We start from the raw sequence: 47839 nt of genomic DNA, 5'->3' as shown, positions 1-47839 counted from the left end.
AGCGTCCTATGTATGTGTCTCATTTACAAGTGGGGGCAGATGAGAATTATTTTCTTCCGGTACAAGTAATTACTGAATTTGGTTGGCATAATTTGTTTGCTCGTGATCTTTTTATTCGACCTGATGGCGATTATGCCAAAGGGAAGCCTGAGTGGATTATTTTAAGTGTGCCCGGGTTAAAAACGGATCCTGAACGGGATAAAGTAAATAGTGATGCTGCTGTCATAATTAATCTCTCGCAACGTCGCGTTCTTTTGGTAGGCATGGCTTATGCGGGGGAGATAAAAAAGGCAATGTTTACGGTATTGAATTATCTCTTACCTCCTCATGACGTCTTACCTATGCATTGTGCTGCAAATGCTGGTAAATCGGGCGATGTTGCCTTATTTTTGGGTTATCGGGGACGGGCAAAACAACATTGTCTGCAGACCCTAATCGATTTTTGATTGGTGACGATGAACACGGGTGGAGCCGTACAGGAGTTTTTAATTTTGAAGGGGGTTGCTACGCCAAGTGTATAGATTTATCTTCAGAACGCGAGCCCATGATCTGGGAAGCATTCGTCATGGCGCTATTATGGAAAATGTAGTTTTACAAGCGGATGGTCAACCCGATTATAGGGACGCGAGCTTAACCCAGAATACCCGTGCTGCTTATCCCAGAGAACATATTTCCTTGCGTGTCAAAGACAATCGTGGAAGACCCCCAGATTCAGTCATTTTTTTGACGTGTGATCTGTATGGTGTATTACCTCCCGTTGCTTTGCTCACGAAAGAACAAGCTGCGTATTATTTTTTGAGTGGTTATACCGCCTTAGTAGGCAGCACGGAAGTGGGAAGTGTCAAAGGTGTGAGGCCCACCTTTAGCACTTGTTTTGGAGCGCCATTTTTCCCTCGTCCTCCCACGGTATATGCAGAATTGCTCATGAAGCGAATTGAAGAAACACAATGTCAAGTATATCTTGTCAATACGGGTTGGGCAGGTGGTGCTTATGGCGAAGGAGGCGTGCGGTTTCCCATTCCTACAACCCGCGCCATCATTGATGCCATACTTACTCGAAAATTGAGAAATCAACCTACAGAAAATTTGAAAGGATTTAATTTGGCAATCCCTAAATCGGCTCCCGGTGTAGAGGATAAAATCTTAAATCCTCGCCAAGCCTGGACAGATGTTAGAGCGTACGATATTAAAGCCCTCACGTTGATAGAAAAATTTCGAGAAAATTTTGTAAAGTTTCAAGTAACAGATGCTATTCAAAAAGCAGGCCCGGTAATTGAATAATTTCTTTTTAAATTTGATATAGAAAAATGTCCATAGCAACAAATATTAGAAATATTGAGCAGAAAATTCGTGAAGCAGAAAAAAAATATGGGCGGGAACATCATTCCATTATTCTATTAGCTGTTAGCAAATCACAAAATATCGATAAATTGAAGGCAGCAATTGCTGGGGGACAAACTCTGTTTGGGGAGAATTATGTGAAGGAAGCCCTTACTAAAATGGCCGCTTTACAGAATCTTCATTTGGAATGGCATTTTATTGGAGCTATTCAAGTTAACAAAACGCGTCTTATCGCGACTCATTTTGAATGGGTACACAGCATTTCGCGATTAAAAATTGCGGAGCAGTTGAACCAATATCGAACCTCGGAACAATCTCCTTTAAACATTTGTATTCAGATCAATATCAGTGAGGAGAAAAATAAAAGTGGAATTAGTCTTGTTGATTTGCCAAAATTCGTTGCTGAAATAAATCAATTTAAGCGGTTGCGATTGCGCGGATTAATGACAATTCCAGCTTTTAAAAAGGATTTTAAGGCGCAAAAACACGATTTTGAAAAAATAAAGAATGCTCAACAACAATTAATAGAAGAAGGTTTTTTATTGGATACGTTATCGATGGGGATGACCCATGATTTTCAGGCAGCTATCGCGGCAGGAAGCACGATGGTACGAATAGGTACCGGTATTTTTGGTCCGCGAGATTAAAACATAACTTAGTTTTTAAAAAGAAATCATGTGGAAGATTGACGCATGAGCATAGCTAATATTACTTTTATTGGTGGTGGCAATATGGCATGCAATATTGTGGTCGGTCTGCTTGCTAATGGATATGATTCTAATTGTATTTGTGTTACGAACCCTACTTCTGATAAGCTCACTTTTTTTCGAGAAAAATGTAAAGTTCGCACGACTCAGAATAACCGCGAGGGCGCAACGAACGCCGATGCTATAATTCTGGCTGTGAAACCTAATCAGGTTAAAGGAGTATGTGAAGAATTGAAAGACATCGTTAATACGCTTCATCCTCTTATTATCTCTGTAGCTGTTGGTGTCCGGGTTAAATTGCTTCAGCAATGGCTACAAAGCGAGCCAGCCATTGTAAGAGCCATGCCGAACACTCCGGCTTCCGTGGGAGCTGGTGCAACGGCTTTATTTGCTAATGAGAAGGCGACTAAGGAACAAAGAAATTTGGTAGAATCCATTCTTCGCGCCGTTGGGCTTGTGGTTTGGTTATCTTTGGAAGATCAAATTGATGAGGTAGCCGCTCTTTCTGGTTCTGGTCCCGCTTATATTTTTTTCGTGATGGAAGCTTTACAGGAAGCAGGAGAAGGTTTAGGACTACCAAAAGAAACGGTGCAATTACTGACGGCTCAAACGGTATGGGGTGCTGCGCGGATGTCGTTGGAGGCAGAAAAAGATCTGGTCGAATTGCGTCGATTTGTTACATCTCCGGGTGGCACAACGGAACAAGCGATTAAAGTATTAAAATCGGGCAACTTGCCCGAATTATTTACTAACGTATTAAAGGCAGCTGTTCAGCGTGCTAAAGAATTATCCGTTGAATTAGAGAAGTCGATTTAAAAAAACGCAGTGGATTGTTTTTCATTTTAACCAACAAGCCAAATCTCCATGTTACGAATGTCATAGATAGTTAACTCAGCGAAAGCGCTCGATAAGTTACGCAATTGCCCTATCCTATTTAATATTTTATTACTCTCATTTGATATTCTAGGAACAAAAAAATAGGGGCAAACAGTTTGGCAAGTCTATTTAAATTGTGAGGTGAAAGGTCATGCTTAAATTTTTCATGAGAATAGATTATGGAGCAGGTGATGAATTGGCTAATCTATCGCCAGGAAGGCAGTATTGATCGTATCCGGACTACCTTGATTAGAATTATTGAAGGATCTTCAGAAATTTTTCAAGGGTCTATTATTAACTTCTTATTTGAGGAATTTAAGAGAAATTGGACAAGCTATGATATTCAATCATTAATTTTTAGTAAGCTGGAGTTTAGAAAGTGAGGAGACACCAAAAATCTAGCGATTTTTCGGGAAGAGCTGAGATCATTTATTAAAGCAGAAGACTTGGCTCCTTCCATCAATGTAGAAGAAGCTTATAATTGGATAATGACTGTATTGAAGACCCTATTGCTGCAATCGGAAGATAAATTTAAGCTGATCCAAATTCAGCTTTTTTTGATAGAATATATTTTAAAAAATGTGAGAAGTTTTCTCTAGACGAAAATAAACTCCTCTGTCTTAGGGAGAGATTTATTAATTCTGATGAATTCCAATCCTACCCAAGTAGAGGCTATTTGTTAAAATTATTCATCCTTTATCGCATAGAGCTAGCCCCCCCCCGAAATATCTAAAAATGGGCAGGGATGGTTTGAAGTGGATGGTAAACCCATTCGGCATTATCTTCCTGATGTTGAATTGTGATTAGAGGAAGTCGTCGCAGTGCGATTATAGGATAAAAGATTTTTGCGAAGCAAAAACGCGTTGAGCCGAGCAAGGGCAATCCTATTGAACTTCTGCTCCGCAGAGATCTCATAATCAGTAAATTTGTTCACAGGCAGACAAGGACTTTTTAGTTTAACTTGTGCAGTCTCGACAGGCAGGCCAGCCTTTAGCAGCTTACCCTTCTGAGTCAAGAGCTGAATATTTTAGATGCTCTATTTAGTTGAAATGGTTCAACTTCTCATTTATTAGGGAAACCTAATAGTAGACTAGACGTCTATTTTTGTTTCCCAAAAAAACCGAAAATAACTTTTTGTGATGGGTCTCAAGAAGAAAAGAAGATTGAAATGGTCAAAATAGGAATACTAATAGTGATGAAAATTTGGATATCTAGAAAAATATTCACACCATTAGCAGAGATATGATTGTATTTACAAATGCTGGTATATTTTTAATGGGTCTTATTTTTGATCTTTACGTTATTATCCTCATGCTTCGTTTTCTGATGCAAAAAACGGGCGCTAACTATAACCCTGTTTCGCAATTGGTAATTCGCTTAACTAATATTTTTGTTCGCCCTTTGCAGCGTATTATTCTTGGTTTTAGGGGATTTGATCTCGCTATCGTTCTACTGCTGATGGTTTTTGAGCTTATTCAGGTCTTGCTTATATTTGGGTTTCGGTTTCAGGTAATGCCTCATTGGCTAGGATTATTTTTGATAGCAATTGGCTCGTTGGGCAACAAATTTATGAATTTATATTTTTACGCCATAATCATCCGAGTAATCATGAGTTGGTCACCTTCTTTACAGCGCAGTTCGGTTGCAGAAATAATATTTTTGATTACGGAGCCTTTAATGCGTTCGGTACGTCGATTTATTCCAATAGTGGCTGGATTTGATTTTTCAGATCTTTTCTTGTTGGTTTTGTTGCAATTAATTTCAATAATTGTTTTTAATCCTATAATAGAAATAGGAACGCGGTGGGCGTTATAGGAAATAGTTGCTCCAGCACCTGGATTCTATTAGGATGTTGTCAAGGGAGATAATTTATGAGCGAATATGTACATTCCACGTTGGATGATAATTTTGACAAAGACGTCCTTAAAGCAAACAAGCCCGTATTGGTGGATTTCTGGGCTGAATGGTGTCAACCCTGCAAAATGATTAGTCCGATCGTAGAGGAAATAGCGAAAGAATATTCTGGTCGTGTTAAAGTGTTCAAGATGAATGTGGATGATAATATAGAGATACCGGCTAAATATGGAATAAGAGGAATACCCAGTCTTTTGATCTTTCGTGAAGGGGATGTGATTGCTACTAAGGTAGGTGCATTGAGCAAATCGCAGTTAGCCGCTTTTTTAGACGAGAACTTGCATTCTTCATGATAAGCCACTAGAATCACCAATATCACGGTGGCCTACCGGTTATAATCCCATCGCTTTTAGGTTTATTCCTAACTATGAATACCAATCGGGATACACCTTTGCAAGAGGATGCTTGTTCGAAATAACGGGCAAGTCCTAAATCGATTTATTTAAACAACGAAGAGGTTTTATCAATAAGTTATGAACTTAACTGAGCTTAAACAGAAATCAGTTCCAGAGTTAATGGAAATTGCCCAAGAAATGAATTTGGAGTATGTTTCACGCTCCCGAAAGCAAGATATTATTTTTGCGGTTTTAAAATCTCATGCTAAAAAGGGGGAAGACATCTTTGGCGATGGAGTTTTGGAAATTCTCCAAGACGGTTTTGGATTTTTACGTTCCGCTGACAGTTCTTACTTGGCCGGTCCTGATGATATTTACGTTTCTCCCAGCCAGATCCGAAGGTTTAATTTACGTACTGGGGATACGATTTCAGGCAAAATTCGTCCTCCCAAAGAGGGCGAACGCTACTTTGCCTTATTACAAGTTAATGAAATTAATTTAGAGAAACCCGAAGCTTCTAAGGGCAAAATTCTTTTTGAAAACCTAACAGCACTTTTTCCGGATAAACAAATCCAAATGGAAATGGGAAATGGCAGTACGGAAGATATTACTGCTCGAATTATTGACTTGGTAGCACCTATTGGAAAAGGCCAACGAGGTTTAATCGTATCACCGCCTAAGGCGGGTAAAACGATAATGCTACAAAATATTGCCCATTCGATTACCAGTAATCACCCTGAGTGTGTACTAATTGTGCTGTTAATTGATGAGCGGCCGGAAGAAGTCACGGAAATGGATCGCTCTGTAAAAGGAGAAGTGGTGGCCAGCACCTTTGACGAGCCTGCCCTCCGTCACGTCCAAGTAGCAGAAATGGTTATTGAAAAAGCAAAGCGACTCGTTGAGCACAAAAAAGACGTAGTAATTTTGCTTGATTCTATCACTCGATTAGCACGAGCTTACAACACTGTAATTCCAGCCTCAGGGAAAGTTTTAACCGGGGGTGTGGATGCGAATGCGCTTCAACGTCCAAAACGCTTCTTTGGAGCTGCACGCAACATCGAAGAGGGTGGTAGTTTGACGATTATTGCAACTGCTTTAATCGAGACTGGGTCCAAAATGGATGATGTGATTTATGAGGAATTTAAAGGCACGGGTAATATGGAAATTCATTTGGATCGTCGAATTGCTGAAAAACGAATATTCCCCGCTATTAATATTAATCGATCGGGTACGCGGCGTGAAGAATTGATGATGAAGCAGGATGTTTTACAAAAAGTTTGGATTCTTCGTAAGATTTTACAGCCTATGGACGAAGTAGCAGCAAGCGAATTTTTAATTGATCGCTTAAAGCTAACAAAAACAAATAATGATTTCTTTGACTCAATGAAAGGCTAAAATACCTATTTTAGCAACTCTCCTCCTCTAGGTTTGTGGTTGATTGCAAAGTAGTTCAAAAGCAAGAGAGTAGGCAAAAATTTTATAATTTGCACTCTGGAAGTCTATTTAGGGTGTTTTTGCCACTTATTTGCCTTCGTTCTCCTTTGGCTGTGGTTGATGATTCAACAAGAAAATTTTTGCTTTCCAGTTTGTAAAACTATGCTGACGATAGGGGTATCTGCTAATGAGAAAGAACACAATAATACAAAGATAATCATTTAATTGGGTGGAAAAATAAAATTCTGTATCGTCGTTGGGGAACCTCCACTTGTTGTCCGGTATCGACACTACGCTCCCAACTTCTACCGCGTTTTACACTTTGTAATACAAAGGAAGCATCGTACAAAAAAATTGTTTATCGCTCGGATTTCTCTATTTAAGAATTGGATTAGAAAATGGGACAGTAATCAAAACAGAAAGAGAGCCCCCCAAGACTAAACGACACGTTTTTTTATAATCATCAATCACAACATCCTCTTCAAAAATAAGAAGTATCATCAAAAGAGTCTTAGAAAGAAATACCGTAATTTATGAAGCAATCTGTGCTATATTCAAAACTATGAAGAAAAAGATATGGCTTTTTTGCTTACTGATCACTGGAGGAATTTTAGCCCAACCTGAAAGATTGCTTTTAATTTGTCCTCAGCTTAAAGAAAGAGTTTGCCGTTCCAGCCAAACTGTATAAAGATGCAGATGGTAAATTATGGACATTAGTTATCCAGAATGGGACCTCTGCAAAATTTGGTATTTTTAGAGCGGTAGCTAATTAAAAAAACAACCTAATTCTTACACTTTAAACCTGTGAAAGTACTGTTTCGGGGAAAACGATACAAGCTAATTTTATCTCTAAAATATCTGTCTACTAGGTCATTCCCGACGTGAAATATAAATTATTTGGTTGTTTTTTAAGCGAGAATAAGTTTACCTGGCTTACTAGAATAAGATCGGCCACTCGTCGAAGGGTTGGTAAGTTTAGTGAAAAATCATTGATTCAAGCAAATAATTGAGAAGAAGTCAGTCCCTCGATCTAAATTGAGGGCATTGTAGCAATCCAATTTTTTAACAAGATGGGCCAATTGGGTGGGTGTTAATAATAAATTAAGATCAGTAATAGCGATAATTACTTTTCCCGATTTTGTAATGCAGAGTGAAGATCGTTGAGCCAATCGCTCCTGAAGTTTTAAGATCTGACCATTAATAATTAGTCGAGCAGCTTGAATACAAAATTAATTTGTGGAGAAGGAGAATAATTTTGCGGACTGACAATCTGGGCCTGATTATTTTTAATTAAAAAATTCCCTACCATTTTATGGGTCGTAAGGGACTCAATGTTTCTCCATTACTAATTCTTAGTCCAAGAGGGTGTAAAGTGGGTATAAAGAATTCACAATTTATAGCAATAAAAACTTTATGAGGTTGTGTCCATTGATTGGCAAAAAGAGAAGTTTGTTTTAAATCCTTTGCTCTTATTATTTGAAAATTATAGCGAGTTAAATCAATTTTAAAAGCATATATTTTTTCTATAGACTGAGAATAGAAAGGATTAACAGCCGTGTATTCAATACCTGCAGTTTAAACATAATAAATTTTGGAATTTGCACAGGAAACCCAGCCGACACACAAAAAGATAACCATACTGAAAAAGCGAAATAAATTCATAATTAATTTCTAGATATTTCCAAAGGCTAATGCTTTTCGATAACAATCTAGAGCAGTATTTTTTTGGCCTTGTGCCTCGTAAATTCTCCCTAATTCTTGGTAAGCGGCTGGTGTAGGTGCTAATTTAATACTGCTTTGAAGATAATCATGAGCTTTGTCTAAGAATTTTTCTCGGAGGCTTAATCTTCCCAAGCAAAGGAATAATTCTGGCTCCTTTGGGTATTTTTTAAGCCATAATTCAGCCGTTGCTAATTGTTTAAATTCTTTAATAGGGCAGGCTAAACCATAAGTCGTAACCAGAGCTGGATTCCATTGTTTTTTGAGTATGTGTTCAATTAAGGGAATAGCTCTGTCTGCTTCACCCAGAGTTATTAAATAGCGTGTATAGGGTTTAATTAAATCAACGTCTTGTTGAAAATGACGAGGCAACGACTCCCATGCTTTAATTAAAGGCTGCTTACCTTTTTGGTAAGCTTCAGAGAGCAAATTAATATAAGTTTCTTTTTCTAAAGCAGCTAAAGTCTCGGGAGGTTCCACTTTAAATTTTCGTAAACCGGGAAATAAAGGGCGCAAATTTTGCCAATCTTGAAGTTTTAAATAGACTTGTTTTAATAATTTTAATGTATATTCATGATGAGAGTCTTCTTGATCTAAATGCTGCAAGGTAGCGAGTGCCTGTTCCCACTGGTGGTTACAAATTTGTAATTGTGCTTGAGTAAGACCTACAGCAATAGCAGACCCCTTAGTAGTCGTATGAGCCAAGCGTAGATAATTATCTCGACGTTCATAAGCCTGTTTGGCATTGGCGGCCTGAGCCGCGGCCAAATAATTAATAAGAGGACTTCGAATCATCTTGGCCGATTTTGTTAAAGTCTGTTCGGCGCGCTGCCAGCGTCCTTCGGCAAGCTCACACAAGCCAGTATTAGTGAGATGATGTCCGCGTCGATAAAGCCGCATTTTCCGCCATCGTTGCATATTCTTTGAAAGATGGGTGGCGCGGCTGATTAGACGAAATATAAAATAAAGAAGAAGAAAGAGAACAATCAAAGAAATGAGAGCTACCCACAAGGTTGTCTCAATACTCCAATGACGGTAAATGATTAATATGTAGCCGGTATCTTGAGCCATTTCCAGCCCTAGCCAAAGCGACAATAAAAGAAGAAGAAATAATAAAATTAAAAATTTCATGTTTTTTTGTTGGGAACCGAAGTATTAGCGAGTGCCTGTAAGGACTTCAAAGAGGGAAGCGTAGGTTCAATATCAACCGCAGCTAAAGTTTGTATTCTTTTAATAAGCGCAGCTGTTTCGGTTTGATTAGAATCATACTCAGCCAACCATTGAATGGCGGCACTTAAACTTTTTTGATAGAGCGAAGAATTTTGATTAATTAGGGTCCATTGGGCTTGAGTTAATTTTAATTGGATGTTTTCTTTTAAAAACAAGATTTGCTGAGGTTCCAATAAAGGTGAAGTAGGATGATCAATGCGCCGAATGACAAAGAGTTTCTTTAAGCCACCCAGATTATATTTGAGTTTCTCCCACCAATTTTTTTCTTCTGGAGTAGGCTCAGTTTTCGCCGGTGTTGTTTCAGAGAATTCCTTAGAGGGAAGCAGTGATAAATTACCTACGTCGATTTTTAATTGATCTAATTGGTCAGACAGCTTCGTTACTTCAACGGGTGCACTGGAAGAAAGAGTGGTAATATCTTGATCGATCGCCTCCTTTAATGTAACGAGGCTCTCTTGGGAGGAGGATTCTAATTGTTGTCGTGCCATTTTCAGTAATTGAAGAGCGACGGCAGAATCCTTTTCAACCACCAAGTGGATATTGGCTAAACGAATTAAGTAAGCTGCTTCAGCAATGTTCTTTTGAGAAGTAGCCTCAGTGATTTTTGAGAAAGTTGAGCAATGTCTGCCTGGTTAGTGTTAAGGATTGCTTGCATTGGTGCTTGCGATTGTTGCAAATCGATTATCAGTTCAGCTAGTTGACGTTCAAATTGATCGGTGTTGAGGTGGCGCCAGATAGCGATACTTGAGCCAATACCTCCCAAAGCCAAAATAAGCGCAATTACACTGAGCAATAAACCAGTGTTCCGTGGAGGTCGCGGTTTCAGATTTTTAGGCAAGTCGTTTGAAGTAAACGTCTCAGGCACGGCTTTTCCTTATTGAAAAAAATTGAATTACCTTAAATTAAGGTATCTGTTTTTGCAATATTTCGATAATGGCTTTTTTCGTAGGATTCTCCGCCATAATTATGTAATTAAACCTATAAAAATGTCAGTATCACGCATCTGCTCGCTGATGACCAGTAAGGAAATGCTTTGTAGCTATTGCTAGTGTGAAGAAAATAAAACCTTTACCTTCTGAAGACTTTCCACACTCGTAGATACTATAGCATGAATGGATTTCTTAGTTAAAGTTTCGATTATTTTGGGACCTATCCTAAAGGCTTCCACCTGGTAACAAAAAATTAGAAACGTCTTTCCTCCACGCTCTCTTAATTTATGCTTTAAATAAGGTCGGGTGTTTTCTCCACAAAAGAAAGTTATAATTTTTCCGTGAATATCTTTGTAGAATAGATAATTCCAGAAGGCTTTTGCTACTATATTTCTTCGAAAGCGCATTTACAGAAATTTCTCGTTTATGCAATGCGTTAGCTGTTCCTGGTTCAATAGCTATTATTTTTTGATTGGCTTGAAAGCTTAGATTGGGAGCATATCTTATAGAATAAGATAAAGTGGCTGAAAAAAAGATTTGCTGGATTGTTTTGGTCTACCTTTTAGCGGTTTTATAATCAGCGTAGGAAATAAAATCACTTTCCTACCCATTTTTTAATGTCATTTTTTAGTTTTTTCGCTTGATCTTTAGGACGAGTAATGACTATAGTCTTATCTTTTAATCGATTGTTTCACATAAAGCTCTATTTTCCATGCTGCATAAGCAGGTATTTCGTAAGGATGAAGGCGCAGTAATTCTTCGATTACAGCATGTAAATGCTGATCTTCACAAACCATCTCTACCAAATATTCTTCAACAGTTTCAATCTGGTCCTGGCTGCCTACATAGGGGTGACTCCCTTTCAGAGGACGATATTGTCCCACTCCCAAGGTTTGCCACGCACAGCAATCGTAATCGCCAATTCGCCCGGCCCCTTTTGCAAATAAAGCATTTTTGACCTCGTCTAAGTGTTTTTCAGGAACATAGAAAGTGAGCTTGTACATGGTAAATTCCTCGTGAATAAAGTGTTTTGTATTATATAATCAGATTAATGGGAGCGGAATGGTATTAGTGATCTAAAATTTCTTGGAACCTATAATAGAAATTTTCCATTGCTTCGTAAGCAATTTGTCCTGGTGCTGATTTTGCCTCTTCCAGAGAGGTGAAGGTTAAATACCCCCCTAATAGCGGTGCCAATAATCGGGTCGTTTTTCCCTGTTTGCCCATGCCAAGAACAATCATATTTTCGTTTTCTTTTTTATTGAGTAGTAATTGAAATAAAGTTTTAACATCAGTTTGGCTATTCGTCATAACTGCAAATTTTAGAATATCGGGCTTAAAATCCCACATATGCGCTGCAATAGTTTTAAGCTCTTTGAAATCCGGGGTTTTTTTAAAATTATGATAAGAGAGAATAAATTTAGCTTTTTTGTTTTGAATAGTAATTTTATTTGCAAGGTAGAGATCAATGTCCAAATAATTAAATCCGAGATTATTTCCCACTTGTAAAATTTTATTTTGCTCTTCCAAAGTGCCTTGGAATTTTCCTCCATCCTTTTTAGCGCGGCAGCATAGGATAGATTTTTTATTGGTGTGTGTAGCAATAACATCTAACATTTCTGGGTTTATATCTTGAATGAAGTCCACACGAAGCTCTATAAAATCAGTCAGATTTTGAGCTTTCTCGAGTTGCAATAAAAACGATTTGAGAGTTAGCCCAATTACCGAGACACAGATCTTTAAGTCGCTCAACATTTTTGTTTTAATTCTGCCAATATCGAATCAGCACCTTGCTTTAAGAGTTCTTGAGCAGCCTGCAAACTAAGAGTTTACGCCTCTTCGGATTTGCCCTTAACTGTGTAGTATAGAGAACCAAAGAACCCTCCGGCTTTTCTATCATAGCAGAGAAAGAAAAATCTTCGTTATTAAAGATTCCATGCGCTGCCATAGGAGTGAAGTAATCGCCCCCAAGTTTGTAGTTAACAACTTGTTCTGCAATTATACACACTGCCGTGTTTTTTTATCGTCCAAGGGTTTCAATAAGTCATGAATTTGGCATCTTCCTTACGATATTCCACACCAATAGCTACTTGTCCAATAGCCGGTATAAATTTCCGAACATCGAGATACTCACTAATACGATTTTCTAGCTGCAATCGTTTTTTAACCCTGCTGCTAAAATGATGGCGTCGTAATATCCCTCGTTTAGTTTTGTTAAACGTGTTTCGATATTTCCCCGAATATTTCCAATTTTCCATTTAGATTGGATTCTCTTTAATTGACAGTGTCGTCATGGGCTCGATGTGCCGATAATAGCTTGAGGTAGCAAATCAATCAGTTAAAGAATTAAATTCATTGGTAACTAAAACATCTCGGGGATCCTCGTGGAGTAGAAAAGCCGCGATGATTAACCCAGCTTTATTTTGTACTGATAGATCTTTAAAAGAATGGATAGCAATATCAGCCTCTTCGCCAAGAAAAGCCTGTTGTAAGTCCTTAACTAAGAGATCCCCCCCCGCTTGCTAATGACCTTGTTAGGCAGTCGCCTTCCGTAGTCCGCCCGATGATAGTGAAATGAATGCTAGAATTATTTTTTGAAGTTATTGTTTTACAATTTCTCCTTGCCGCAGTTCCAATGGACTTTTTCAGTTGATAATGGTGATTTTTCTTCTACTGATCATTAATCGTTTGCACGACTTAGTTCATCTAACAATAAATCTTTGTGTTCCCAGAGCAAATTTAGCCATTTCTGGAAATAACGACGAAAATCGCGATCTTCATAATAATCACCAATAAGATCAGCAGCTAAGGGTAACAATTCATAATGAATGGTGATAGTAGAATGGTCACCGCGAAAATATTTCCATAAGGTGAGTGGTTGGGAATAATGGATGGTCACATTTAAAATTCCACTCAATTCCTTTTGCAATTCTTTAATAACGATCGCAATCCCACCCGATTTCGGCTTTAACAAATGCATATAAGGAGAAGATTGGCGTTGCTGCTTAGCAATGGTAAAACGAGTACCTTCTACAAAATTCATTACCGTGGTTGAGAATTCTTTAAATTTTTCACATGCTTTTTTTGTGGTTTCGATATCTTGTCTTTTCAATTCTGGTTGTTTGCGAATTGCCTGGGGAGAATACCGGCGAACGAAAGGATAACCCAAAGACCAGCAACTCAGACCGAGTATAGGCAAGCTCCATAGCAGCTCTCGTTTCATAAAAAATTTAATGACGGAAATTTTATGACCGAATGCGCGTCCGAGCACTAATATATCAAGCCAGGTTTGATGATTGCTAATTAAGAGATACCATTTATTAGGATAAAGATCACCTTCGCCTTCAATTTTCCAGCGATGACGGCGCACATTTAGGAATTTACCAGAAGTAATGGCCCAGAGAGTAGGAAAGAATAAAGCAATTTTCATTACCGCCCGATACCAGGACTTAACCGGCATGAGTCGAGCTAGAAGACCAAAAATAAGTGCAAGTACTCCTAAGATAAAAGAAGGAATGATATAGAGAAAAATAAGAAAAACTCCTAACGGAGAATTAAAGAAACGCCACATTCGCTAAATCCTTCTTCTTAAAACCCCATTTCTTCTTGAATAGCGCTGTTCTTTAATTGCCTAGCTTTGTTGATAAACATCGCCGACTTTTGGTTGAGCTTAGGGTTTAAAAATACATTGGTATTGATTAGATGCCTTACAATTGGTGTAACCACCTAAATTTTTACTCCACTTCCCGCCAGTAGGTTGATACACAAGCAGCTTGTATTCCAAGGCGATGGGGAATGTCATTTTTTCGTTAGAAGCATAAAGGCAAGTGATATTTCCTAGGTTTACCCCCTGCCATTGGGCCCCTAAAAATTTATCTGTATGAGTGGCAAAGGAAGCCGCATAACTTAGCCAACCGTTTTTCGTAAACCAAACCATTTTCCGAGAATCTTTTTGAAGATCGCTTATTTTGGGGCAACTGAGATAACCGGAGGACAATCCATTAGCAGGTGTTCGGGATGCTGGGTCTGCGGGACTGCTATTGTGGGGAGGGAAAGCCAACACCATTTGGGAAAAGACAGCAAAACCAACGATACAAAGGATAGCAGGTAGTAATTTCACGACAAAATTCTCAGTTTAATTTTTGTTCATGTATTATAAATCTATCTTCTCCAGGATTGAAGTGGAAACTTCTAAAGAATGAGGAAACATTCAAGTTCCTTGGGGTTTTATTTATGTTGTCTTAATGAGATTAGTTTTTGCTTTCTCCCTTTCCCTCTATTCGCCTGTGGGGTAGCTAATTTCTTTAGTGTAACAGATATTCATTTTGATTCATTTGATACATGTGAAAGCAAAAAGAGTATTTGTCCCCTCATTGTTATTAAATTAAAAACAGCCCCTGCAGATCAATGGACTGTTTTTTGAACAATATGAGCCAAAAACGTTATCTATCTATTTTTATGGTCAAGATACAGATTACGCTCTTTGTAAAGTGGACACTCAATGAATTGGAAATGCTAGGAGCACAAAATCAGCCTTCTTTTGTGTTCCTGATAGGTGATTATCTGGCGCATGGTTACAAAGAGAAATATACACTTTATTCAGAGGATTCCCCCTTTAAATGATATCAATCTTTTGTGCAGAAAACGATGCAGTTTTTAACAAATGAGTTCCACACTACCTTTCCCAAAACGCCTATTTATCTCTGCTATAGGTAATAATGATTCTTATGGAGGAGACTATTATTCCTAACCGAAAGGGGATTTTTATAGTTATATGGCTAACCTCTGGTCGATTTTTTTGATGAGTGCGGCGAATTGGGTGAGTTTTCTTCAAACCTTTCCCTATGCGGGTTATTATGAAATTATGCCTCCCGGGTCCTCCTAATAAATAATAGAATTTTAATAGAATTTTAGTATTAAAATAGAATTTTAGTATTAAATTCCGTGCTTTTTTCGGAAAAAACTCCAGGGCCCCATGTTGTGTCTGCCGTTCAGAAGAAGTTAAAATGGCTGAAAGAAATACTTCCCCAAGCGGTTCTCCAACGTCAGTGGGTTTGGTTGGTATTTCATATTCCCTTTGGAATTGATGTTTATAAAACGTTGACTTCGGGAAAGACAACGTTTTTATGGTGGTAACCTGATTATCTACGACAATTTCTCTCTTTTATATCTGAATATAGTTCCGTGATTGAGGGAATCTTGAGCTCTCATCCTCATATGGACAGGTTTTCTCTAGTTGAGAAATGATTTAAATGAAGACATTTTTGATAGCTACATTCCTCCAATAAAGTCCGCGATTTGGCAATAATTCCGGATTTAAAGTAATTTCAATACGATGTCAGTAGTTTTGATATAGTTAATTTTCATACTTATTATTTGCTTATATTATTTGCTTAATTAATAAAAATATTTTTTCTGTTGAATATTTCTTTTGCCGATCAACATTGGCAAGTTTTATATAGTTTTAACAAAAAATATCAACCTCAGTGTATGCACTGTTATTAATTAACAGAATGGAAAAATTGCAGCGAACCAATCCATAGTTCAATTCTATCAAGAATATTATGCAACGGGTACGGACGGACAACCTATCGAAAGGGATCCAAACGCATGCTCTTAATTATTGGTGTGCCATCTACAAGTTCAACATTCCGGATTATGACACTTGTATAGCTAATAATTCTCTTAAAGCAGGTCAATGGCGAAATTACATTTCTACTATTCCGTAATGAATGCGTGTAAAAGCACCACACTCTTACAATCGAGCTACAATTACAATAAACGGGGTATGGACACGCTCTTATTTCTTCCTGCGATTTAGTGATTGTGATGGAGAAAGTAAAATGAGTACGCGAGTTGGTTTAGAGGCCGAAGCTTGCACATTTCAGACAAAGAGTAATTTATTTGAAATTATTTCTGCTAAATTAAAAAAATCCGAACATTCGTTTTGTTTTAGTCGATGAATCTCAATTTTTAAAAAAAATTACAGGTGAAAGAATTATCTTTAGTGACCGATGAATTGAATGTTGTCATTCTAGCTTATGGGATTCGCATGGATTTTCAAGGCGAACCGTTTGAGGGCAGCCTCTATCTTCTGGCATGGGCAGATCTTTAAATTGAAATAAAAACTATTTGCCACTGTGGTCGCAAGGTTACAATGAATTTACGTATTGATGATGAAGGGAATCCTGTTTGTTAGGGAGAGCAAGTTGAAATTGGCGGTAATGAACGCTATCGCTATATAGCCACTTGTCAGAAGCATTTTTAGTTAGGACAAGTCTCTAATTGCCTCAGCTGAAAATTTTCTGGTCTAATATAACTTGGAGTATAAATATATAATTGGAGTATAAATAACCACATAAAGGACTTTTTATCATGGCTAGAAAATATGCAAATTTACACAAAAAGAAGTTAAAAAATGCACCGTTACAAACGGGGAAAGGTTCATAGTAGTCCTAAACACAAAAAAGTAAAAAGTCGAAAACAAGTGATCACTATAGGCTTGTCGAAAGTGCGTAAAAATGGAGCTAAAGTTCCCAAGAAAGCGCAATCGCGACAAGTTTGTCTACATTCCTTTATTTTATCATCCCCGATAGCTTCGCAGAATTGGGCACAAGCTTCACAAACTTCGGTGCAAGTTTGGAAGATGGATTTTTAAAGTTTAGAATTGCGCGTCATGAAATCGGCGCTTGTTTGACAGATTTGAATACAGTCCATTATCATATGTAGGTGGCTTAGTTCAGTGTGCTTACCATCTTTCCTGAATACAATGGTTGTATAATATTTTTGGCATATATGGCGACAATTCCAACAAACTTTTAATATAAGCTTCTCTTTTTTCCTGATTCATAAGGACCTCCAAATTGTCTCTCATATAGTTATCCGTTATAGTTATCCGTTAAGAATAACTCCGCCATTGTGGATGTAACACTTAGCTAGACATATAGCAGAATCAGCTGAAACCAAAAAAGACGTAACAGTAACCTTCTTGGGTTCCCCTCCCCGCCCGACCCATGGGAACGCTGCTGCCAAATTTTTGGACGTGCTTAGGAGAAAAACTGCTTGGAATCAAAGGAGTCTAGATAGCTCCCTGGAGCAACGGCGTTTACTCGGATTCCCTTTTTGATTTTGATAAGGTTTTCAGATAAAGAGCGAGTAAATGAGACAATGGCTCCTTTGGTGGCGAAATAATCAATGAGTTGTTCACTCCTATAGGTGGTAATGGACGTAGTGTTAATTATAACGCTGCCTTTTTTAAGGTAAGGCAAATAAGGTAAGGCAAATAAGGTAAGGCAAAGCGGCTGTAGTCAAATAAAAATAGGAAAAGACATTGATTTCAAAAATTTTTCTTAGCTACTCGCCGGTAATGTCTTCGAGATTATCCTGAGGATATTGTTTGGCTAAATTATTCATTAAAATATCAATTTTTTTAAACTTTCGAGTGGTATCTTTTTACTACTAATTGGCAAAAAGCAGAGTCAGCTATATTTCTGGACAAGAGGAAGGATTTTCGTTCTTTTGATTCAACTGCTTTCTGAGTGGTAGTGGCATCCTTATGTTCATTGAGATAGGTAACACCTTCAATACCAAAAGCGACGGCAACAACACGACCGAGCCACTATCACCTACAGTGATAATAGCCTACTTTGTTGAGAAGTTTATCACTGCCTTGGTAATCAGGATCTTGGTATTTAGGACAAAAAATCATTTTGGACTCAATTCTGGGTTGAGTCTTTTGCTTCTAGGCGGGATGTTGCTGCTTCGATTTTCGCTTAGGGGGGCATAGCATTCCTCCTGAATATCTAGAGATCAACCGTACCTCAACAGAGGAGCGGGATCAAGTAACACGAAATAGTTGCCACATATTTTTACAGTCCTTCACAGCTATTCTTCTAAACACTTTTTCTATATAATGCTGACTTAATTTAGTCGGGGAACACTTTATGGGGGAACCGGCATTGGCCGTGTCGATGATGAATTTAAAAAGCATTACTTACGATTATTCTTTGCAGCTTTGGGTTGTTTATTTTACTGGCTCAGTGTTTTTTTTCTTCGAGTTCGTGCAGCTTAATATGTTTAATGCGTTAGGCCCTAATTTAATGCGTGCTTTTCATATTGGGGCTAGCTGTTTAGGCCATCTATCAGCAAATTATTCTTATGCCAATATCATTTTTTTGTTTCCTGGGATGCTGCTCAATCGAGTATCGACGCAAAAAGTAATCATTTTAGCTATAACAGCTAGCGTAGTTTGCACGTTTGGCTTCGCAGCTTCCACATCAATTTGGCAGGCAAATCCATGTCGTTTTATTACCGGAATTGTGGGATCTTGCTGCTTATTAAGCAATGTTTGCTTAGCTTCCCGATGGTTTGAGCCTCGTCAGATGGCTTTAGTTATCCGCTTGATCGTGACCCTGGCCATGATCGGAGGAATGGTTGCACAAACCCCATTTACCTTGCTGACGGATGCCCTGGGGTGGCGAATGTACATTACTCGTCGACGCTTCTTTAGGTCTCATAATGCTCTTGTTGATTGTCTTATTAGTGAAAGATTTCCCTCGGGGTCAGGTCAGTCTTTTCCGAGAGCATCAAATGTATTTGCACGACCTAGGTTTTTGGCGAGTATTGTGGCGAACTGTAAAAAAAACAGTCAGAATTTGGTTATTAGGTGGGGTCTGTATAGCTCGTTAATGAATTTGCCGATTGTTTTGCTGGGCGCTATGTAGGGAAGCCCTTATTTAATTCAAATTCGAGGGTTGACGCGAGCTGATCCTTCTTTTGTAACCCCTATGTTGTTTATAGGCACTATTATTGGTGCTCCAGTAGTGGGATGGTTGTCAGATAGAATCAAACGTCGGCGAATACCTATGATGGTGGGCGCTGTTATTGCGTTATTTCTAATTTTATTATTGATGTATTTACCGCATTTATCATTGCTAGCCTTGCTAGCCTTATTAATTATTTTTTTGGGACTCGGATTTATTACCAGTACACAGATTATTAGTTATCTTATGATCGCTGAAAGTAATCCTTTGGCTCTAACTGGCACTGCGGAGGGTATGACTTCCGTCTTGATTATGGCGGTGGGGAGGAGAGGGGGTACGCAACCTCTATTTACCCGACTAATGGAATGGCAATGGTCACATCAGGTTGTTAACCATGTGCCTTTATTTTTATCCAATGATTACCAATTCGCGTTGGCGATTATGCTGCTGGCTTTTATATTTAGGATTAGTCATGGCGTATTTATCCAGGGAAACCTATTTCATCTCTTAATATAAAGAAAGACAAATACAAAATGAAAGAATCTCTAATTAGTTTTGATAATTCTCTTGAGCTATCAAAGTCAGTTTCACATACCAATCTTTGGCGAGCTTGGGTGGTATGTTTGTCGGCATCTCTTTTTTTCTTTTATGAATTTATTCAGATGAATATGTTTGATGCAATTAGCCTTCCACTAATGCAGGCTTTCCATATCCAAGCAACTCAATTAGGGCAATTATCTTCTTTTTATTTTATCTCGAATGTTATTTTCCTTTTTCCAGCAGGGATGTTACTCGACCGATATTCTACGCGGAAAATAATTTTGTTCTCACTTAGCGTTTGTATTTTAGGCATTACTGCTTTTGCGCTAACTACTTCATTATTTTCAGCTTGCATTTTTCGCTTTTTGATGGGTATTGGGAGTGCGTTTTGCTTTTTAAGTGTCATACGCTTAGCCACACGTTGGTTTTCCTCTACACGATTGGCCCTGGTTACAGGCGTCATTGTGACTATGGCAATGCTAGGAGGAATGGCAGCGCAAACACCTCTTACCTTATTAGCAGAAGTATTAAATTGGCGAAAGGTTTTATTAATAGATGCGGCTTTTGGCTGCTTAATTTTTTTGATTATTGCGAGTGTTGTGAAAGATTTCCCTCATTATTATCTCGAACACCATCGTGTAGAACGTCAGCAAATTAATGACATGGGTTATTGGAAGAGTATGGGCTTAGCTTTTTTAAAATTACAAAATTGGCTAGGTGGAGTATATACTTGTTTAATGAATTTGCCTTTATGCTTGTTGGGAGGAATTTGGGGCATATTATATTTGAGTGATGCGCATCACGTTCCCAAAATTGAGGCTACCTATATTACGAGTATGTTATTTATGGGAACTGTCATGGGTGGACCTCTGGTAGGCTTTTTATCTGATAAAATTGGTTTACGAAGATTACCGATGTTAGTAGGTGCTATTTTATCGTTAGCCTTAATCTTAGCAATTATAGAAATACCCCATTTGTCATTCTTTTCTTTGCTTATACTATTTTGGGCAATGGGTTTAACCACTAGTAGTCAAATTATTGGATATCCTACAGTCGCTGAAAACAGTATACCCGTAATAACAGCTATGTCAGTCAGTGTTGTTAATATTACTACTATGGGTGGACAGGCTATCTTCCAACCATTATTTGGCCGTCTCATGGATTTGCATACGATTTATTTTCATCATTCAATGGGTGTTTACGTGGCTTCAGATTTTCACTGGGCTATGTTGATTTTACCTATCGGATTTTTAATCGCTCTGGGTGCTGCTCTTTTTTTACGAGAAACTTATTGTCGTTCTCGCAATTAATAAAGGAAAATTAGAGTGTCGACGGAATAGAAGACTTTTATTTCGCATTAATCTTATTAATAGTAAGGAGCCCATAGGCGGTTTTTTATTTGGTTTATTTTGTGTTGGCAACAGTATTGTTCTGTTCTAGTTCCTGTATTATTAACGATTTCACTCTTTTCCCATGTAGCCCATGGAGCTGTTATGCATACTACGGTCGGAACTTCTTTCGCTTTGCTCCTTTCCAATGCTTTTCTCGCTGCATAGCATCAGTACAAAATAGGTAACTTTGATTTTCCATTATTGAAACAATGGGTCCCTTTTGTGATTGTGGGAGCTATTATGGGAGTTTCCATAATTAAATTTATTCTTAATACGTATTTAAAAATTCTTTTTCTATTAAAAAATCCATCGCGTTTGGATCAACTACTAGTATTTTTATTGGTTGTATAGGGACCGTCGGAGTTATATATATCAGTGGAATAGGAACTACTGGTTGGCACCTCTTATTCGCTGGGATTTGTGAATATTCTAGCTTTTGTCTGCGTTCTTACTTACTATCGTAATTTTTTGCCTATGGGAGTTTTAAAACAGCCAATCGCTTATCAATAAACCGTTTAAAAACAGCTTATGCGATTTTTCTATTGATAATGGCGTTTTATATGACTTCTCATGTTTTTATTAAGATTAATAGTTTGAGAAGCAATAAATTTATTACTTTTCAATATTGATTATAAAGAAGGGCTCATGTCGATGAATAAAACTATCTTTTTTCTGTTAATGGTTATCTTTCCTGTATGGGGATTTTCGGCCACTAAAGAAATACCTCTATGCCAAGACAATAAAGATTGTTTTTATGTTTCACCTCAGAGCTTAAGTATTCGTTATAACAACACTATAATTTTCGAAGGTCAGCCTGCTGATTTGACACTTGTACAGCACCTAAAAACTGATAAGAAAATAAGCTTCCAGAGAGGTGATCTATAGATATTTGTTTGTTTTTTTATAGTCTAATCGGAGTTTTCTGGTAGATTTTACTGCGAAAAAATACGGTTACCATTATCTTTTCTATTGTAGGGAGAGAAGCAAAAACTCTGGTTTTATTCATCATCAGAGAGGGGAGGTTTTATTCATCATCAGAGAGGGGAAAGCGATACCCGTGACTAATCTGACCTGGATAAATTATTTAACAAACAACATGAGCGTTCAAAATAAAACTGAGGCCACTTCGGGATTATCGATGCAATTTCTAGGCGCGCTGTATTCGGATTTTTTAGATACCTTTATTGTTGACAATATTTATGACAACCAATATTGGTTTAATAAGTTGGGGAATAATTTATTAGTCTTTTTTTAAAACAAATCCTATTTTTATTGCAAAGCCGACTATTGTTGCTATTTCAAAAACTTATCTCGCCAATAAAAGATATAATCAGTTTGTTATCCTAGCTCAGAAAGAAAGAAGTAGCTCCAAACATCCATAAGCTATATGGAGCTCATTTGATTTATTTATGGGGAGATGAGCTCATTGGGGTTTCGAACGTGAATTGGAAAAAATTACATACTCCGTCTAAAAATATCGTCAAATATCTTTCATATTTAGGAAAAACCAAATATCAGGATACTGTTTTGCAGCTATTAGCAGATCAATCTTAGATTTCTAATTAGGATAAATATGAATTTGAATAATTGATGATGAATTTAGTAAAAGATAAGTCACTTTACAATAGGTCTAGATTCATTGCTGTATGGCTAAATTCTGAAGCTGCTTCCCTGTTAAAGAAAGGGGAAAATCGATTAACGACAAGCGAGCAAATTGAATTTAATAAAAATCTAATTCAATCCATTTTTAGTAGTGCAATTAATCCAGTTTCTGAATGGAGAAATGGAGTTTCTTTTTGGATGTTCTCACAATTCCAATCTATCGACTTTTACCACGCGTGGCTTGGGCTTGATGATCGTTCGCTAGGGATTCTACATCGAAATGTTATCAAAGAAGCTGTAAAAGATGGCTATCTAAATAGCTCCTTACGATTCGTAATAATCAAGTTCTTTGTCAAAAAAGATACGATCATTGATCAGAAGGGTGTTCCACTTCACGGATTCCTTAATATTGGAAGGACGTTAAATTCGGACTTTGCTATGCCAGAAGTAAAATACCGCCCTTGAGAAATATTAAAAATTTACCAAATACTTTTTAATTCTTAGTTTTTTGATACGGATGATACGGATGATACGGATGATACGGATTGTGCAGGAGAACTTTATAACGATTTTTCAAAAGCACATCATAAAATGACTAAAGTACAAGACATAAAAAATTGCTTGGAGCGAATTTGTTATGCAATTGAGCAAGGGCATCTTAATAATTGGAACGGAAGACGGTTATGATTATAGTGTGAATGTTATCGCATTTGGTCACGGCAATGTCACCGCCGATATTTGGGATAAGGATATATAAAGAAATGAGGCGTCTCAATATTATATCGGAAAATACTTTTCTCCATTGGGGATTCCTCCAAAATATGCTAAAAATTAACCCTGTTAAAACCCCTCATTTTTGAAATTTATTTTTCACCTAAATACAGTATTTCCTTGTATCAATTGCTCTATCATAACAGCGTGATCGTTAGAGATCATTAGGAATATGCTACATTTAAATTCTCGAAAGAAATAATTAATAATGTTCTTAAAACATTTCTCTACGATTATCCTCCTCTGATTCACTTAGACCGGTTTTATTGGCAGAAGCACAAACAATTTTTGAAATTTTATTTTCCGACGTGGCAAATTTTGCCTTGATGGTTGTGGACACTGAAATGATCGATTTTCATTATCTCAGTCAAAATCGATTAATACAAAACACCGCAATACAAAACACCGCATTTAGTAATCATATCTGAGTAGTTACCATTTTTTCAGAGAGTCCCTACAGCTTAAGCATGGCAAGCGGGTACTACAATTCTTTACTAGCGAAAAAAATATTAATGGGTAAATAATACGATTAAAAGTCCCACGAAAAAAGTAATTGTTGCAAGGCATGTTTCTCTGGAACTTTATAAGCTTCTATTAATAATTCTTCGGCTACCAGGTAAAGTAAGGCAGCAACCCCTGAAGCAATAATTGCTATTTGAATACTGTAAGATAAAGTAGAAACGACACCAAACCCCCAAGAGCCCCCCAATAAAATACAAAGCGAAATGAGAAAAATAACAGTAATGCCACTCAGTTGTTTATCATTTCTTTTGGCCATGTTTAAAGTAGTTACCATACCGAGAAAAAGAGTTTCTAGAGCTAATGCTAAGGCAGTAATAATTTCGCTACTTTGACTTGTCAAAAGGAAACCCCTACTAAGATGCCATCAATAAAAACATCGATTACTACAACAATGATGAGCGATAACAGTAGTTTTTTAACGCTCGGGTAGACACAGAAAGTTTATCGGCAAGCCATTCTGTGAAAAGCATCACAGCAACGTTGGGCAGCAAAGCCAAGGACGATAATCTAACGGATTTCGTGATGAATTAGAATTAATACAGGGATTAATTCTACAGCAACTTCAGCGAAAACGACTCCTGCTGCAAAGTTTTGGACTACGCTCGTTAAGGCTGAAGTAGGTTTTTAAAGAAGCTTAAAATCCCTCCCATTAGCATTAATGCTACAGGGATGCTGCTGTATCCTATAGTACTAATGTCCAGGAAGTATTCATGACAATGCTTCCAATTTTGCGTAACTGGACACCAGCCATTTTTCCCCATGGCTGTCAAATTTGACTTGTAGACGAGTGTTTTCACCTTGGCCTTCGTAATTAATAATGATACCACTACCAAATTTGCTATGATTAATGCGCTGTCCTACATAAAATTCGCTCTCACCCACTTGAGGTCGTTGAGAGGTAATAGAAACTGGTCGAGATATTTTAGGTGTGGGTCGGACTACGTCGATTAATTCTGGTGGAATTTCATTCAAAAATCGTGAAGGCTGATTAAATTTTTCTAGGCCGTGTAAATGTCGACATTCGGCGTAAGTTAAAATTAATTTTTCCTTAGCACGAGTCATTCCCACATAACATAATCGCCGTTCTTCTTCCAATCCATTTTCACTATCTGTAGACATATGATGAGGAAATAAGTTTTCTTCTAATCCACCTATAATAACTAAGGGAAATTCTAGTCCTTTAGCAGAGTGCAAAGTCATCAAATTTACACAATCACTATGCGAACTTGCTTGCTCTTCACCGGTTTCTAAAGCGACGTGAGAAAGAAAACCATCTAAGGGTGATAATAAAATAGTCTCGTCCGTCATCGGTTCTGGGGTAAATTGCGAGGTGGCGCTGATCAATTCTTCTAAATTTTCGACTCGGGAAAGTCCTTTTTCACTTTTATCTTTTTTGTAGAGAGCGAGCAAACCACTCTGATTTAGGATTTTTTCCGTTTGTTCAGCTAAAGAAAGGTTTTTTGTTTGCGCACTGAGTGTTTCGATTAAATTTAAAAATTGTTGTAAGGAATTAAGCGCGCGAGCGCTCAAACCCTGATTATTAATTAAGTCCATTGCAGCTTGCCATAAAGAGATGCTTTGGTCACGAGCGGCAGCGCGCAATGTTATCAGTGTGGTATTACCGATACCACGGGTGGGGGTATTGACAACACGCTCAAAAGCAGCGTCATCATGGCGATTGCTGAATAAGCGCAAATAGGCAAGTGCATTTTTAATTTCTGCCCGTTCGAAGAACTTTAGGCCCCCATAAATGCGATAGGGGATTTGTCGATCGATAAGACGTTCTTCTAATAAACGGGATTGAGCGTTAGAACGATAAAGAATTGCGATATCGCTGTATTTTCGTTCTTGTTGTATCCACGATTCAATGCATGAGATGATGTAAAAAGCTTCATCACGCTCATTGAAAGCCGTGTATAGGCTAATTCGCTCACCTGTATTGCTCGTGGTCCATAATTTTTTTCCAAGACGATTCGTATTATTTTCAATAACGGCATTGGCAGCGTCGAGTATGGTTTGTGTTGATCGGTAATTTTGTTCTAAACGAATTGTTTGAACATCAGTAAAATCTCGAGAGAAACGATGAATATTTTCTATCTTCGCGCCACGCCAACTATAAATAGATTGATCGTCGTCTCCCACCGCCATCATTCCTGTATTATCCCCCATCAAAGCGCACAGCCAGGCGTATTGGATAGTGTTGGTATCTTGAAACTCGTCCACTAAAATGTGATGAAAGCGTTGTTGATAGTGATGGCGAATCGATGGCACATCGCGGAGCAATTCAAGCGAGCGCAATAATAATTCCGAGAAATCAACGAGCCCACTCCGGCGACAAACTTCTTCGTAGGCTTATATACTTTGACTAGAACTTTTGTAAAATAGCTGTCATCGCTATTAGCCACTTGATGAGGTCGCCGACCTTTTTCCTTTTGCTTATTGATAAACCATTGGGTTTGTTTAGGGGGCCATTGGGTTTCTTCTAAATTGAGGCTCCGTTGAACACGACGAATTAAACGGTATTGATCGTCGGAATCGATAATCTGAAACGATTGGGGTAGATCAACTTCTTTCCAATGTGCTCGTAGTAAACGATGAGCCAAACCATGAAATGTCCCCACCCACATTGCCGTAATGGGAATACCCAGCATTGCTTCAATTCGTCCTCGCATTTCGTACGCGGCTTTGTTGGTAAAAGTCACTGCTAGGATGCTATAAGGAGGTACACCCTGTTGTTGGATAAGCCAAGCAATGCGATGAGTTAATATACGCGTTTTGCCACTACCTGCGCCGGCTAAAACACGTACGTAGGGAGATAAGGAGGTAACTGCCTCTTTTTGTTGAGGATTTAATGATTGTAAAAGAGCCAAATTTTCCATGTCGTCCATTGTACCCGAACTGTGCCGAGGTTGACAGAAGCCTATGAACTAGCGATGATGCTCCATGCCTAAATTTGAACAGAAACCGCGATTGATCAGTGGCGATACGCCAACAGGACGTCTCCACCTGGGAAATTGGGTAGGTTCAGTTGAAGATCGGGTTTCCCTCCAGGATAAATATGAATGTTATTTTTTGCTCGCCAATACTCACGCGTTTACTACCCAGGCCGAAAAACCTGAGGCGATTCGCCAAAGCACATTAGACATCGCTCTCGATTATTTAGCGGCGGGCATTAATCCCGACAAAAGCACGATCTTTATTGAATCGGACGTCCCAGCCATTTTGGAGTTAACGGCTTTTTTTAGTATGCTCATTCCGTTTCCCCGTTTAATGCGAAATCCCACTATTAAAAATGAAATTCGAGATAAAGAATTGGGGGACAATTATTCGATAGGTTTTTTATTATACCCGGTTATGCAAGTAGCTGATATTTTGTCGGTTCGTGCCGAAATCGTTCCTGTAGGTGAAGATCAAGTTCCCCACCTGGAATTAACTCGTGAGGTGGCGAAGCGTTTTAATCAATTATATTGCGGAGTAGACCCGCATAGTGAAGATAAAGATTATTTAAAGGCCGGTGGTTTATTTCCAATACCGGAAGCTAAGGTTGGGCGTGTCCGGCGATTAGTTGGGACTGGAGGGCCTAGTAAAAATGGCCAATTATTAAAAATGAGTAAATCGCTAAATAACGCCATTTTTTTAAGTGATCCGCCGGATGTTGTGCGAAAAAAATTATGAATATGTATACGGATCCGAATCGTTTACGCGTGACGGATCCGGGAACGGTTGAAAATAATCCCCTATGGGTTTTCACGACACCTTTAACCCCGACAAAAAATGGGTAAAAAAAGCGAAGCAGCGTTATCGTGAAGGTAAAATTGGTGATGTAGAATGTAAAAAGCGCTTAGTAGACGTATTATTAGAATTTTTGGCGCCTCTGCAGAAACGTCGTGCTGAATACGAAACGAATCATACGTACGTGTATAAAATTTTGCAGAACGGTGCTGATCAGGTTAATGATATTGTGGACGAAACATTACGCCTTGTAAAGGAAGTAACCCAGCAGAATTATTTTTAACCTGCCTACAAGGCGCTACTACTACAAGGCGCTAGCTAAATGGATAAAATTTCTGTGTATAGAAAATTTGTATTGAAAAGATGAAATAAGTTAGATTTAAGAGGAAAATTCTTGACGTTTTCCAAAAAAGTCAGTTAGAATAGCCGAAATGCCGATTTAATCATAAGCTTTCGGGCAGCAAACAGCTAAAGCGGTTGAATCATTAATTGAGTTTCTGCCCAATTTCCTGTGCAATCATTACGGTAATCTTTCTATCAATGATAGAAGGAGATACTACACATGGTTTACGCACGTAATTTAAGTTTTCCTCGCATTGGAATTAAACGTGAAATGAAAAAAATCGCTTATTGGCGAGAAGAAATTTCACAAAAGCAACTGCATCAACAAGCCCTTCAATTACAGCTTTCTCATTCGAAGATTCAAGCAAGTGCCGGCCTTGATTTTATCTCTGTAGGTGATTTTTTGGTATCACCATCACGTTTTCAGGAATTAAATTCAAATCCAATTAACACAATGTTTTGTATGGCTCGGGGCCAAGCCCCTAATGGGATTGAAACATCGGCTTGCAAAATGACTAAGTGGTTTGATACGAATTATTACTATATTGTTCATGAATTTACCGTGGATCAAACCTTCGAATTGCAGACGAAACAATTATTCGAATATACAAAATTGGCTCTGGAAAACGGTTGCCGAGCAAAGACTGTTATTTTAGGTCCTCTATCATTTTTGTGGTTAGGGAAAGTAAAAGGGAAACCTTTTGATAAATTATCCTTACTAGAAAAATTGATTCCCGTTTACAATGAAATTTTTAACAATTAGCTTATCTAGGAGTGAAATAAGTTTAAATTGACGAACCAATTCTAGTTTTAGATTTACCAAAAGAATGACAGTAGAGCTTTTTGAAAACTTATCAAAATATTGATTTTTTAAATCTTAAAAATTTATTGGCTACTTATTTTGGTTTCCTCGAAGATAATTTATCCATCGTCTGCCAGTTTACTAATAGATGGTTTGCATATCGATTGCTGTTGAGCACCAGAGCAGTTTAATTCTCTGTTGCCTCCTCAATTTCAAAAAGAAAAAGTATTGTCGCTAGGCATTGTGTGTGGGCGTAATATTTGGCGTAATGATTTACATCGTTCATTAACTTTTTTAGAGAAAACTCAAATTTCTTTAGATAACAGATTATGAGTGGCACCTTCTTGTTCGTTATTGCATGTCCTCATTGATTTGAATCAAGAAAATAAATTGGATATCGAATTGATATCATGGTTAGCATTTGCCAAACAAAAGCTTGAAGAAGTAACGTTATTAGCGTGTAGTTTATGGGAAGGTCGAGAAAGTATTGCTGTTGCACTATCAGAAAATAATTAGGTCATTTTATCTCAGAAAACTTTTGGGGGAATCTACAATCCAAATGTACAAAAACATTTAACCACTATTACTAAACGATGGATGCGGTGTTAACACGAGCACGCTATACGTAAAGAAGCACAAAAAAAGTGTCTAAATTTACCTTTATTTCCTACTATTACCATTGGTTCGTTTCCTCAAACCCCAGCGATTCTCTGTTTACGACGTAATATAAAGCAAGGGACTTTAGATGAAGTGACGCTACGAAGAAAATATTCCTCAATATATTGTTGAAGTAATCGGTGTCCAGGTTGACTTAGGATTAGATGTGTTAGTACATGGATGAAGCAGAATGGAATGACATGGTAGAATATTTTAGAGAATTTTTGGAAGGAATAGGCATTACTTCCAATAGTTGGGTGCAGAGTTACGGTTTTCGTTATGTTAAACCCCCGATTATATAGTGATGTTAATCGTGACCGTCTCATGACTGTGCATTGGATTGAATATGCCCAGTTACTCACCACTAAACTCATTAAAAGGCATGCTGGTAGGCTTTCTTAGAATTACTTTCTTGGTCATTCGTTTGTGATGATCAACCACGTTCACATACAGCGAAACAAGTTGCTTTAGCTTTGCGTTATGAAGTACACGTAGAGGCCGTAGGTGTCAATATCATTCAAATTGATAGAGCCTGCTTTTCGGGAATGCTTGCCGTTACGAAAAGCAGATTGGCAGGACTATTTTAATTGGGTAGTAAAATGTTTTCGGCTAGCTTTATGTGGTGTATAAAAAACTAAACACAGATTTATACTCACATGTGTTATGCCGAATTCAACGATATTATTGAAGCGATATCAGCCTTGGATGCAGATGTTATTACTATTGAAAGTTTCCGCTCCCCAATGGAGATTTAAAATCCTTTGAAAAATTTGATTATCCTAACAATATTGGGCTAGGTATTTATGATATTCACTTTCCACATATTCTACACGTTGCTAAAATTAAAGATTTAATAACTCGTGCGCTTTAATACATTCCTATAGAACGCTTATGGATTAATCCAGATTATAGATTGAAAACACGGGTTGGGAGGAAGTTAAGAAAGAACTTCATCATATGTTCCAAGTAGCCATTTACTTATGAGAGGCTTTTACTACGGAAAAAATTCTTTATCCGCGGGAGTTGCATCCAACCAGTACATAAGGGGAAGTAACCAGATATAAGAGCATTAAAGTTCAACATTTCTCTCTAGCTTTGAGCTATTTCCACATATATACGGCACAGAGGTTCGATAAACTTCGGCAAACATAGCGAAGACTTGATCCGATTTTTGCGCTGGATTATTTTTCGGTGACATTTAGTGCGGTTAGCGGAAGCCAGGATAAAATGAAGCATGTCATGAAAGCTTTGTCTGAAGAAGTTATTGATGTTGCCCCTCATTTGACTTGTATTGGACTCTCTAAAACTGTTGTTAGAGAACTACTGCATCATTATAAACAATTAGGCGTTAAACGGTTGGTAGTGTTACGAAGTGATTTTCCTTAAGGAACGACATTAATCCATGAAGATTTTGAGCACGTCAATGAAATTGTAGCATACATTCGCAAGCTAATGGATGACTATTTCTATATTGAGGTAGTTACTTGTCCAGAATTTTATCCTGAATCAGAAAATGTAATGGATGTAATTAAAAATTTTTAGAAAAAATGCAGCTGGAGCTAATTGGACAGATTATTCAATATTTCTATACTCATGACGCCTGTTTTTATTTTTTAGAAAGTTGCCAGAAACTATATGTAAATGTTCCCATTATTCCAGGAATTATGCCAATTAGTGATTTCGAAAGATTAATGAGATTTTTAAAATTTGTAGAGTAGAAATATCCCGATGGCTTTATAAGCAGTTAGAAACTTATAAGAATGAAAAGAAGTGCTTCAAAGATACAGGGTTGAAGTAGTTACCAGACTTTATGAAGATTTATAATCAATTATGGGAGTTCCAAGACTCCATTTTTATACTTTGAACTAAAGTAAATCTACATAAACAATTATTTCCCATTTAGGATTGTGTAGTAGATTGTAAATCAAAAAAAATCTGTTTTTCCTTATTTTTTTAGTATAAAAGATAGGTTTAGGCTATCTATTTAGTGGATAAAAATACGAGTCAGGCCCTCTAGAATTATATTGCTACAAAGAAGTTAATAAGATTAATTAATAAAAATTAATTTTTTAAATTCTTAACTAATAATTTATAAATATCGAATCAGATTTGAGTGATTTAGAAAAATAACTACCTTAAATAAAATGATAAACATTCTCTTCAAAAAAAATAACTTATTCTTTCTTTTTAATTGATTTTAATACCATTGAAAAATGCAGAGAGTTAGGAAAATCGATGATAAATTTTATGATAACAGCATCGAGATTATTATTTCGTATTTTATTTATAAATAATTTTTAAATTTTAATGCTACTATTAATACTACTAATAAGTAAATTTTTTAGGTAAACTAATTATGAATAGCTAGTACCAAAATCATCAAGCAATATAGAAAATCAAAGATTTTTCAATTCTGTTAGCACCATTTAAAATTTTTCTAAATAAGTTATTAATGAATTTTCTGTAATCTTAAATTCAAGGACAGTAGGTAATATATTTATGTCGTTAACAACATCGATTACAGCAGTCGCAAGCTTTTTTGTTAATTGAGGAGATAAAAATCAATAGATAATTTGAGGCTTTTCATTGAAATTAATGCTTATCATTCTTGATATTGACGACAGCCTTCATGAATGACTCACTCTCCAATAGGAATTATTAGATCAGACCGTTCGGTGATTGATATAAATTCTTCTAGAAGTAGTTCACCGAGTTCAGGATGGTGCCATCTTAAAAGAACTTCCATTCTATAATTTTTTTGATTAATCAATCGTATTGAGGTTGATAAATAAGATTAAATTATTTTTTTCTAAGCTTGAATAAGGTAGGTTTCCAGAATTTCTTTTACCATCAATTTATTCTTGTTATTTTTCATAAAATGATCTAGGAGTAAAATTCCAACTGGTTTGAAAATATAGATTAACAAAGAATTTTCTCCCACTGATAATATTAGCGTTAACAAATTATTCTGGTAATAATTTTATTTGATACTAATCCTACGTGATTAGGATTCAAAGAAACCTAGCCTAAATAGGGAATGTGGTTTTCGTTAAGAAAAACTGTAGTAGATAAATGACTTAGAGTTACTTGAATTCCTCCAAATTGGTAAAATAATAGGCGATTACTTTAACAAGAATAAGACGTCAATACGAATAAACTCTATATCCAAAGTGAAAATATGAATTTTAGATCGTAAAAGAACATTGACAGGCACAATATTCATCATAAAACTATAAAAAGCTAGTACTTAACCTTCGGTAATTTTAATATTTAAGACTGTTCTAGTAATTTATAATCAGATAAAATTATTATTTAAGTAGTATTTTTACTTTTTGTATCTTAAATTTAGTCGTAAATAACTCTTGTTAAAATTTTCGTAAACGATTAGCTGAGTAAAGTTTTCTATTCTGAGTTAATTAAATCAGACAATTTTCTGCTTCTTGTAAGGTTTTTGAAGTTACTAAAATTTCTTTAGTAAAATGAAAATCAGTCCCGGCTGTAGAATTCAAAGCTCTTTCGGTATGAATGAGATCTAATTTAGATATATAACCAAATTCTATCAAATGCCTAAACATGTTAACTTATTGTTGATAAAGGGCAAGTTTTTTCTTAGTCGTTTCTAGCTCTGCACTAAATTTTAAAAATTCTTTTTCTCGTCGAAAAATTGTTGTATGATAATGGCCTCTTTCAGATTTAATTGCTTGAGATTTCATTTGCTAAAGCTGATATTGTCTTTTTAATATTTTATCAACCAAAATATCAATTTCATTGTTATGCACTGAAGATGTTAGTAATATTAGCTAGTATTTCTTTCCTTTAATAAAATATTTTTTTACAATCTATATCAGCTAGTAAATTGAACCGTTTCACTTCTAATTGTTTTAATTCTCCTTTTTCTAGCGTTTCGTCTATTTTTACAAGAGGTTACCCTTGATTTACGCAAGTGCCTTTGTCGACTAATAGTTTATAAACAACACCACCTTAAAGGTATTCGACAACAATAATCCACTCCACAGAGGTAATTTCTCTTACTATCAAAGATAATCTTAAAGTTATACAAATTAGGCCCAAATAAGAAGAACTAAAAGAAGTTCACAGATGATAGTAACAAGTGAAAAAATTAATCTTTGTACTTGAATGAATTCAATGTAAATTTTTTTAGGTAAATACGATAGTTACCGTTCCTTCATTTAACTTCAATCATTATTTTCAGAATAATTTCCGAAGGTTTTTTTCTTGAGAAAATTTAATCTGTTCAAGAACAATAATGTAATTTATCAGCTGCATATGGAAGGGGTGAACTATTACTAGGACAACTGTCTTCTTCTGATAGTATTTTTTCATGAGCATCATAAGTATTTAATCATTTCGCTTATTAAGTGCGGCACTGAGTTAGTCTAAAAGAAGAATAGCTGAATTTGACAATAATGCTCATTCTAGGGAAAGTTGATTTTGCACACTGGAGCTAATAATATTTTAGTATTTATCACGGATTATAGTTTTCAATCTGTTAGGTATAGCATTTATTTCTTCAGTAAGATTTACTATCTCTAGTACACTGAGAATTTCACTATCTGTAGCTAAGGAGGTTGTTAAACGCAGATTCTGTTCTATTTTGTTATAAAAGAATTTTTTGTCTTCTACAACATAGCCGATTTGTTGCCATAGTTCTAATAAATTAGTTTGCCTTACATTATTACTGTCGATTTAAATCATTCCTGCTTGTGGAGCATAGAGACCTAATATCAATTTTATCAAGCTTGATTTGCCGGAGCCAGAAGGGCCTGTGATGGCGGTAGTTGTTCGCTCAGGCAAGTTGAAAGAGAGATTAAAAAACGGCTTATTTACTTGAGGTAAATAATAGAAAGTGACATTAGAGAAATGAATCTAGCTAAGAATATGTCTAATACAAGTTCTCAATGATAAAGTTCAGTTTCATGAGGCATTTTAATGAGTTCCGACAACTGGTTAATGCTAAACTGTATTTATACAATTTAAATAATAGAGATAAATGTAGTATGAAAAGAAGCTAAAATTCGAAAATTTAATATCATTAGTGTAATTAATGCACCTATTGTTAGGATGCCAGAGAACAATTTTATTATACTAAAACTGATAACTAAGAATTCCACTGTGAACACAGTGAATTCCGATAATTCAGTAATTGCATTATGAAAAGTTCTAAGTGATAAGCTAAAAACACCATCTCTGATAATAATTTGATAACAGATTTCCCAAATGGGAGTTGTGTTGGTATATTTTAGGACGTCCATTTTTTCTGATGATTTGAGCAGGAAATAATTTTTTCTGAATTAATATGAGATGGGCGTTTAATATATTGAACAATGAGTTTATAAAACAATAGACTAAATAATAAAAATAGTGTCACGGTAATAATTTGAGTTAAAGCCAGTATTCTAGATAGAAATGCAATTATTACTAAGAATAAAATAGAAACAGGTATGTCAAAATAATATTTATCAATTTTCCTGTAACTATATTTTGTAAGGAACCATAATATTTAACTTTCTCAATCTGAGAATCAATCGATTTTTTTTAAATAGGAAAGTGGTAAAAATAAAATTTTTTTCTAATATTTCTCTTCCTGTCGTTACATCTAATTGTTTGCCAATATTGTTTGAAAGGCTACCTTAAAGCTTTTTAAATAATATAATTCCAACAAGAGCGATGAGGATGCCTTCACCAAAGCCCCATAGAATTTTGTTAGATAAAGCACGAACTATCTCATTATAGACAACCAGGATATAAAGTGATATGGCTAAGGTAAAAAATTCCGCTTGACAAGTTAATGATAAATAATTGTGTTAATTTTATTTAAATCTTTTAAAACCAAATAGCTAAGAAGTAGGTTGTTGTTATTCGACTTCATATTCTTTCTTCGTAAGCTGACGAAAGTAAAAAAATACTCTATTTTTTGGTAAGAGGAAGGTTATCTTATGAATGTTTTATGCTGAAAAAGTAACATAGTTCTTATCTTCGCGTTTGAATAAAATATGAAGAATTTGATCTGAAGTGATAAATAGACAAGGAAGAAATTGTTCATTTAAATTGGCTACAGAATAATGTAAGATTTTCTAGAATTGTTCCACGAAATGATTTTTCTTGATCTGATAAGAAGGCAATTTTTTCTCTTAATTTTATTTTATTGTTGTGATCCTCTATATTTCTCACGTCGATGAGAATCTCACCTTTGGTTGGTTGATAAAGTCCTAGAATAAGTTTAAGTAATGTCGTTTTGCTACTAAAATTTTATCCAGTGATGCTTATGATTTCACCTGGTGCTAGATGAAAATTAATATCTCTTAAAATTTGTTTATCTTTTTTCATATTAGAAGGAAACATTTTTTAAAAGGATATCTCCTTTTATTTCTAACGGCTGAGAATTAGAGATTTCTTTCGATTTTTCTGATGGGAATGATTGCAAAGATTCTATTGATTTCTTCGCCACTGGAATTAATTCATATTATTGCCATAAAACTAATATTCGTTGAACCGGTTAGATGGCTCGTTCGGTCAAAAAAACAGTGGCTGCTAGAGCACTTAGACTTAAATTGCCTTCCAGAAGCATTCCACCCCTAGCCAAAATGAGAAGTCCTGATGTGCTATATTGGATGAAGTGTGCGGTTCCTTAAACTCAAGTGGAAGCTTTATGAATCGATTGAATTTCTTTTAATTTTTTTTAAGAAGTAGTTTGTATCTCCGTAATATCAGAGATTCTGAAACTATAGCTTTTAATGTTTTAGTGCCTAAAAAAATGTTAGTTAAAAAACTCTAGAGCTGGTTATATTTGGCATGTTTAATTTCAACATGAATTTCTAAATCCTTTAATTGCCCTGAAGTAAAAAAAATAAAAATGCAATTATTGCTATTGTAATAAAGAGTAAATAGCTACTGATATAGGCAATCAGTCCAAGAAATAAAAGGACAAAAAGTAAATCGAATAAAGTTATCAATACCTTAATTAAGGTAATAATCTTTAATATAAACAATTTCATCCTTCTTTTTGAAATTCTTCGAGCTTTACAATTTAAAAGGTGATAGAAAATATCACGATTGGTGAAATATGCAAAACGTACACTAGTTCAATTAATAGAAATACTCTGCAATAGAAAAAAGAAGTATGGTAATGGCGGTAATTCGGCGGATCATTAAAAATGTAAGTATCAAGGTCGAATGATGAGGAATAATTCAATCATATGGGATAAAGTTAATGTATAAAAACTAGGTAATAGTAATGCAAGCCATAATGTGGATGATGTGCCCCATTGGGCGAGAAGCTTCCATAATTTTTGAACAATACTAAAATAATCACGCCACAAGTTTAGTAGCGGTCTTTCATGAAATTCATTTTGAATGATAAATTCCATTCCATGGTACGCTTTTTTTACTGTCTTCTTACAAATAGTAAATCATTCCCTTTCTTGAAGACAGAGGGTTGAAAGAATGTCCTGAGGATGAGCTTGAGCCGTATGATTTTGGTCAGTATCGACGGAGGTTTCTGTTACAGCGCTTGCCCTCACTAGAATGATAGTCAATGCTAGGCCCTTAGCTGCCATCCCTTCTGGGATGCGCAGCCGGCTAATCATTTTTAGCTTGTTTGGTTCTTTACCTTGAACTTTGTTTTCAGCTTTTTCTTTTTTACTAGCCTTTTTGGTGTCTTTACGCTCTTCTTCGTCTTTAACTTTTTCTTTCTATTCAGTCTCTTTAGCTTCTTCTTGAGACTCATCTCCAGCTTTTTCCTCAATAGCTTTAGTTTTGTCCGTAATCTTTCTCCGGTGGTACCCTCTTCACGAACTACAGGGGATTCTAATCGCTTTCTAGAGCTGATAGTTCCTCAGCTTAAATCGTTGTTTCCCCAGTATCTACTCCCTCTTCGGATTTTCCTCTCGTAGAAAAGAGGTTTGCTGCTTTTACCCCGCCTCATCTAAGGGTGAGATATGAACATTGGGGTCGTGGGGGGGGGGGGGGAATTGATCATGTCTTCTTGATAATCCTTTTGATAATCCTTTAACTTTAATCCTTATCGGACGTCCTGAGTTAGGCTGGATTTCTTATAGGTAGTCATAAATTTGGTTCAATTATTTGAATATCTTATTTCTTTATCCTTTCTCCATTCCGTTAGATCTACTCTCTAAACTATAGCATAAATTTAAGCTAAAAGGTGTATAATTATTTGATTTTAAATGAATTAGTGAGAAATTCTCTTTAGAAGCTTAGAACTCAGCTAAAAACGCGTATAGATTCTTGCGTCGTTCTTTGTTTTAGTACATAGCCTTATCCGCTTCTTGAATAAGTTCATTAATAGCTTTTAATAAACCTGTCGCATAACCAATAGAAAATCCGCCCTTGCTTAGGTTCAAGTTTGCGAGAAATAATTTCTAATTGGGTGTCCGCAATGGGTTGCCCAATATTCGTGTCCTCACGGTTAGAGTCGTGCAGAACAAGGTAAAGGAATTCGTCATCACTGATGCGAAAAAATAAATCTCTTGCTCGAGACTGTGAACGAATGATTTGCAAGTTTCTTTTAATACTTCATCTCCTTTTCGATGGCCATATTTATCGTTAATTGTTTTGAACTGATTTAGATCTAATAAAAAAATACTTACTGTTTTTTTAGTATATTGAATGGAATTTTCTTTCCATTTCTTTAAAACTTCTGCTAACTTGACACGATTATAAATTCCCGTGAGAGGATCAAGATAAGAAAGAGATTTAGTATATTCAAACAAGGTAGCGCTAACTAAGCGCCACAGCTGAAAAATTAGCAGTTATTTCGAATAAAAAACAGTCTTCTTCACTAGAATTAAGAATTTTTTCTAAATTAACCAATTTTAATATACCAAATAACATATCTTTGTATTGAATGGGAACGGGCAAAGCGAGCAAGTTTTTTGTTTGTCTAAAACGCGAATCATTTTGACAGTCTTGAATAAAGAGAGGTTTTCTTGTCTTTGCCACGGTGCCAGCAATGCCTTCCCTCTTTTTAGCCGTATTTCTCGAATGAGGTTTTTTATCCAGTCTTTTTGCATAAACAAAGAAGAGTTCATCAGCCTCGGGATCATAATATAACAAGCTCCAATTGGTGGGGTGAAAAAAAATTTCCATCTCTCGCATGATTTTTTCGATTACTATATAAATACTGTAAGGAGAGACTATTAATTCGTTAATTTATGAAAATAATTGTTTTAATTTGTGTTGTTGCGTAGAGACGATGCAAGATTAATATCGATAGTGATCCAACTTAAATGGTCCTTTGCGATCGATCCCGATATAGGCGGCTTGTTTCTCGGTTAATTCCGTTAATTTGGCGCCGACTTGTTGTAAATGAAGACGTGCCACTTCTTCATCTAGGTGTTTAGGTAATACGTATATGCCCAGGGGATATTTTTCTGGATGTTGCCATAATTCTATCTGCGCCAATACTTGATTGGTGAAGGAAGTCGACATAACAAAGCTGGGGTGGCCTGTCGCGCAGCCAAGATTAACTAAACGGCCTTTTGCCAGGACCGTCAGTCGTTTTCCGTTAGGGAAAATAACTTGATCGACTTGGGGTTTAATGTTGATCCATTCGTATTTTTTTAAAGAATCGACGTCAATTTCTTTATCAAAATGGCCAATATTGCAAACAATGGTCTGATTTTTCATTTGAGTCATGTGTTCGTGGGTGATAATGTCAGTATTGCCCGTTGCAGTAACAAAAATATCAGCGATCGGAGCCATTTCTTCCATGGTCACAACTCGATAACCTTCCATGGAGGCCTGTAGAGCGCAAATAGGGTCAATTTCGGTAATATATACCGTGGCGCCGTAGGCACGAAGGGACTGTGCACAACCTTTACCTACATCCCCATATCCGCAGATGACGACACGTTTTCCTGCAATCATCACATCCGTTGCCTGCTTAATAGAATCGATAAGCGATTCGCGACATCCATAAAGGTTGTCAAATTTTGATTTCGTTACTGAATTGTTTACATTGATAGCGGAGAATCTCAAAGTTCCATCTCTGATCATCCTATAAAGACGATGAACTCCGGTGGTCGTTTCTTCGGATACACCGTGAATATTTTCGCCTAATTCTGGATGTTTTTCCAGAAGGTAAGCGGTTAAGTCTCCACCATCATCCAATAGCATATTAGGCTGCCAGCCGTTAGGACCTTCTAAAGTAGAAGCGATGCATTCCCAGTATTCTTCCTCAGTTTCTCCCTTCCAAGCAAAAACCGGAATACCTCTTTCCGCAATCGCGGCAGCTGCATGATCTTGGGTGGAAAAAATATTGCAGGAAGACCATCGAACTTCAGCACCAAGCTCAATTAAAGTTTCGATCAAAACAGCTGTTTGGATCGTCATATGGATACAGCCCGCAATGCGAGCGCCTTTCAAGGGCTGACTTTTTTTATATTTTTGACATAAGGCCATCAATCCAGGCATTTCCGTTTTGGCAATGTCGATTTCCTTTCGACCCCAATCTGCTAATTTACTGTCAGCAATTCGAAAATCTTGAGTCATTGTCATTTCTATTTTTAATACTCGCTATTTTGCTATTTTAAGGATGTTGGGTGGTGGTTGAAAGTTAAACCCGCAGCCTCGCGAAGCACTTCCGCTTTATCAGTTCGCTCCCACGTAAATTCTGGCTCTTCCCGACCAAAATGGCCATAGGTAGCAGTAGCTTTGTATATAGGTCGGAGCAATCGAAGATCTTCGATAATTCGTCCCGGACGAAGATCAAAAAATTCCATAATTAATTGTTGAATACGTACCTCATCAATCTTGGCGGTTCCGAAGGTTTCAACGTTAATTGAAGTAGGCTCAGCAATACCTATGGCGTAAGAAACTTGGATTTCACAGCGATCCGCGACTCCGGCAGCTACTACGTTCTTAGCAACGTAACGAGCGGCATAAGCAGCCGAACGGTCTACTTTAGAAGGATCTTTTCCTGAAAAACAGCCCCCTCCGTGACGAGCCATTCCTCCATAGGTATCAACGATGATTTTTCGTCCCGTTAATCCACAATCGCCAACCGGTCCACCAATAACGAACTGCCCAGTAGGGTTTACTAAAAATCGAGTTTCCTTTGTAATCCAAGTCCGAGGAATAACAGGCTTAATGATTTCCTCAATCACGGCTTCTCGTAAATCTTTTTGAATAATATGCGGACTATGTTGTGTGGAAAGCACAATGCAATCTACTACTACAGGAAGGCCATTTTCGTAACGGAGCGTAACTTGCGATTTAGCATCCGGACGTAACCAGGAAAAAATGCCTTCTTTACGCAACTCTGCTTGTCGACGAACAAGGCGATGAGCATAGGTAATTGGGGCAGGCATAAGTACTTCGGTTTCTCTCGAAGCATATCCAAACATCAAACCTTGATCACCAGCCCTAATTCTCGATCTTCGCGTCCATCAACACCCATTACGATATCCGGCGATTGTTTGCCAATGGCCGAAAGCACGGAGCAAGTCTCTCCATCGAAACCAATATGAGGGTCATTGTAACCAATCTCTAAGACGGTATTACGAGCAATTTGTTCTATATCAGCCCAAGCACTGGTAGTGATTTCTCCCGCGACAAAAACCATGCCGGATTTCACTACGGCTTCACAGGCTACGCGAGAACGGGGATCTTGACCAATGAGTGCATCTAAAACAGCGTCAGAAATTTGGTCGGCTATTTTGTCTGGGTGGCCTTCCGAGACAGATTCTGAAGTAAATAAGGTTGTGTGCGTCATGCTAAAATCCCTAATTGAAATGAAGTGGTCATGGTAATAAAATTTTAAGAAAATTGCACTGATATTTTATTCGAGTGCGGGGGGTCTTGGCTAATAATGAGGCTGCCAATTTAAACCTCCTTTCAGAGCCGTGCTATATTCTGAAGAGCTCGAGGAGAGCAATGACATATCTACCTTTAAATTATATTGGTTAGGGGAAAAATCCTCCCAACGAGCATTGGCCTAATCAAGCTCGAGTAGCCGTTAATTTATCAATTATGAAAAAAGAGCTAAATTAAATTGTCCTCAATGGTGATCCTCAGTCTGAAAATTTTCTAACAGAAATTGACAACTTGGAAATTTGAAAGGCGGATCGGCATCCTTTCAGTGAATTGATTTTCGAATACGGGTCTTGCTGTGGTATTTGGCGATTATTTCGTTTGTTCAATGATTATAAAATTCCTGTTACTCTGTGGGCTTTTGGAATGGCCTATAAAAAAATCCATGAGAACGAAAAACAAAACTAAAATTGATGACAGTTGCCTTACATTTTTGTATTTCAGGCCGACTGGGTCGAATACAAGCGATTACGAAATTTTTAGATTATTTGGCTTCTTTTAAAGATATTTGGGTTACTACTCGTTATGAAATTTCAAAACATTGGTGTGAGCAACATCTGTATGAAAAATAATTTTTAGATTTGTTCCATGATGTCTTCTGAAGCTCAAATTGCTATTGAGTGGGCTGGTGCTAGGGCTGGAATCTCGGAATTCACGATGCAGAGATTTTTTATAGAGCTAATCCAACAGGATTATTTATTGGAAAATGTAATGACGAACCAGTGGCGGTGGCTTTCAGTGTTATTTATGAGGAAAATTTTTCTTTTTTAGGTTGTTAATTATTAAAAAGGAATTTCGTGATCGCGATTGCAATTTAGCCATGACTAAAAAAGAGATTAGATTATATTGGTTCGCGCAATGCTGGATTGAACGGTGTGGTGGAAATGCAGGCAGCCTATGCTAAGAATGGATTAAATATTCACATCGTAATCTGCGATTTCATGGTGTGGGTGAAAAAATGAAGAAATTTCAGCCAGAAAAAATATTTTTTAACTCGCCTGCCTTTGGCACAGGTATTTCACTATAATAGCTTGCATTTTCTGGTAATGCGTCCTGCATTTTTGTTAGCTTGGATTAGTCAAGTGGATGCACTGGTTGTAGGTTATGTAAGCGATAACCTATTGAAGGGTTACGGTGTTATTCGGCGCTGCCGGCGCTGCCAGAAAGGATATAAAATAGGGTTTTTATTTGTAAATGAAGAAACAATTTCAGAATCTTTAATTTCAGAATCTTTATTTAGTTATTTAGCCAATTACGCCGTTGGGTAGGATATTTATTTTGATATAACTGAATTAAATTTGGATGTCATGGTGTTGGTAAAGCGTCATAACATGAATTTCGTTTTTGAAATAGCTCGAATGTATTTACAAATGCCGACAAAGTTGCCGATGCAGCAGATCTATGGATTGACTACGCTTAAATTAGGTTAGCCCTCCTAAGTTAACTCTTTTTAATTAAGGAAAGAAAACGTTATAATAGTCTGCGTAATAATTACGATAAATGAAGGAGAAAAAATGCGAAAATTAATCATTACTCTAGGGCTTTCCTTCTGCTTGTCTATTTTAGATGTGTCTTATGCAGTTTTACAACAACAATGCTCAGCGAACTTGAAAAAGAGCGAGTTCATTAATCTTTATCAATCCCCTGAATTGAAATCAACTGTATTACAGAAAGTCTCACCCGACGACGAGTTAATACCTATTTATCAAAAGAAAGATTGGATTAAAGTAGGTGACCTCCGCAATGGGAAAGTAGGATGGATAAATCGCGAACAATATCGTAAGGTGTTTGAAAGTTATTACCAACCCGATATTCAAACGATGTTTATTCGTACTGAGCATAATTATAAATGGAAGCCAGTTATAAACGTAATGGCTTACAAAAACGGAAAAAAATTATCAGATGAAGAAGCAAAAAAATTGTATCAGCGTATCGAGAAACAACGAGCAGAAGAAGCACGTTACATGCAACAAACTTTTTGGCGGGTAAACCATTTGATGGTGGAACAAATGCGAGAAATGAATCAATTGATGGACCCTTTAAGTGAGCCTTTAAGTGAGGATCTGTTAGGCTTTGAGCCGGCTGTAATCCAGCCTGTGATTATCCTAGGTCCTTCGCAAGTGTTGCAGTCCAGTTCAACACCCTCACCATCCACAAAGAAAGATAAAAAGTAAAAAATAAAATAACCTGGATTTTGCTTTGCTAATAAAGGTTATTATTAAAGATCGGTTGCGAGATCTTCACGAAGATCCATCCAATTTTAGATTCCGACGAATCGAATAAAACTGTCGGTAATCCCGACTTTTTCTCGTTCAGATTGAGGAATGCTCGTGTGAGTCATGATAGTGGGGTGTTCAATGAGGCTTTCGACGCCTCCTAAGCTTTTAGCTAGACTAACATAATCGACAGCGTTCTAACATTTTTTGTGGCAAGCAAAATCGGCTTTTAACTCTAGGGAAATCATGTCACCAAAATAATGTATTTGTTTTTTAGCCAGGATATATTGGGGGTGAATAGTGTAAACCGAGGTAATACACGTGATTAACTCTCGGGTATTTTTCCAGCCATTCAGCAAATTGAAAAACATTTTCACAATGAAGTTCTATTCTAATAGCTAAGGTTTTTTAAGCCACGCAGAACTAAAAAACTATCAAGCAGCACTAAAAAACTATCAAAAGGAGCTGCAATGGAACAGATCACATTTTCTAAATATTTTAATTGGTCAGCGAGCGCTTTATTGTCACCCACAACCGCAAATGCCACCAACAATATCCGAATGACCATTTAAATATTTGGATTTGTTAGCAGAGTAAGTAACAATATCAAAACTCAACTCCAAAGGTCGTTGGATAATTAGTGTGGCGAATGTATTGTCAGCCACAGCTAAAATATTTTTTTCTTTGGCGATAGCGACGATTTTTTTTAAATCAACTATCTTTGATAATAGAGGATTGCTGGTCGACTCCAGCCAGAGCATTTTTATTTTTGCGGTGATTGCTGCGCATACTTTATTTTCATCTGTAAAATCAACAAACGAAAAGGAAAGTTCAGCTGATCGATTGGGGACATTTTCAAATAAACGATACGAGCCGCCATAGACATCGTTCATCACAATCACATGATCGCCGGTTTGCAAGAGTTCTAGAATGGTCGCCGTAGCAGCCATTCCAGAAGCGGATGCAAATCCGCATTGCCCCGATTCTAAATCAGCAACATAACGTTCATAAGCAAAACGCATTGGATTTTGGCTGCAGGAATATTCGTAACCCTGATGCTGTCTGGGACTTTTGGGGCATAAGTCAGTGTCAGATAGACAGGCATCATTACCGCTCCGGTAGTAGGATCAGGCTCTTGACTAGCGTGAATAACTCGCGTGGCAATATCAGATTTTTTATTAATAGATATAATTTTTTGACTACAAAAATCCTTGTACTTTCATTCAGGCATCATTAAAAAAATTTAGTTAAATAATTACGGATGAAATCGGCTAAAAGAACCAGGAAACGATCGCTTTCTTTTAAACGTTGCACCACTTAAAGGGCGGCCCATACGGCAGAGCCTCAAGAACCAACAACAAGTAATCCTTCTTCACGAATTAAGCGTCGTCGGGCCATTAAGAAAGAATCTTTATCATTTATTTTAATATATTTATTGACAAAATTATTATCCAATACCTCCGGAAAAATCATAACCAATTCCTTCAACTAATATAGGATTTTATTTCATCTCCCCCGTCTATAATTGACCCGATGGGATCGACTCCGATAATTTTCATAGAGAAATTCCTTTCTTTTAATTTTCTAGCAATGCCCGTAATAGTACCGCCGTTTCCAATCCCCATCACCACCATTGCGAGATTATCGCCCATCTCATCGAGAATTTCTTGTGCAATGGTTTGATAATGAATATCAGGGTTTTCCGAGTTGCTATATTTGGTCCAAAATAAAAGAATTAGGAATTTCTTCGTTTAATCGTTTGACCAGTGAAATATGACTTTCAGGATTGTCAAAAGCCGCTTCTGTGGGCGTGCGATATATTTTAGCCCCTAAGGCTTCTAAAATAACTTGCTTTTCATGGCTCATTTTTTCTGGCATCGATTTTTTCTGGCATCGTAATTATAACTTTATAATCTTTCACGGCTCCGGCCAGTGCGATACCAATTTCGGTATATTGCTGGACGTCACTTCAATTAAAGTATCGCCCGGCTTAATTTTTTCTTCTTTTTAAGCTTGTTCAATCATTGGAATACCGATACGATCTTTGACAAACCTGCCGTGATTTAAAAATTTGCATTTACCATAAAGTTCGCAGGAGAGAGTTTTACCAATACGTTGAAGGCGAACAATAGGGAGTTTTACCTATATAGCTCTTGGAGTATGGCATCGATAATTATAGAAACGAAGTATAACCTATTTTTTTGGGGGGGTGGATTGGTGAATAAGCTAAGTAAATTTACTGTATTGTATTTTGATCATAGTAATTAGATTATTTTATTCGGTACTCACGAGATTTTAATGGGATGATATAATATTTTAAAATAAAAAGGAATCGCTTATGTTTGATCCAAAAAACATCAATGATATTGTCACCTATCTCTTAGGATCGATACCATCTGGCATTAAAAACTTGCCTAAAGATTTAGAGAGAAATTTTAAAAGCATTTTACAACAATCGCTTAGTAAACTTGATTTGGTAACCCGAGAAGAATTTGATATCCAAATGAAGGTGTTAGCTCGGACCCGGGCAAAATTACAGGCGCTTGAAGAAAAGCTAAACGAGCTGGAAAGACACCAAAGATAGTATTCTTCATGTCTCTTGCTATAGTGCATAGCCGAGCTAGCACCGGCATTGACGCTCCTCCGGTGGCTGTCGAAGTTCACTTATCTAAATAGAATGCCAAGCTTTTCCATTGTCGGATTACTGGAAACGGCTGTCAAAGAAAGCCGCCACCGCGTTCGTAGTGCAATTATCAACAGCCGATTAGAATTTCCTATTCAGCAGATTACTGTATAAACCTTGCGCCTGCGGATCTACCTCGAGAGGGTTGGAGATTTGACTTAGCCATCGCATTGGAAATTTTAGCGGCCTCCAATCGAATTCCTCAAGATTAGTTAAATAATTAGCAATTTTCAGGCAAATTCACTTTATTCGCTGAACTTCGTACTATTCGCGGGGGCTTACCCTTCGCGATCTCCACGGCAAAAGCTGGCCGAAGTTTAATAATTACTGCCATGAATACCGATAAAGTATCGTTAAGTGCCATAGGTAAAGTTTTCATTGCCCATCACTTACTTGACGTTTGTGTGCATTTACGAAAAGAAAATCGACTACCTCTTCTTACTTTGAAAGAAGAGACATAAAGTTCAGTTTATCATGGTCTTAGCGATGTGAAGGGTCAGCTGGGAAGAAAGCGTGCTTTAGAAATTACGGCTTGCCCGGCCGCCATAATATTTTGTTTATGGGGTTCCCCCCCCCTGGGACAGGATAAAACCATTCTGGCGCGGCGATTAGAGGGTATTTTACTCTCTTTGACCGTGGATGAGGCTCTGGAAATTGCTACGGTTTATTCTCTGAGCAAGAAGGGTTTTGATTTTAGGTGTTGGCGGCAACGACCCTTCCGAGCTTCCCCACCATTTAACTTCAAGTATCACAATGATAGGGGGTAGTTTACCCCTGCAACTGGGTGAGATAACCTTTGCTCACCATGGAATTTTATTTTTGGATGAACTACCCGAATTTTCTCGATCAGTTTTAGAATCTTTGCGCAAACCCTTAAGAGAGAACAACTATGTATTTCGCGTACCAGTTATCAAGTGGAATTTTCCTCTAACTTTCAATTAGTAGCGGCAATTAATCCCTGTCCTTGTGGTTACTTCGGAGATCCAATCGGAGATCCGAAAGGAGGATGTCGGTGTACCAGCCAGAAAGTACAGAAGTACCAATCGTATCTTTCACTTCCACTGTTAGATCGCATTCGTTGCCAACGGAATGGTTATTTTCCTCCTCTGAAGTGAATGAGCTGAGTCTTTCCATCCGCCAGCGTGTATACGCGACTCGAGCATGGCAACTTCAACGGAGTGGTAAGCTGAATGCACGGTTAATTCAAAGTAGTGAGCTCGCCGAGCATTATCAATAAATAATGCTTCAATTGGAGCTATCGGCTTGCGCCCCTATTACCAGATTTTAAAAATCGCTCGCATAATTTTTGAGATTTTCTAGGGGTTAAGCGAATTGCCTGGTCGCATATAATCCTAAAAGGATTAAGTTACCGAATGCTGGACCGTCAAGAACGTAGAATGAGTGGATAAACTTGCTTCACAGACAAGGTTACAACGTTATTCCAAGGTGAAGGCAGATTATCGCTAATTCTTCCACATCATCGA

45 protein-coding genes and 12 pseudogenes are annotated in these 47839 nt (G+C 37.1%); 33 read left to right on the top strand and 24 right to left on the bottom strand.

Features of this window, described 5'->3' with window-relative positions; genetic code table 11:
• Window positions 1-8 precede the first annotated feature (8 nt).
• The 6 genes and pseudogenes from B1F79_RS04700 (at window position 9) to rho (ending at window position 6568) form a co-directional block, all read left to right on the top strand.
• Window positions 9-1281, top strand: a pseudogene (locus B1F79_RS04700) (phosphoenolpyruvate carboxykinase (ATP)).
• 26 nt (window positions 1282-1307) lie between these two features.
• On the top strand, window positions 1308-1988 hold the full coding sequence (locus B1F79_RS04695; RefSeq protein ID WP_251366189.1) for a YggS family pyridoxal phosphate-dependent enzyme: 681 nt from the start codon (window positions 1308-1310) through the stop codon (window positions 1986-1988).
• 45 nt (window positions 1989-2033) lie between these two features.
• Window positions 2034-2864: a pyrroline-5-carboxylate reductase gene (gene proC, locus B1F79_RS04690; protein ID WP_251366188.1), complete on the top strand. Its 831-nt coding sequence runs from the start codon at window positions 2034-2036 to the stop codon at window positions 2862-2864.
• A 1302-nt stretch (window positions 2865-4166) separates the two neighbouring features.
• Window positions 4167-4739 (top strand): YggT family protein, encoded by a 573-nt coding sequence (locus B1F79_RS04685; RefSeq protein WP_251366187.1) that lies wholly within the window; start codon window positions 4167-4169, stop codon window positions 4737-4739.
• A gap of 56 nt (window positions 4740-4795) precedes the next feature.
• Window positions 4796-5131, top strand: a complete 336-nt coding sequence (trxA, locus tag B1F79_RS04680) for a thioredoxin TrxA (RefSeq protein ID WP_251366186.1) — start codon at window positions 4796-4798, stop codon at window positions 5129-5131.
• A 180-nt stretch (window positions 5132-5311) separates the two neighbouring features.
• Window positions 5312-6568 carry a transcription termination factor Rho gene (rho, locus tag B1F79_RS04675; protein WP_251366185.1) on the top strand — a complete coding sequence of 419 codons (1257 nt, stop codon included), beginning with the start codon at window positions 5312-5314 and terminating at the stop codon, window positions 6566-6568.
• Window positions 6569-7593: 1025 nt separating this feature from the next.
• On the opposite strand, the gene B1F79_RS04670 is transcribed toward rho, so the two are convergent.
• From B1F79_RS04670 to eirA, 11 genes and pseudogenes are all read right to left on the bottom strand, one after another.
• Window positions 7594-7776, bottom strand: coding sequence for a phosphodiester glycosidase family protein (locus B1F79_RS04670; protein WP_251366184.1), 183 nt, complete (start codon window positions 7774-7776; stop codon window positions 7594-7596).
• Between the two features lie 502 nt (window positions 7777-8278).
• A complete protein-coding gene (locus tag B1F79_RS04665; protein ID WP_251366183.1) occupies window positions 8279-9457 on the bottom strand; it encodes a heme biosynthesis protein HemY in 1179 nt (392 codons plus the stop codon).
• On the bottom strand, window positions 9454-10086 hold the full coding sequence (locus B1F79_RS04660) for a uroporphyrinogen-III C-methyltransferase (RefSeq protein ID WP_251366182.1): 633 nt from the start codon (window positions 10084-10086) through the stop codon (window positions 9454-9456). The genes B1F79_RS04665 and B1F79_RS04660 overlap by 4 nt, the downstream gene beginning before the upstream one ends.
• Window positions 10087-10109: 23 nt before the next feature.
• Window positions 10110-10421 (bottom strand): hypothetical protein, encoded by a 312-nt coding sequence (locus tag B1F79_RS04655; RefSeq protein WP_251366181.1) that lies wholly within the window; start codon window positions 10419-10421, stop codon window positions 10110-10112.
• Window positions 10422-11156: 735 nt separating this feature from the next.
• Window positions 11157-11489, bottom strand: a complete 333-nt coding sequence (gene cutA, locus B1F79_RS04650) for a divalent cation tolerance protein CutA (protein ID WP_251366180.1) — start codon at window positions 11487-11489, stop codon at window positions 11157-11159.
• A gap of 64 nt (window positions 11490-11553) precedes the next feature.
• On the bottom strand, window positions 11554-12240 hold the full coding sequence (gene aroD, locus B1F79_RS04645) for a type I 3-dehydroquinate dehydratase (RefSeq protein ID WP_285896402.1): 687 nt from the start codon (window positions 12238-12240) through the stop codon (window positions 11554-11556).
• Between the two features lie 281 nt (window positions 12241-12521).
• Window positions 12522-12641, bottom strand: coding sequence for a hypothetical protein (locus B1F79_RS04640; protein ID WP_251366193.1), 120 nt, complete (start codon window positions 12639-12641; stop codon window positions 12522-12524).
• Window positions 12632-12715: a hypothetical protein gene (locus B1F79_RS04635; protein WP_251366192.1), complete on the bottom strand. Its 84-nt coding sequence runs from the start codon at window positions 12713-12715 to the stop codon at window positions 12632-12634. The genes B1F79_RS04640 and B1F79_RS04635 overlap by 10 nt, the downstream gene beginning before the upstream one ends.
• Before the next feature lie 100 nt (window positions 12716-12815).
• Window positions 12816-12986, bottom strand: a pseudogene (locus B1F79_RS04630) (hydroxymethylbilane synthase); the annotation flags it as partial.
• Window positions 12987-13165: 179 nt separating this feature from the next.
• Entirely contained in the window at window positions 13166-14056 is an 891-nt protein-coding gene (gene yihG, locus B1F79_RS04625; RefSeq protein ID WP_251366178.1) for a 1-acylglycerol-3-phosphate O-acyltransferase, YihG family, read from the bottom strand.
• Between the two features lie 99 nt (window positions 14057-14155).
• The gene (eirA, locus tag B1F79_RS04620; RefSeq protein ID WP_251366177.1) at window positions 14156-14605 is read right to left on the bottom strand and encodes a T4SS-associated protein EirA; all 450 of its coding nucleotides are present in this window, start codon (window positions 14603-14605) and stop codon (window positions 14156-14158) included.
• A gap of 860 nt (window positions 14606-15465) precedes the next feature.
• On the opposite strand from eirA, the gene B1F79_RS04615 reads away from it, so the two are divergent.
• The 4 genes from B1F79_RS04615 to B1F79_RS04605 all read left to right on the top strand — a co-directional run bounded on the left by B1F79_RS04615 (window position 15466) and on the right by B1F79_RS04605 (window position 17143).
• Window positions 15466-15621, top strand: coding sequence for a hypothetical protein (locus tag B1F79_RS04615; protein ID WP_251366176.1), 156 nt, complete (start codon window positions 15466-15468; stop codon window positions 15619-15621).
• A 562-nt stretch (window positions 15622-16183) separates the two neighbouring features.
• On the top strand, window positions 16184-16306 hold the full coding sequence (locus B1F79_RS07070; RefSeq protein WP_372443150.1) for a thymidine kinase: 123 nt from the start codon (window positions 16184-16186) through the stop codon (window positions 16304-16306).
• A 168-nt stretch (window positions 16307-16474) separates the two neighbouring features.
• Window positions 16475-16600, top strand: a complete 126-nt coding sequence (locus B1F79_RS07065; protein ID WP_372443149.1) for a hypothetical protein — start codon at window positions 16475-16477, stop codon at window positions 16598-16600.
• A gap of 303 nt (window positions 16601-16903) precedes the next feature.
• The gene (locus tag B1F79_RS04605) at window positions 16904-17143 is read left to right on the top strand and encodes a DUF6496 domain-containing protein (RefSeq protein WP_251366175.1); all 240 of its coding nucleotides are present in this window, start codon (window positions 16904-16906) and stop codon (window positions 17141-17143) included.
• On the opposite strand, the gene B1F79_RS07240 is transcribed toward B1F79_RS04605, so the two are convergent.
• Together B1F79_RS07240 and B1F79_RS07060 are read right to left on the bottom strand one after the other, a co-directional pair.
• Window positions 17140-17310, bottom strand: coding sequence for a four-helix bundle copper-binding protein (locus B1F79_RS07240; RefSeq protein WP_504739182.1), 171 nt, complete (start codon window positions 17308-17310; stop codon window positions 17140-17142). The two genes, B1F79_RS04605 and B1F79_RS07240, sit on opposite strands and share 4 nt — an antisense overlap.
• 221 nt (window positions 17311-17531) lie before the next feature.
• Window positions 17532-17753, bottom strand: coding sequence for an SDR family NAD(P)-dependent oxidoreductase (locus B1F79_RS07060; protein ID WP_372443148.1), 222 nt, complete (start codon window positions 17751-17753; stop codon window positions 17532-17534).
• A gap of 675 nt (window positions 17754-18428) precedes the next feature.
• Here B1F79_RS07060 and B1F79_RS04600 point away from each other — a divergent pair.
• The 6 genes from B1F79_RS04600 (at window position 18429) to B1F79_RS04580 (ending at window position 23979) form a co-directional block, all read left to right on the top strand.
• Entirely contained in the window at window positions 18429-19208 is a 780-nt protein-coding gene (locus B1F79_RS04600; RefSeq protein WP_251366174.1) for an MFS transporter, read from the top strand.
• A 30-nt stretch (window positions 19209-19238) separates the two neighbouring features.
• On the top strand, window positions 19239-19763 hold the full coding sequence (locus tag B1F79_RS04595) for an MFS transporter (protein ID WP_251366173.1): 525 nt from the start codon (window positions 19239-19241) through the stop codon (window positions 19761-19763).
• Between the two features lie 17 nt (window positions 19764-19780).
• Window positions 19781-21097, top strand: a complete 1317-nt coding sequence (locus B1F79_RS04590; protein WP_251366172.1) for an MFS transporter — start codon at window positions 19781-19783, stop codon at window positions 21095-21097.
• A 1671-nt stretch (window positions 21098-22768) separates the two neighbouring features.
• Entirely contained in the window at window positions 22769-23245 is a 477-nt protein-coding gene (locus tag B1F79_RS04585) for a hypothetical protein (protein WP_251366171.1), read from the top strand.
• A 372-nt stretch (window positions 23246-23617) separates the two neighbouring features.
• Window positions 23618-23719 carry a glycoside hydrolase gene (locus B1F79_RS07055; protein ID WP_372443154.1) on the top strand — a complete coding sequence of 34 codons (102 nt, stop codon included), beginning with the start codon at window positions 23618-23620 and terminating at the stop codon, window positions 23717-23719.
• A gap of 98 nt (window positions 23720-23817) precedes the next feature.
• On the top strand, window positions 23818-23979 hold the full coding sequence (locus B1F79_RS04580) for a hypothetical protein (protein ID WP_251366170.1): 162 nt from the start codon (window positions 23818-23820) through the stop codon (window positions 23977-23979).
• A 101-nt stretch (window positions 23980-24080) separates the two neighbouring features.
• On the opposite strand, the gene B1F79_RS04575 is transcribed toward B1F79_RS04580, so the two are convergent.
• Window positions 24081-24413, bottom strand: a complete 333-nt coding sequence (locus tag B1F79_RS04575; RefSeq protein ID WP_251366169.1) for a hypothetical protein — start codon at window positions 24411-24413, stop codon at window positions 24081-24083.
• A 368-nt stretch (window positions 24414-24781) separates the two neighbouring features.
• A pseudogene (gene uvrD, locus B1F79_RS04570) lies at window positions 24782-26961 on the bottom strand (DNA helicase II).
• A gap of 55 nt (window positions 26962-27016) precedes the next feature.
• Between uvrD and trpS the strand changes: the two are divergent.
• The 9 genes and pseudogenes from trpS (at window position 27017) to B1F79_RS07040 (ending at window position 31324) form a co-directional block, all read left to right on the top strand.
• A pseudogene (gene trpS / locus B1F79_RS04565) lies at window positions 27017-28088 on the top strand (tryptophan--tRNA ligase).
• A gap of 279 nt (window positions 28089-28367) precedes the next feature.
• On the top strand, window positions 28368-28910 hold the full coding sequence (locus tag B1F79_RS04560) for a uroporphyrinogen decarboxylase/cobalamine-independent methonine synthase family protein (protein WP_251366168.1): 543 nt from the start codon (window positions 28368-28370) through the stop codon (window positions 28908-28910).
• A 228-nt stretch (window positions 28911-29138) separates the two neighbouring features.
• Window positions 29139-29282, top strand: a pseudogene (locus B1F79_RS04555) (hypothetical protein); the annotation flags it as partial.
• On the top strand, window positions 29283-29465 hold the full coding sequence (locus B1F79_RS04550) for a hypothetical protein (protein ID WP_251366166.1): 183 nt from the start codon (window positions 29283-29285) through the stop codon (window positions 29463-29465).
• Between the two features lie 317 nt (window positions 29466-29782).
• Window positions 29783-30193: pseudogene (locus B1F79_RS04545) on the top strand (hypothetical protein).
• Window positions 30156-30236 (top strand): hypothetical protein, encoded by an 81-nt coding sequence (locus B1F79_RS07050; protein ID WP_372443153.1) that lies wholly within the window; start codon window positions 30156-30158, stop codon window positions 30234-30236. The pseudogene B1F79_RS04545 and the gene B1F79_RS07050 overlap by 38 nt, the downstream one beginning before the upstream one ends.
• Window positions 30237-30262: 26 nt before the next feature.
• Window positions 30263-30477, top strand: a pseudogene (locus tag B1F79_RS07045) (hypothetical protein).
• 320 nt (window positions 30478-30797) lie between these two features.
• The gene (locus B1F79_RS06620; protein ID WP_308159738.1) at window positions 30798-30992 is read left to right on the top strand and encodes a methylenetetrahydrofolate reductase; all 195 of its coding nucleotides are present in this window, start codon (window positions 30798-30800) and stop codon (window positions 30990-30992) included.
• Between the two features lie 161 nt (window positions 30993-31153).
• The gene (locus tag B1F79_RS07040) at window positions 31154-31324 is read left to right on the top strand and encodes a methylenetetrahydrofolate reductase (RefSeq protein WP_372443147.1); all 171 of its coding nucleotides are present in this window, start codon (window positions 31154-31156) and stop codon (window positions 31322-31324) included.
• A gap of 2989 nt (window positions 31325-34313) precedes the next feature.
• Here the strand turns inward: B1F79_RS07040 and B1F79_RS07035 are convergent.
• The 7 genes and pseudogenes from B1F79_RS07035 to metK all read right to left on the bottom strand — a co-directional run bounded on the left by B1F79_RS07035 (window position 34314) and on the right by metK (window position 41358).
• Window positions 34314-34493: an ATP-binding cassette domain-containing protein gene (locus tag B1F79_RS07035; RefSeq protein WP_372443152.1), complete on the bottom strand. Its 180-nt coding sequence runs from the start codon at window positions 34491-34493 to the stop codon at window positions 34314-34316.
• 1173 nt (window positions 34494-35666) lie between these two features.
• A pseudogene (locus tag B1F79_RS07030) lies at window positions 35667-35852 on the bottom strand (ABC transporter ATP-binding protein); the annotation flags it as partial.
• Window positions 35853-37036: 1184 nt separating this feature from the next.
• Complete coding sequence (locus tag B1F79_RS04520; protein ID WP_251366164.1) at window positions 37037-37213, bottom strand: hypothetical protein; 177 nt, start codon at window positions 37211-37213, stop codon at window positions 37037-37039.
• A 792-nt stretch (window positions 37214-38005) separates the two neighbouring features.
• Window positions 38006-38356: a GGDEF domain-containing protein gene (locus tag B1F79_RS04515; RefSeq protein ID WP_251366163.1), complete on the bottom strand. Its 351-nt coding sequence runs from the start codon at window positions 38354-38356 to the stop codon at window positions 38006-38008.
• Between the two features lie 7 nt (window positions 38357-38363).
• Entirely contained in the window at window positions 38364-38732 is a 369-nt protein-coding gene (locus B1F79_RS04510) for a GAF domain-containing protein (RefSeq protein WP_251366162.1), read from the bottom strand.
• A gap of 114 nt (window positions 38733-38846) precedes the next feature.
• Window positions 38847-40142: an adenosylhomocysteinase gene (gene ahcY / locus B1F79_RS04505; RefSeq protein ID WP_372443146.1), complete on the bottom strand. Its 1296-nt coding sequence runs from the start codon at window positions 40140-40142 to the stop codon at window positions 38847-38849.
• 26 nt (window positions 40143-40168) lie between these two features.
• A pseudogene (gene metK / locus B1F79_RS04500) lies at window positions 40169-41358 on the bottom strand (methionine adenosyltransferase).
• A gap of 511 nt (window positions 41359-41869) precedes the next feature.
• Between metK and B1F79_RS04495 the strand changes: the two are divergent.
• From B1F79_RS04495 to B1F79_RS04485, 3 genes are all read left to right on the top strand, one after another.
• Window positions 41870-42028 carry a hypothetical protein gene (locus B1F79_RS04495; protein ID WP_251366160.1) on the top strand — a complete coding sequence of 53 codons (159 nt, stop codon included), beginning with the start codon at window positions 41870-41872 and terminating at the stop codon, window positions 42026-42028.
• A gap of 432 nt (window positions 42029-42460) precedes the next feature.
• Entirely contained in the window at window positions 42461-42724 is a 264-nt protein-coding gene (locus B1F79_RS07235) for a GNAT family N-acetyltransferase (RefSeq protein ID WP_285896401.1), read from the top strand.
• Between the two features lie 246 nt (window positions 42725-42970).
• Window positions 42971-43630 (top strand): SH3 domain-containing protein, encoded by a 660-nt coding sequence (locus B1F79_RS04485; protein ID WP_251366158.1) that lies wholly within the window; start codon window positions 42971-42973, stop codon window positions 43628-43630.
• Between the two features lie 86 nt (window positions 43631-43716).
• On the opposite strand, the pseudogene B1F79_RS04480 reads toward B1F79_RS04485, so the two are convergent.
• Both B1F79_RS04480 and B1F79_RS04475 read right to left on the bottom strand, forming a co-directional pair.
• A pseudogene (locus B1F79_RS04480) lies at window positions 43717-44780 on the bottom strand (trans-sulfuration enzyme family protein).
• 125 nt (window positions 44781-44905) lie between these two features.
• A pseudogene (locus B1F79_RS04475) lies at window positions 44906-45802 on the bottom strand (cysteine synthase family protein).
• A 208-nt stretch (window positions 45803-46010) separates the two neighbouring features.
• Here B1F79_RS04475 and B1F79_RS04470 point away from each other — a divergent pair.
• From B1F79_RS04470 to B1F79_RS07015, 5 genes and pseudogenes are all read left to right on the top strand, one after another.
• Window positions 46011-46256 (top strand): accessory factor UbiK family protein, encoded by a 246-nt coding sequence (locus tag B1F79_RS04470; RefSeq protein WP_251366157.1) that lies wholly within the window; start codon window positions 46011-46013, stop codon window positions 46254-46256.
• A gap of 93 nt (window positions 46257-46349) precedes the next feature.
• Entirely contained in the window at window positions 46350-46469 is a 120-nt protein-coding gene (locus B1F79_RS04465; RefSeq protein WP_251366156.1) for a magnesium chelatase domain-containing protein, read from the top strand.
• Window positions 46436-46567 (top strand): magnesium chelatase domain-containing protein, encoded by a 132-nt coding sequence (locus B1F79_RS07020; protein ID WP_372443151.1) that lies wholly within the window; start codon window positions 46436-46438, stop codon window positions 46565-46567. The genes B1F79_RS04465 and B1F79_RS07020 overlap by 34 nt, the downstream gene beginning before the upstream one ends.
• A 276-nt stretch (window positions 46568-46843) precedes the next feature.
• Window positions 46844-47122 carry an ATP-binding protein gene (locus B1F79_RS04460; RefSeq protein WP_251366155.1) on the top strand — a complete coding sequence of 93 codons (279 nt, stop codon included), beginning with the start codon at window positions 46844-46846 and terminating at the stop codon, window positions 47120-47122.
• Window positions 47109-47470, top strand: a pseudogene (locus B1F79_RS07015) (ATP-binding protein). Before B1F79_RS04460 ends, B1F79_RS07015 begins: the two are co-directional and overlap by 14 nt.
• Window positions 47471-47839 lie beyond the last annotated feature (369 nt).

The sequence above is a fragment of the Coxiella-like endosymbiont of Rhipicephalus sanguineus genome (genome assembly GCF_018687865.1).
Note: the sequence above shows the minus strand (reverse complement) of the source record. Positions and strands in the feature narration are given on the sequence as shown.

What these genes read in the sequence shown, in the direction of transcription:
- B1F79_RS04695 (WP_251366189.1), top strand. Translation starts at nt 1,308, where the DNA reads ATGTCCATAGCAACAAATATTAGAAATATTGAGCAGAAAATTCGTGAA.
- proC (WP_251366188.1), top strand. Translation starts at nt 2,034, where the DNA reads ATGAGCATAGCTAATATTACTTTTATTGGTGGTGGCAATATGGCATGC.
- B1F79_RS04685 (WP_251366187.1), top strand. Translation starts at nt 4,167, where the DNA reads ATGATTGTATTTACAAATGCTGGTATATTTTTAATGGGTCTTATTTTT.
- trxA (WP_251366186.1), top strand. Translation starts at nt 4,796, where the DNA reads ATGAGCGAATATGTACATTCCACGTTGGATGATAATTTTGACAAAGAC.
- rho (WP_251366185.1), top strand. Translation starts at nt 5,312, where the DNA reads ATGAACTTAACTGAGCTTAAACAGAAATCAGTTCCAGAGTTAATGGAA.
- B1F79_RS04665 (WP_251366183.1), bottom strand. Translation starts at nt 9,457, where the DNA reads ATGAAATTTTTAATTTTATTATTTCTTCTTCTTTTATTGTCGCTTTGG.
- cutA (WP_251366180.1), bottom strand. Translation starts at nt 11,489, where the DNA reads ATGTACAAGCTCACTTTCTATGTTCCTGAAAAACACTTAGACGAGGTC.
- aroD (WP_285896402.1), bottom strand. Translation starts at nt 12,240, where the DNA reads ATGTTGAGCGACTTAAAGATCTGTGTCTCGGTAATTGGGCTAACTCTC.
- yihG (WP_251366178.1), bottom strand. Translation starts at nt 14,056, where the DNA reads ATGTGGCGTTTCTTTAATTCTCCGTTAGGAGTTTTTCTTATTTTTCTC.
- B1F79_RS07070 (WP_372443150.1), top strand. Translation starts at nt 16,184, where the DNA reads ATGGCGAAATTACATTTCTACTATTCCGTAATGAATGCGTGTAAAAGC.
- B1F79_RS04605 (WP_251366175.1), top strand. Translation starts at nt 16,904, where the DNA reads ATGCACCGTTACAAACGGGGAAAGGTTCATAGTAGTCCTAAACACAAA.
- B1F79_RS04600 (WP_251366174.1), top strand. Translation starts at nt 18,429, where the DNA reads ATGGGGGAACCGGCATTGGCCGTGTCGATGATGAATTTAAAAAGCATT.
- B1F79_RS04590 (WP_251366172.1), top strand. Translation starts at nt 19,781, where the DNA reads ATGAAAGAATCTCTAATTAGTTTTGATAATTCTCTTGAGCTATCAAAG.
- B1F79_RS04585 (WP_251366171.1), top strand. Translation starts at nt 22,769, where the DNA reads ATGATGAATTTAGTAAAAGATAAGTCACTTTACAATAGGTCTAGATTC.
- B1F79_RS04560 (WP_251366168.1), top strand. Translation starts at nt 28,368, where the DNA reads ATGGTTTACGCACGTAATTTAAGTTTTCCTCGCATTGGAATTAAACGT.
- B1F79_RS07040 (WP_372443147.1), top strand. Translation starts at nt 31,154, where the DNA reads ATGCAGCTGGAGCTAATTGGACAGATTATTCAATATTTCTATACTCAT.
- B1F79_RS04520 (WP_251366164.1), bottom strand. Translation starts at nt 37,213, where the DNA reads ATGATTAGCCGGCTGCGCATCCCAGAAGGGATGGCAGCTAAGGGCCTA.
- B1F79_RS04510 (WP_251366162.1), bottom strand. Translation starts at nt 38,732, where the DNA reads ATGGAAATTTTTTTTCACCCCACCAATTGGAGCTTGTTATATTATGAT.
- ahcY (WP_372443146.1), bottom strand. Translation starts at nt 40,142, where the DNA reads ATGACAATGACTCAAGATTTTCGAATTGCTGACAGTAAATTAGCAGAT.
- B1F79_RS04495 (WP_251366160.1), top strand. Translation starts at nt 41,870, where the DNA reads ATGACAGTTGCCTTACATTTTTGTATTTCAGGCCGACTGGGTCGAATA.
- B1F79_RS04485 (WP_251366158.1), top strand. Translation starts at nt 42,971, where the DNA reads ATGCGAAAATTAATCATTACTCTAGGGCTTTCCTTCTGCTTGTCTATT.
- B1F79_RS04470 (WP_251366157.1), top strand. Translation starts at nt 46,011, where the DNA reads ATGTTTGATCCAAAAAACATCAATGATATTGTCACCTATCTCTTAGGA.
- B1F79_RS04465 (WP_251366156.1), top strand. Translation starts at nt 46,350, where the DNA reads ATGCCAAGCTTTTCCATTGTCGGATTACTGGAAACGGCTGTCAAAGAA.